At 42.8% G+C, this 57,671-nt stretch carries 53 protein-coding genes, 1 riboswitch and 1 other annotated feature (2 of these 55 running past the window's edge); of the genes, 44 read left to right on the top strand and 9 right to left on the bottom strand.

Annotated elements, in window-relative coordinates; translation table 11 throughout:
- The 17 genes from msbA to ACHUFI_RS05515 all read left to right on the top strand — a co-directional run.
- A protein-coding gene (gene msbA, locus ACHUFI_RS05595; protein WP_394247361.1) for a lipid A ABC transporter ATP-binding protein/permease MsbA crosses the window boundary here: on the top strand, positions 1 to 1,522 show its 3' portion. Its footprint begins 227 nt before the window's first position; 1,522 of the gene's 1,749 nt are visible here — the last part of the coding sequence; its start codon lies beyond the left edge, outside the window; its stop codon occupies positions 1,520 to 1,522.
- Between the two features lie 14 nt (positions 1,523 to 1,536).
- A complete protein-coding gene (lpxK, locus tag ACHUFI_RS05590) occupies positions 1,537 to 2,544 on the top strand; it encodes a tetraacyldisaccharide 4'-kinase (protein ID WP_394247360.1) in 1,008 nt (335 codons plus the stop codon).
- Positions 2,525 to 2,704 (top strand): Trm112 family protein, encoded by a 180-nt coding sequence (locus tag ACHUFI_RS05585; protein ID WP_394247359.1) that lies wholly within the window; start codon positions 2,525 to 2,527, stop codon positions 2,702 to 2,704. The genes lpxK and ACHUFI_RS05585 overlap by 20 nt, the downstream gene beginning before the upstream one ends.
- Entirely contained in the window at positions 2,705 to 3,451 is a 747-nt protein-coding gene (gene kdsB / locus ACHUFI_RS05580) for a 3-deoxy-manno-octulosonate cytidylyltransferase (protein ID WP_394247358.1), read from the top strand.
- 271 nt (positions 3,452 to 3,722) lie between these two features.
- Entirely contained in the window at positions 3,723 to 4,403 is a 681-nt protein-coding gene (gene cmk / locus ACHUFI_RS05575; RefSeq protein WP_394247357.1) for a (d)CMP kinase, read from the top strand.
- 106 nt (positions 4,404 to 4,509) lie between these two features.
- A complete protein-coding gene (rpsA, locus tag ACHUFI_RS05570) occupies positions 4,510 to 6,180 on the top strand; it encodes a 30S ribosomal protein S1 (RefSeq protein WP_137355847.1) in 1,671 nt (556 codons plus the stop codon).
- Positions 6,181 to 6,279: 99 nt separating this feature from the next.
- Complete coding sequence (gene ihfB / locus ACHUFI_RS05565; protein WP_137355848.1) at positions 6,280 to 6,564, top strand: integration host factor subunit beta; 285 nt, start codon at positions 6,280 to 6,282, stop codon at positions 6,562 to 6,564.
- Positions 6,565 to 6,704: 140 nt separating this feature from the next.
- Positions 6,705 to 6,977, top strand: a complete 273-nt coding sequence (locus ACHUFI_RS05560) for a LapA family protein (protein ID WP_394247356.1) — start codon at positions 6,705 to 6,707, stop codon at positions 6,975 to 6,977.
- 24 nt (positions 6,978 to 7,001) lie between these two features.
- Positions 7,002 to 8,171 (top strand): lipopolysaccharide assembly protein LapB, encoded by a 1,170-nt coding sequence (gene lapB, locus ACHUFI_RS05555; protein WP_394247355.1) that lies wholly within the window; start codon positions 7,002 to 7,004, stop codon positions 8,169 to 8,171.
- Positions 8,172 to 8,268: 97 nt separating this feature from the next.
- Positions 8,269 to 8,973, top strand: a complete 705-nt coding sequence (pyrF, locus tag ACHUFI_RS05550; RefSeq protein WP_394247354.1) for an orotidine-5'-phosphate decarboxylase — start codon at positions 8,269 to 8,271, stop codon at positions 8,971 to 8,973.
- Between the two features lie 452 nt (positions 8,974 to 9,425).
- Complete coding sequence (locus tag ACHUFI_RS05545; RefSeq protein WP_394247353.1) at positions 9,426 to 10,448, top strand: ABC transporter permease subunit; 1,023 nt, start codon at positions 9,426 to 9,428, stop codon at positions 10,446 to 10,448.
- Positions 10,445 to 11,488: an ABC transporter permease gene (locus tag ACHUFI_RS05540; RefSeq protein ID WP_394247352.1), complete on the top strand. Its 1,044-nt coding sequence runs from the start codon at positions 10,445 to 10,447 to the stop codon at positions 11,486 to 11,488. The genes ACHUFI_RS05545 and ACHUFI_RS05540 overlap by 4 nt, the downstream gene beginning before the upstream one ends.
- Positions 11,489 to 11,512: 24 nt before the next feature.
- Positions 11,513 to 13,354, top strand: a complete 1,842-nt coding sequence (locus tag ACHUFI_RS05535) for an extracellular solute-binding protein (RefSeq protein WP_394247351.1) — start codon at positions 11,513 to 11,515, stop codon at positions 13,352 to 13,354.
- Positions 13,355 to 13,371: 17 nt separating this feature from the next.
- Positions 13,372 to 14,238 (top strand): ABC transporter ATP-binding protein, encoded by an 867-nt coding sequence (locus ACHUFI_RS05530; protein ID WP_394247350.1) that lies wholly within the window; start codon positions 13,372 to 13,374, stop codon positions 14,236 to 14,238.
- A gap of 5 nt (positions 14,239 to 14,243) precedes the next feature.
- Positions 14,244 to 15,050 carry an ABC transporter ATP-binding protein gene (locus ACHUFI_RS05525; protein ID WP_394247349.1) on the top strand — a complete coding sequence of 269 codons (807 nt, stop codon included), beginning with the start codon at positions 14,244 to 14,246 and terminating at the stop codon, positions 15,048 to 15,050.
- Positions 15,051 to 15,255: 205 nt separating this feature from the next.
- Positions 15,256 to 16,095 (top strand): hypothetical protein, encoded by an 840-nt coding sequence (locus ACHUFI_RS05520; protein ID WP_394247348.1) that lies wholly within the window; start codon positions 15,256 to 15,258, stop codon positions 16,093 to 16,095.
- 29 nt (positions 16,096 to 16,124) lie between these two features.
- Complete coding sequence (locus tag ACHUFI_RS05515) at positions 16,125 to 20,258, top strand: zinc-dependent metalloprotease (RefSeq protein WP_394247347.1); 4,134 nt, start codon at positions 16,125 to 16,127, stop codon at positions 20,256 to 20,258.
- Positions 20,259 to 20,336: 78 nt separating this feature from the next.
- Here the strand turns inward: ACHUFI_RS05515 and miaE are convergent, their stop codons facing one another.
- Both miaE and ACHUFI_RS05505 read right to left on the bottom strand, forming a co-directional pair.
- Complete coding sequence (miaE, locus tag ACHUFI_RS05510) at positions 20,337 to 21,110, bottom strand: tRNA isopentenyl-2-thiomethyl-A-37 hydroxylase MiaE (RefSeq protein ID WP_394247346.1); 774 nt, start codon at positions 21,108 to 21,110, stop codon at positions 20,337 to 20,339.
- A gap of 70 nt (positions 21,111 to 21,180) precedes the next feature.
- Positions 21,181 to 21,945, bottom strand: a complete 765-nt coding sequence (locus tag ACHUFI_RS05505) for a DNA repair protein (RefSeq protein WP_394247345.1) — start codon at positions 21,943 to 21,945, stop codon at positions 21,181 to 21,183.
- Between the two features lie 331 nt (positions 21,946 to 22,276).
- On the opposite strand from ACHUFI_RS05505, the gene cysB reads away from it, so the two are divergent.
- Complete coding sequence (cysB, locus tag ACHUFI_RS05500) at positions 22,277 to 23,251, top strand: HTH-type transcriptional regulator CysB (protein WP_137355861.1); 975 nt, start codon at positions 22,277 to 22,279, stop codon at positions 23,249 to 23,251.
- A gap of 71 nt (positions 23,252 to 23,322) precedes the next feature.
- Positions 23,323 to 24,513, top strand: a complete 1,191-nt coding sequence (locus ACHUFI_RS05495; protein WP_394247344.1) for a methyltransferase — start codon at positions 23,323 to 23,325, stop codon at positions 24,511 to 24,513.
- 43 nt (positions 24,514 to 24,556) lie between these two features.
- Here the strand turns inward: ACHUFI_RS05495 and ald are convergent, their stop codons facing one another.
- Positions 24,557 to 25,681: an alanine dehydrogenase gene (ald, locus tag ACHUFI_RS05490; RefSeq protein ID WP_394247343.1), complete on the bottom strand. Its 1,125-nt coding sequence runs from the start codon at positions 25,679 to 25,681 to the stop codon at positions 24,557 to 24,559.
- Between the two features lie 156 nt (positions 25,682 to 25,837).
- On the opposite strand from ald, the gene lrp reads away from it, so the two are divergent.
- The 6 genes from lrp (at position 25,838) to ACHUFI_RS05455 (ending at position 33,445) form a co-directional block, all read left to right on the top strand.
- Positions 25,838 to 26,332, top strand: a complete 495-nt coding sequence (gene lrp, locus ACHUFI_RS05485) for a leucine-responsive transcriptional regulator Lrp (RefSeq protein ID WP_137355864.1) — start codon at positions 25,838 to 25,840, stop codon at positions 26,330 to 26,332.
- A 161-nt stretch (positions 26,333 to 26,493) separates the two neighbouring features.
- Complete coding sequence (locus ACHUFI_RS22470; RefSeq protein ID WP_463596583.1) at positions 26,494 to 29,508, top strand: DNA translocase FtsK; 3,015 nt, start codon at positions 26,494 to 26,496, stop codon at positions 29,506 to 29,508.
- 74 nt (positions 29,509 to 29,582) lie between these two features.
- Entirely contained in the window at positions 29,583 to 30,179 is a 597-nt protein-coding gene (lolA, locus tag ACHUFI_RS05470; RefSeq protein ID WP_394247342.1) for an outer membrane lipoprotein periplasmic chaperone LolA, read from the top strand.
- Positions 30,180 to 30,189: 10 nt separating this feature from the next.
- Complete coding sequence (locus ACHUFI_RS05465) at positions 30,190 to 31,539, top strand: replication-associated recombination protein A (protein ID WP_394247341.1); 1,350 nt, start codon at positions 30,190 to 30,192, stop codon at positions 31,537 to 31,539.
- 143 nt (positions 31,540 to 31,682) lie between these two features.
- On the top strand, positions 31,683 to 32,990 hold the full coding sequence (serS, locus tag ACHUFI_RS05460; RefSeq protein WP_394247340.1) for a serine--tRNA ligase: 1,308 nt from the start codon (positions 31,683 to 31,685) through the stop codon (positions 32,988 to 32,990).
- A 188-nt stretch (positions 32,991 to 33,178) separates the two neighbouring features.
- Positions 33,179 to 33,445 carry a DksA/TraR family C4-type zinc finger protein gene (locus tag ACHUFI_RS05455; RefSeq protein ID WP_394247339.1) on the top strand — a complete coding sequence of 89 codons (267 nt, stop codon included), beginning with the start codon at positions 33,179 to 33,181 and terminating at the stop codon, positions 33,443 to 33,445.
- A 79-nt stretch (positions 33,446 to 33,524) separates the two neighbouring features.
- On the opposite strand, the gene bioA is transcribed toward ACHUFI_RS05455, so the two are convergent.
- Entirely contained in the window at positions 33,525 to 34,802 is a 1,278-nt protein-coding gene (gene bioA, locus ACHUFI_RS05450; RefSeq protein ID WP_394247338.1) for an adenosylmethionine--8-amino-7-oxononanoate transaminase, read from the bottom strand.
- A gap of 165 nt (positions 34,803 to 34,967) precedes the next feature.
- Between bioA and bioB the strand changes: the two genes are divergently transcribed.
- Genes bioB through bioD form a run of 4 tightly spaced genes read left to right on the top strand, consistent with a single transcriptional unit; the run spans position 34,968 to position 38,653 of the window.
- On the top strand, positions 34,968 to 36,020 hold the full coding sequence (bioB, locus tag ACHUFI_RS05445) for a biotin synthase BioB (protein ID WP_394247337.1): 1,053 nt from the start codon (positions 34,968 to 34,970) through the stop codon (positions 36,018 to 36,020).
- Positions 36,007 to 37,170, top strand: coding sequence for an 8-amino-7-oxononanoate synthase (bioF, locus tag ACHUFI_RS05440; RefSeq protein ID WP_394247336.1), 1,164 nt, complete (start codon positions 36,007 to 36,009; stop codon positions 37,168 to 37,170). The genes bioB and bioF overlap by 14 nt, the downstream gene beginning before the upstream one ends.
- Positions 37,170 to 37,973 carry a malonyl-ACP O-methyltransferase BioC gene (bioC, locus tag ACHUFI_RS05435; RefSeq protein WP_394247335.1) on the top strand — a complete coding sequence of 268 codons (804 nt, stop codon included), beginning with the start codon at positions 37,170 to 37,172 and terminating at the stop codon, positions 37,971 to 37,973. Before bioF ends, bioC begins: the two co-directional genes overlap by 1 nt.
- A complete protein-coding gene (bioD, locus tag ACHUFI_RS05430; RefSeq protein WP_394247334.1) occupies positions 37,970 to 38,653 on the top strand; it encodes a dethiobiotin synthase in 684 nt (227 codons plus the stop codon). The genes bioC and bioD overlap by 4 nt, the downstream gene beginning before the upstream one ends.
- 44 nt (positions 38,654 to 38,697) lie before the next feature.
- On the opposite strand, the gene ACHUFI_RS05425 is transcribed toward bioD, so the two are convergent.
- Positions 38,698 to 38,913, bottom strand: a complete 216-nt coding sequence (locus ACHUFI_RS05425) for a hypothetical protein (protein ID WP_394247547.1) — start codon at positions 38,911 to 38,913, stop codon at positions 38,698 to 38,700.
- 218 nt (positions 38,914 to 39,131) lie between these two features.
- Here ACHUFI_RS05425 and htpX point away from each other — a divergent pair, with 218 nt between their 5' ends.
- From htpX to ACHUFI_RS05380, 9 genes are all read left to right on the top strand, one after another.
- Complete coding sequence (htpX, locus tag ACHUFI_RS05420; RefSeq protein ID WP_394247333.1) at positions 39,132 to 39,998, top strand: protease HtpX; 867 nt, start codon at positions 39,132 to 39,134, stop codon at positions 39,996 to 39,998.
- Between the two features lie 169 nt (positions 39,999 to 40,167).
- Positions 40,168 to 40,587 carry a nuclear transport factor 2 family protein gene (locus ACHUFI_RS05415; RefSeq protein ID WP_394247332.1) on the top strand — a complete coding sequence of 140 codons (420 nt, stop codon included), beginning with the start codon at positions 40,168 to 40,170 and terminating at the stop codon, positions 40,585 to 40,587.
- Positions 40,587 to 41,318 carry an SDR family NAD(P)-dependent oxidoreductase gene (locus tag ACHUFI_RS05410; RefSeq protein WP_394247331.1) on the top strand — a complete coding sequence of 244 codons (732 nt, stop codon included), beginning with the start codon at positions 40,587 to 40,589 and terminating at the stop codon, positions 41,316 to 41,318. Before ACHUFI_RS05415 ends, ACHUFI_RS05410 begins: the two co-directional genes overlap by 1 nt.
- A gap of 19 nt (positions 41,319 to 41,337) precedes the next feature.
- On the top strand, positions 41,338 to 42,621 hold the full coding sequence (locus ACHUFI_RS05405) for an NAD(P)/FAD-dependent oxidoreductase (RefSeq protein WP_394247330.1): 1,284 nt from the start codon (positions 41,338 to 41,340) through the stop codon (positions 42,619 to 42,621).
- Entirely contained in the window at positions 42,615 to 43,397 is a 783-nt protein-coding gene (locus ACHUFI_RS05400; RefSeq protein ID WP_394247540.1) for a DUF1365 domain-containing protein, read from the top strand. Before ACHUFI_RS05405 ends, ACHUFI_RS05400 begins: the two co-directional genes overlap by 7 nt.
- Positions 43,398 to 43,435: 38 nt before the next feature.
- Entirely contained in the window at positions 43,436 to 44,680 is a 1,245-nt protein-coding gene (locus ACHUFI_RS05395) for a class I SAM-dependent methyltransferase (RefSeq protein WP_394247329.1), read from the top strand.
- An 8-nt stretch (positions 44,681 to 44,688) separates the two neighbouring features.
- Positions 44,689 to 45,198, top strand: a complete 510-nt coding sequence (locus tag ACHUFI_RS05390) for a DUF2878 domain-containing protein (RefSeq protein WP_394247328.1) — start codon at positions 44,689 to 44,691, stop codon at positions 45,196 to 45,198.
- Complete coding sequence (locus ACHUFI_RS05385; RefSeq protein ID WP_394247327.1) at positions 45,164 to 45,736, top strand: chalcone isomerase family protein; 573 nt, start codon at positions 45,164 to 45,166, stop codon at positions 45,734 to 45,736. Before ACHUFI_RS05390 ends, ACHUFI_RS05385 begins: the two co-directional genes overlap by 35 nt.
- The gene (locus ACHUFI_RS05380; protein ID WP_394247326.1) at positions 45,733 to 46,278 is read left to right on the top strand and encodes a DUF3833 domain-containing protein; all 546 of its coding nucleotides are present in this window, start codon (positions 45,733 to 45,735) and stop codon (positions 46,276 to 46,278) included. Before ACHUFI_RS05385 ends, ACHUFI_RS05380 begins: the two co-directional genes overlap by 4 nt.
- 56 nt (positions 46,279 to 46,334) lie before the next feature.
- Here the strand turns inward: ACHUFI_RS05380 and purB are convergent, their stop codons facing one another.
- The 3 genes from purB to mnmA form a co-directional block, all read right to left on the bottom strand.
- Complete coding sequence (gene purB, locus ACHUFI_RS05375) at positions 46,335 to 47,705, bottom strand: adenylosuccinate lyase (RefSeq protein WP_394247325.1); 1,371 nt, start codon at positions 47,703 to 47,705, stop codon at positions 46,335 to 46,337.
- A 139-nt stretch (positions 47,706 to 47,844) separates the two neighbouring features.
- The gene (gene hflD / locus ACHUFI_RS05370) at positions 47,845 to 48,462 is read right to left on the bottom strand and encodes a high frequency lysogenization protein HflD (protein ID WP_394247324.1); all 618 of its coding nucleotides are present in this window, start codon (positions 48,460 to 48,462) and stop codon (positions 47,845 to 47,847) included.
- A gap of 61 nt (positions 48,463 to 48,523) precedes the next feature.
- Positions 48,524 to 49,648, bottom strand: coding sequence for a tRNA 2-thiouridine(34) synthase MnmA (gene mnmA / locus ACHUFI_RS05365; protein WP_394247323.1), 1,125 nt, complete (start codon positions 49,646 to 49,648; stop codon positions 48,524 to 48,526).
- A 202-nt stretch (positions 49,649 to 49,850) separates the two neighbouring features.
- Between mnmA and ACHUFI_RS05360 the strand changes: the two genes are divergently transcribed.
- Positions 49,851 to 50,120 carry a hypothetical protein gene (locus ACHUFI_RS05360; protein ID WP_394247322.1) on the top strand — a complete coding sequence of 90 codons (270 nt, stop codon included), beginning with the start codon at positions 49,851 to 49,853 and terminating at the stop codon, positions 50,118 to 50,120.
- Between the two features lie 103 nt (positions 50,121 to 50,223).
- Positions 50,224 to 51,528 (top strand): inosine/guanosine kinase, encoded by a 1,305-nt coding sequence (locus tag ACHUFI_RS05355; protein WP_394247321.1) that lies wholly within the window; start codon positions 50,224 to 50,226, stop codon positions 51,526 to 51,528.
- An 82-nt stretch (positions 51,529 to 51,610) separates the two neighbouring features.
- Here ACHUFI_RS05355 and ACHUFI_RS05350 read toward each other — a convergent pair whose 3' ends face one another.
- Positions 51,611 to 52,018: an H-NS family histone-like protein gene (locus ACHUFI_RS05350; RefSeq protein WP_394247320.1), complete on the bottom strand. Its 408-nt coding sequence runs from the start codon at positions 52,016 to 52,018 to the stop codon at positions 51,611 to 51,613.
- A gap of 400 nt (positions 52,019 to 52,418) precedes the next feature.
- A riboswitch (Lysine riboswitch) is annotated at positions 52,419 to 52,596 on the top strand.
- Between the two features lie 109 nt (positions 52,597 to 52,705).
- On the opposite strand from ACHUFI_RS05350, the gene ACHUFI_RS05345 reads away from it, so the two are divergent.
- From ACHUFI_RS05345 to hisC, 4 genes are all read left to right on the top strand, one after another.
- Complete coding sequence (locus ACHUFI_RS05345; protein ID WP_394247319.1) at positions 52,706 to 54,301, top strand: Na+/H+ antiporter NhaC family protein; 1,596 nt, start codon at positions 52,706 to 52,708, stop codon at positions 54,299 to 54,301.
- A gap of 183 nt (positions 54,302 to 54,484) precedes the next feature.
- Positions 54,485 to 54,620: a sequence feature (His leader region), on the top strand.
- A gap of 54 nt (positions 54,621 to 54,674) precedes the next feature.
- Positions 54,675 to 55,571 carry an ATP phosphoribosyltransferase gene (gene hisG, locus ACHUFI_RS05340; RefSeq protein ID WP_394247318.1) on the top strand — a complete coding sequence of 299 codons (897 nt, stop codon included), beginning with the start codon at positions 54,675 to 54,677 and terminating at the stop codon, positions 55,569 to 55,571.
- Positions 55,571 to 56,872: a histidinol dehydrogenase gene (hisD, locus tag ACHUFI_RS05335; RefSeq protein ID WP_394247317.1), complete on the top strand. Its 1,302-nt coding sequence runs from the start codon at positions 55,571 to 55,573 to the stop codon at positions 56,870 to 56,872. Before hisG ends, hisD begins: the two co-directional genes overlap by 1 nt.
- Before the next feature lie 9 nt (positions 56,873 to 56,881).
- Positions 56,882 to 57,671, top strand: partial view of a histidinol-phosphate transaminase gene (gene hisC, locus ACHUFI_RS05330; protein ID WP_394247316.1) — the 5' portion only. It continues 251 nt past the right edge of the window; only the first 790 of its 1,041 coding nucleotides appear in the window; it begins with the start codon at positions 56,882 to 56,884; the stop codon falls past the right edge of the window.

Here is a 57,671-nt window from a genome sequence, read left to right as displayed (position 1 = left end):
TGTGCGAGGAGTGAGCGGGTTTGTGTCCACTTATTGTTTGAGTTGGGTATCTGGCAATGTAGTGATGGAAGTTCGTCGAAAGATTTTTAGTCATTTCATGCATATGCCGGTGTCGTTCTTCGATAAAGAACAGACCGGAGCTCTGTTGTCTCGAATTACTTACGACTCTGAACAAGTTTCTGCTGCGACCAGTAAAGCGCTTGTTAGCATTGTGCGTGAAGGCGCAAGTATTATTGGTTTGCTTGTCTTAATGTTTTGGAATAGTTGGCAATTATCTCTTGTCTTATTTGCCGTTGCACCGCTAGTGGCGTGGGGAATCAGCATCGTTTCCAAACGATTCAGAAAAATCTCTAAGAATATGCAAACAGCAATGGGCAAAGTATCAGCGTCTGCAGAGCAAATGCTAAAAGGACACAAAGTGGTCTTGAGTTATGGTGGTCAGGACGTAGAGAAAAAACGCTTTGATAACGTCAGCAACCAAATGCGTCAGCAAACTATGAAACTGGTAACGGCACAGGCCGCCGCTAACCCGATCATTCAAATGATTGGTTCAATCGCTATTGTTACCATCCTAGTGTTAGCAAGTGTCGACTCAATCCGAACCGAATTGACTCCAGGTACGTTTACGGTGGTATTTTCGGCCATGTTTGGCTTGATGCGTCCATTAAAAGCGTTGACTAATGTCACTTCAGATTTTCAGCGTGGTATGGCAGCGAGTCAAACTTTGTTTGGGTTGATGGACTTAGACGTTGAAGAAGATAAAGGAACAATCAAAGTAGAACGTGTTCAAGGCAACCTTGATATTAAGAATGTAACCTTTACTTATGAAGGAAGCGAAAAGCCAGCGTTAGAAAATGTCAGCTTTACAATTCCGAAAGGGAAGACGGTTGCACTTGTCGGGCGTTCGGGCTCTGGTAAGAGTACTATCGCTAACCTATTTACGCGCTTTTACGATGTGGACTCAGGAACAATTGAATTAGATGGGTACGATATTCGTGACTATGAGCTAAGAAATTTACGTGGACACTTTGCGCTAGTGTCTCAAAATGTGCATCTTTTTAATGACTCGTTGGCCAATAACATCGCTTATGCAGCAGAAGATAATTACTCTCGAGAGCAAATTGAGCGCGCAGCTCAACTTGCACATGCGACTGAATTCATCGATGGCATGGAGCTTGGGTTAGATACCGTTGTTGGTGAAAATGGTGCGAGCTTATCGGGTGGTCAACGTCAACGTATTGCTATTGCTCGTGCGCTACTGCGTGATGCCCCTGTGTTGATTTTAGATGAGGCGACATCGGCATTAGATACAGAATCTGAAAGAGCTATTCAGTCTGCACTAGATGAACTACAGAAAGACAAGACGGTATTGGTGATTGCGCATCGATTGTCGACGATCGAAGAGGCGGATGAGATCCTAGTTGTTGACGAAGGTCGTATTATTGAGCGAGGTCCGCATGCTGACTTGATTACACAAGACGGTGCTTACGCCCAACTCCACCGTATCCAGTTTGGTGATTAAAGGCTTTTGAATTTGTGATTGAAAAAATTTGGTTTGAAAATCATCCTTTAAAGTACGTGTTGTGGCCAATACTTTGGCCACTGAGCATACTGTTTCGACGTATAAGTAACTCGAGACGTAAAGCATTTGAATCCGGCAGTAAGCAAAGTTACAAAGCGCCAATTCCCCTTATCGTTGTCGGCAATATCACCGCAGGAGGCAATGGTAAGACTCCGGTTGTTATTTGGTTGGTTGAGAACCTTCTGAAACAGGGGTATAAGCCTGGGGTGGTTTCCAGAGGGTACGGGGCCAAGGCACCGCATTATCCTCTGAAAGTGGAGTACAATACTTCAACCGCTCATTGTGGCGATGAGCCAAAATTAATATTCAAACGAACAGGCGTTCCTGTTGCTGTTGATCCTGTAAGAGCAAACGCCGTTAAGCGATTACTCGAAGAAGGTGTTGATGTAGTCATTACTGATGATGGATTGCAGCACTATGCTTTGCAGCGTGATATAGAATTTGTTGTCGTTGATGGAAAAAGGCGTTTTGGTAGCCAGCGGTCAATTCCATTAGGCCCAATGCGGGAGCCTATATCTAGGCTTCAAGAGGTCGATTTTATTATCACTAATGGTGGAAACGCCTGCTCTGGAGAGGTGTCAATGTCTCTAGAGCCCAAATTAGCGGTGAACTTACTCACCGGACAAACCCGGCCTGTGAAAGAGCTTGAGAATCTAGTGGCATTCGCTGGGATTGGGCATCCTCCGAGGTTTTTTCATACACTTGAAACGTTAGGTGCTCAACTCGTCAAAACACAAGGCTTTGCTGATCACCAAGATTTTGAGAAGAAAGAATTAGAAGAGCTTGCACGTCAAGGTTCTCACGTCATAATGACAGAAAAAGATGCTGTGAAATGTGCAGATTTTGCACATGACAACTGGTGGTATTTACCAGTCTCAGCGTATATAGCGCCGCATGAAGAGCTGCGTATATTGAATAAAATTAATGAGGTTATGGAATACTATGGATCATCGTCTACTTGAAATTGTGGCTTGTCCTGTATGCAAAGGTAAACTGACTTTTGATAAAGACAAACAGGAGCTGATTTGTAAGCTTGATCGTCTAGCCTATCCAATTAAAGAGGGGATCCCTGTACTTCTTGAACCTGAAGCTCGTGAGATGTCAGTGGACGAGGGTCGATAAATGTCTTTTACGGTTGTAATTCCAGCACGGTACCAATCTACTCGCCTGCCCGGTAAACCTCTTGCTGATATCGGCGGAAAACCTATGATCCAATGGGTGTACGAGCAAGCATTGAAAGCGGGTGCGGAACAAGTGATTATTGCCACGGAAGACCAACGTGTCGAAAATGTAGCGTCATCGTTTGGAGCTCAAGTCTGTATGACTTCGCCGGATCATGAATCAGGAACTGAACGTTTAGCTGAAGTTGTAAGCAAGATGAAGATCCCTAGCGATCATATTATTGTAAACGTTCAGGGCGATGAGCCACTTATTCCACCGAGTATAATTAAACAGGTTGCGGATAACTTGGCGACATCAATAGCCCCGATGGCGACGCTTGGTGTAGAAATTGACTCAGAAGAAGAAGTTTTTAACCCCAATGCCGTTAAAGTCGTGACAGACAACGAAGGTTATGCATTGTATTTTAGCCGTGCGACTATCCCTTGGGATCGAGATAACTTTGCGGGTGAAGCTAAAACAATTCAGACTCCATTGTTAAGGCATATCGGTATTTATGCTTATCGAGCAGGTTTTATTAACACTTACATTAATTGGCAGCCTAGTACGCTCGAAAAAATCGAGTGTTTAGAGCAATTGCGAGTGTTGTGGTACGGGGAGAAAATTCATGTCGATGTTGCACTTGAATCTCCACCTCCCGGGGTCGATACTCCGGAAGATCTCGATGCGGTTCGCTTACTAGTGAACTAACTGACTAAAAGCCTCACTGATTGAGGCTTTTTTATTATCGACTAATTCCATTTCAGTTAAGTATCCACAATAAGGCCAAAGCACAGCATTCCTAGATGATGATTTCTTTTACTGTCTGAAATTTCGTTATGGTAGAGAGTGTTTTGATTGAAGCTATTCTTAGATTTTACTCGCTCCATTTATCATTTGTCTCTATAATATGCCGCCTATAAAAGTATGGCTTTGGCTGTTACGAAAAACGATAAATCTACAACTTAACGTGGAGTAAAACATGTCCTCATTAAACCCGGTAATCACGGTGGATGGACCAAGCGGTGCAGGTAAAGGCACCCTTTGTATGTTGCTAGCTGAAAAATTAAGCTTTCATTTACTAGATTCAGGGGCTATTTATCGCGTATTAGCTTTAGCGGCTATTCACCACGGTGTGGATACAGAATCTGAAGAAGCTTTGGTGCCTCTTGCAACTCACTTAGATGTGCAATTTATCGCGGAAGGCGAGTTAGTCAAAGTGATTTTAGAAGGTGAGGATGTCTCTGGTGAACTTCGCAAAGAAGAAACCGGTATGGCGGCATCTAAAGTGGCGGCATTACCAAGGGTTCGTGAAGCATTATTGCGTCGTCAAAGAGCATTCAGCTCCGAGCCAGGTTTAGTCGCAGATGGACGCGATATGGGAACCGTGGTTTTTCCTACAGCACAAGCAAAAATCTTCTTAGATGCTAGTGCAGAAGAGCGTGCGAATAGACGCCTTAAACAGTTGCAACAGAAGGGGTTAGATGTTAGATTTGACGACCTTTTGAGCGAGATCCAAGAGCGAGACGACCGAGATCGTAATCGCCCAGTTGCGCCGTTGCGCCCAGCTGAGGATGCGCTAGTGCTTGATTCGACCTCGATGAATATCGAACAAGTCGTAGAAAAAGCACTACAATATATTGAATCGAAACTAGCTGAGTAATGTTACTGGGCTAGCAAGACCGTTGGTCGCAAGGATGATGACTGGCGAATTTATCAACCCCATGCGGTAGGATACCCATGGACGTTTAATTATTGAAGATTAAATAATGACTGAATCTTTTGCTCAACTCTTTGAAGAGTTTCTAAACGAAACAGAATTCCAACAAGGCAGCATTGTTAAAGGTACTGTAGTAGCTATCGAGAACGGTTTCGTTCTTGTTGACGCTGGTCTTAAGTCTGAATCTGCTATCCCTGCTGAACAGTTCAAGAACGCTGCTGGCGAACTTGAAGTTGAAGTTGGTGCTGAAGTAGACGTAGCTCTAGACGCTGTTGAAGATGGTTTCGGTGAAACTCAACTTTCTCGTGAGAAAGCTAAGCGTCACGAAGCTTGGATCGTTCTTGAGAAAGCTTGCGAAGAAGCTGAAACTGTTGTTGGTATCATCAACGGTAAAGTTAAAGGCGGTTTCACTGTTGAACTAAACGGTATCCGTGCTTTCCTTCCAGGTTCTCTAGTAGACGTACGTCCTATCCGTGACACTGCTCACCTAGAAAACAAAGAGCTAGAGTTCAAAGTAATCAAGCTAGACCAGAAGCGTAACAACGTTGTTGTTTCTCGTCGTGCTGTTATCGAATCTGAAAACAGTGTTGAGCGTGACGAACTTCTTGAGACTCTACAAGAAGGTACTGAAGTTAAAGGTATCGTTAAGAACCTTACTGACTACGGTGCATTCGTTGACCTTGGCGGTGTTGACGGTCTTCTACATATCACAGATATGGCTTGGAAGCGTGTTAAGCACCCATCAGAGATCGTTAACGTTGGTGACGAAATCCTAGTTAAAGTTCTTAAGTTCGATCGTGAGCGCACTCGTGTATCACTAGGTCTTAAGCAGCTAGGCGAAGATCCATGGGTAGCAATCGCTAAGCGTTACCCAGAAGGTCACAAACTTTCTGGTCGTGTTACTAACCTAACTGACTACGGCTGCTTCGTTGAAATCGAAGAAGGCGTTGAAGGTCTAGTACACGTTTCTGAAATGGATTGGACTAACAAGAACATCCACCCTTCTAAAGTTGTTAATGTTGGCGACGAAGTTGAGGTTATGGTTCTTGATATCGACGAAGAACGTCGTCGTATCTCTCTAGGTCTTAAGCAGTGTAAAGCGAACCCATGGCAGTCATTTGCAGAAATGCAAGCTAAGGGCGACAAAGTTACTGGTAAGATCAAGTCTATCACTGACTTCGGTATCTTCATCGGTCTTGAAGGCGGCATCGACGGTCTTGTTCACCTATCTGACATTTCTTGGAATGCAGCTGGTGAAGAAGCAGTACGCGAATACAAGAAAGGTGACGAAATCTCAGCTGTTGTTCTTGCAGTAGATGCAGAGCGTGAGCGTATTTCTCTTGGCGTTAAGCAAATGGAAAACGACCCGTTCAACGCATACGTTGCTGAGAACAAGAAAGGTACTCTAGTAAACGGTACTGTAACTGCTGTTGACGCTAAAGGTGCTACTATCGAACTAGTAGACAGCGTTGAAGGTTACATCCGTGCTTCTGAAGTATCTCGTGACCGTATCGAAGATGCGTCTCTAATCCTAAGCGTTGGCGACAGCGTTGAAGCGAAGTTCACTGGCGTTGACCGTAAGAACCGCGTAATCAACCTATCTATCAAAGCTAAAGATGAAGCTGAAGAGCAAGAAGCAATGGCTTCACTGAACAAGTCTGAAGAAGGCGCGTTCGGTAACGCTATGGCTGATGCATTCAAAGCTGCAAAAGGCGAATAATTTAATTTTTCGCTAAGAAAGGAGCCGTAAGGCTCCTTTTTTTTGCTTATTTTACCGATAGGTCTATAATTTCTAAAAAGAAAACTAATGAGGGAAACTATGACTAAGTCTGAATTGATTGAAAGACTATGTGCTGAGCAAACACACCTTTCTGCGAAAGAAATCGAAGATGCTGTAAAAGATATTTTGGAGCATATGGCTTCAACTCTTGAGGGCGGCGATCGAATTGAAATTCGTGGCTTTGGTAGTTTCTCACTACACTATCGTGAGCCTCGCGTTGGGCGTAACCCTAAAACTGGTGATAAAGTTGAGTTGGATGGTAAATTTGTGCCTCACTTTAAGCCAGGTAAAGAATTACGCGAGCGCGTAAACGCTGGCATGTAAAGCAAAAATAGATTTTGGAAAAAGCGGCATACTATAATGTATGCCGCTTTTTTATGTTCATAATATTGGTAATATTCGTGGTTTGATCGACGATTTTCCTGCATAATCGTATCTGCAAACAAACTTATGAGTGATGAACTATGAAAATTATAAAAATAGTCGCTGTTATTGCACTTTTCTTAATTGCATTGGCATTAGGTTCTCAAAACCAAGCTGTAGTAACGTTTAATTACTTGCTCGCACAAGGTGATTTTCATCTATCAACTTTACTAGGCGTAGTGTTTGTATCAGGCTTTTCCATAGCTTGGTTAGTATTCGGAAGCATGCATTTTAAGTCTCAAATGCAGGTCCGCCGTTTAAAGAAAAAACTTAATAAGCAAGACAAACAACCTGCTGTAGAAAGTAAGGCTTGATAGTCGCTTAAAGGCTAAGATTTAATGCTTGAGTTACTCTTCTTGTTGTTACCGATTGCCGCTGCCTACGGGTGGTATATGGGGAATCGCAATGCTCAACAAGAGAAGCAAAAACAATCCCACCAAATTTCCCGTCAATACGTAACGGGTCTTAACCTTCTTTTATCTGATCAATCAGATAAAGCGGTTGATCACTTTATCGAACTTCTTCAAGTCGACAACGAAACAATCGATACCCATCTCGCTCTTGGTAATCTGTTTCGTTCTCGCGGTGAAGTTGATCGCGCTATTCGAATTCACCAGAATCTAATCTCTCGTTCTGGGTTAACTCTCGACCAGAAAAACTTGGCACTGCAACAATTAGCGAAAGACTATATGGTTTCGGGCTTTTTGGATCGTGCTGAAAAAATCTTCGAACAACTCGTCGAAGAGCCTGATCATAAAGAAGGTGCCCTCCAGCAGCTTGTATCTATCTATCAGCAAACAAGAGAGTGGAATAAAGCGATACATTACGCAAATGGTCTCGTTAAGCTAGGCAAAAAGCGGATGAAATCAACAGTCGCACATTTTTGGTGTGAACTTGCGATGCAGGAACAAGCTGATGGCAATGTTAATAAAGCTATTCAGCATTTTAAAAAAGCGCTTTCAGAAGATCCTAAGTGCGTGAGAGCGAGTATCTCACTAGGAAAGCTTTACCTTGATGATGAAGAGTACAAGAAGACCATCCAGTATATGGAAATGGTACTGGAACAAGATACTGACTTCGTAAGTGAAGTATTACCTACATTGGCTGACTGCTACCATCATTTAGGTCAAGAAGAGGATTTGGTGTCCTTTCTTCGAGCTTGCATAAGCAAAAAGGCCGGCGTTTCAGCAGAGTTGATGCTAGCTCAATTAGTTGCTCATCACGAAGATGTTGGCTCGGCACAAGAGCTATTAACTCGACAGCTTATTAAAAACCCGACGATGAAAGGTTTTTATCGTTTAATGGATTATCACTTGGCTGAAGCAGAAGATGGTCGGGCCAAAGAGAGTTTGACGACGTTGCAGTCAATGGTAGGAGAACAGCTTAAAACTAAACCTCATTATCGTTGTCGCAAGTGCGGTTTTTCTACTCACTCCATGTATTGGCATTGCCCATCATGTAAGGGGTGGGGGACGATCAAGCCTATCCGTGGGCTTGATGGAGAATAAATTTATGGTCACTGATAGACCAAATTATTAATTGCAGCTTTCGGGCTGCATTTTTATGAGTGTTATTTGTAATAAATAAACTACGTTAGGAGATGAAATGATCGATCAAAAAGTTATTGTTGCACTGGATTACGACAATCAAGCGGACGCTTTTGCTTTTGTAGATAGAATTGACCCAAATTCATGTCGCTTAAAAGTAGGCAAAGAGATGTTTACGCTGTTTGGTCCAGAGTTTGTTCGTGAACTACATAAGCGTGGTTTTTCCGTGTTTCTTGATCTGAAATTTCATGATATCCCAAACACTTGTTCTAAAGCGGTGCGCGCTGCCGCAGAGCTAGGTGTGTGGATGGTGAATGTCCACGCCAGTGGCGGTGAACGTATGATGACGGCGTCACGAGAGATCTTGGAGCCTTATGGCAAAGATCGCCCTCTACTTATTGGCGTGACAGTACTGACTAGTATGGAACAAAGCGATTTAGCTGGGATTGGCTTAGACTTAGCTCCTCAGCAGCAGGTACAACGTCTTGCACAGCTAACGAAGAGTTCTGGTTTAGATGGTGTAGTGTGCTCTGCCCAAGAAGCTTCCTTGCTTAAAAGTCAGCTAGGCCAGGAGTTTAAGCTTGTTACACCAGGCATCAGACCTGTTGGTGCCGCTGTCGGTGACCAAAAGCGAATAATGACACCAAAGAACGCTATTGAGTCTGGTTCAGACTATCTTGTGATTGGTCGACCTATAACTCAGGCAGATGAGCCGGCATCGGTTTTGGCAGAAATTAATAACAGCTTGTTACATTCTTCATAATTAATATATTTATCTAATTATTAGCCCTTAAACGGAGTCAATGAAATGACGCAAACGTTTAGGGGCTTTTTTGTTAGTGATAAATGCTGTTTTTTACATTCTCATAATCAATTTATATAAGATATGGTCGGAAATGACTATATTTATAACCGCCTACCTCCGTATTCTTAGTCGAAGTTAATAACTGCGACGCTAAGCACACTAAGCTAATTTGTTTCCAAATATGTTTCATGTCAAAAATACGACATATGTCGATTAACTTGGATTTATAAGTTAATTATATTTTTATTAGTAGTTGATATGTTTTAACGTATTAGTAACAGAAGTGAAAAATACTACACTGGTTTTATAAAAGAAGTTTCATCTTCTAGTACAAAGTTAGTTAGTTATGTGAAGACTGGTTGATGAAATCGGAATAGGTCACTTGGTGATAGGAATGGAGTATATCCCAATTGTTAGCATATATAATTAGACGTTTATTATTGGTTGTCCCAACATTTTTGGGCATAACAATATTAATTTTTGCAATTACGAGATTTGTTCCTGGCGGACCTGTCGAAAGAATGTTGGCGAGTATGCATTCAGGTAATGATAGCGCATCAGTCAGCGTCGCAGGAAATAGCTCTGCATTATCGGATGATCAAATCGCCGATCTAAATGCATTCTATGGGCTCGATAAACCTATTTTTGAGTCATACGTTGAGTGGCTATCTAAAATTGTTGTATTAGATTTTGGTGAATCAACCAGATACTACGAACCCGTAAGCGATATGATTGCTGAACGTCTTCCTGTTTCTTTATTTTATGGCGGAATGACCTTTTTTATCAGCTATTTCATATCCATTCCACTTGGCTATTTTAAGGCAATAAAGCATGGGTCTGTATTTGATTCCGCTTCATCAATTTTAATCTTCCTAGGATACGCTCTTCCCGGCTATGTAGTTGGTGTATTCCTGATTACAGTTTTTGCTTACAACTTGGACTGGTTCCCAATGGGCGGTTTTGTAGGCGATGATTTTGATGATTACGAAACAATCATTGAACAAGTAAAAGATATAATGTGGCACGCAGTATTACCATTGATCTGTTATTTGATAGGTGATTTTGCAACGTTAACCATGACGATGAAAAATAACTTAATGGAGAACATTTCTGCTGACTATATCCGTACAGCGATTGCAAAAGGCTTACCTTTCAAAACAGCAGTAAGAAAGCATGCTTTACAAAATAGTTTGATCCCAATTGCTAGCCACTTTGGAAACTCGCTTCTTTTCTTTATGACGGGCTCATTTTTGATAGAAGTAATATTTAACATTGATGGAATTGGCTTACTTGGCTACGAATCTATCGTAGAAAGAGACTACCCAGTAGTAATGGGGATTGTGGCTATTAATGCAGTCATGCTAATGGTCGGTAATATATTGTCAGATATGTGTGTGGCGATTGCAGATCCACGTGTGAGGTTCGGATCATGATTAAATTAACTCCGCTAACGCAAAAGAAGATCAAGCATTTTAAAGAAATTAAGCGTGGTTATTGGTCTCTTCTCATTTTATCAACGATGCTATTTCTATCGTTCATAGCCGAAGTACTCGTGAACAATAAAGCGCTTATGGTTAAGTATGAGGGTGAGTGGTCATTCCCGGTATTCAGTGATGTAAGAATTGGAACTGAATTCGGCCTAGACTACTCGAGTGAAGCTGACTATCGAAAATTAAAAGTACAGTTCGAGCAAGAAGATAAAGGAAACTTTGTCATTCTGCCACTCGTTCCGTGGAATCCATATGAGCAAGATTTTGCAGGTGATTTTCCACCTTTGGCCCCAAGTTTAGAATCTCAGCATTATTTGGGAACCGATGTTATAGGTCGAGACATACTGGCACGCTTGGTTTATGGCTTTCGAATTGCAATGGGCTTTGCACTGATTACGATGGCGGTTTCATTTGCTATTGGCACCGTAGTTGGCTGTGCGATGGGTTATTTTGGCGGCAAGTTTGATTTATTTGCTCAACGTTTGATAGAAGTCTGGTCAATGGTACCATTCCTATATGTGATTATGATTTTGGTGTCCGTTACTCAACCAACTTTCCTATTATTTATAGGTATAAACGTCCTGTTTGGTTGGATGCAGATAACTTGGTACATGAGAACCATGACCTATAAAGAGTCTGCTCGCGAATATGTAATGGCCGCAAAAGCGTTAGGCGCGTCAACGACGCGAATTCTTTTACACCATGTTTTACCAAATACTATGGTCATGATAGTAACACTCGCGCCTTTTACCATCGCAGCGAATATTACAGCTTTGACCGCATTGGATTATTTAGGTTTAGGTTTAATGCCTCCAACGCCAAGTTGGGGTGAATTATTACAACAAGGTAAGTCGAATTTGGATGCGCCTTGGATAGTGATATCAGTGGTTTCCGCAATAGTAGCAGTATTGGTTATGGTAACGTTTATCGGTGAAGCGATTCGCTCAGCCTTCGATCCGAAAAAATTTACTCGTTACGTTTAATGCCAACTTACAAGGAAAGTTAAAATGAAAAATAATAAAGTAACATTGGCAGTCACAGCTGCACTCGCAAGTTTTTGTTTTCAATCTCAGGCAGCAACACTGCCTAGTGACTTAGAATGGCGCACGAATAACGCTGAACCACTATTTGCATCGGATGAGGCCAAGCGAGGCGGTACTTTACGTACTTTTATGGCAAGTTTTCCTCAGACACTACGTAGTGTTGGGCCAGATGCAAATTCAGGCTTACGACACTACTTTATGGATGGCGCGCCAAAGCTTGCAGAAAGACACCCAAATACCGGTAAATGGATACCTCAATTAGCGACAGAATGGGCGTTTTCAGAAGATAACCGCACTGTTTATTTCAAATTAGATTCTAACGCGGAGTGGTCAGACGGTGAAAAAATTACCGCTGATGACTATGTATTTATGCTTAAGTACTATCGCTCTAAGGATATTATTGACCCTTGGTACAACGACTTTTTCAGCACTTCTATCACAGATGTAAAGAAGATTGATGACTACACGATTGCCGTAGAAACTGCGATTGAGCAAAGTCAAGATGCTCTAATGGTATTGTTGAATATGCCAAGTAATGGTTTCCAACCTCGTCCAGAGCACTTCTTTAAAGGCGGAAAAGACGAAAATAACGATGGGATGGACGACAATTTTGTACGCAAGTACAACTTTAAAAGTGAGCCTACCGCAGGCCCTTACTACTTGGATAAAGTGAAAAAAGGTAAAAGCGTTACCTTTAAACACGTTGGTGACGACTGGTGGGGTTATTCAAATCGCTATTACCAAAACCGTTACAATGTAGAGAAAGTTCGTATCACTGTTATCCGTGATTTTGATATTGCCTTAAAGCATTTCGAAAAAGGTAAACTGGACTTCTTTGACCTAGTCTTGCCTGAATATTGGCATGGGAAATCAGATTCTGAGGGAACGGAAAAAGGCTATATTCATAAGTTTTGGGGCTTTAACCAAACCCCGCAAGGTGCGGGTGGACTATGGATGAACACAGCACAGCCTTTGTTGGACAATTTAGATCTTCGTAAAGGCGTGATGCATGCGACTGACTATGATGGCATGATCAAAAACATTATGCGTGGTGACTACACTCGTAAGCCACATGGTTTAGGTTTTGGTCATGGTGACTATGACAAGAAAGACAACAAAGCACCGGCATTTGACCCTAATTTAGCGGCTGAGTACTTTGCTAAAGCTGGTTTTGATAAAGTTGGTCCTGATGGGATCCGTGTTAATAGCAAAGGAGAGCGTCTATCTTTTGCGATCACGTACGGTTTCACGACTTGGACACCTCGAATCGCTTACTTGAAAGAGCAAGCTAAATTAGCCGGTTTAGACTTCACACTGAACCTAGTTGATGGCTCTTCAGCATTTAAATACATTCTTGAGAAAAAGCATGAACTAGCCTTCTTAAACATGGGCTCAGGTGAAATCCCAGCTTACTGGGAGTATTTACACTCAGATAATGCAAACAAGCCTCAAACCAATGCACACACTAACTACAGTAGCCCTGAATTAGACAAACTGATTGAGGCATATGATGCTGAGTTTGAACAAGAAAAACGCATTGAGCTTTCGCATCAGATCCAAGATTACGTAGCTGAAGCCAACATTATTGTTCCTGGCTATATGGTTCCTTACACAAGGGCTGTTCACTGGCGTTGGGTTCAATATCCGAATAACCCTATGACTAAACAGACACTGAGTATTTTCCACCCACTCGATACGGGCAACTTTTGGATTGATACTTCTGTAAAGAAAGATACCCAGAAAGCGATGAAAGACGGTATTACTTATGAGCCTGTCACCGTTACAGACGAGCAGTACAAGCTTTAATGGAAGGTGTAAACGCTATGAAAAATGAAGTAATCCTAAGCGTTAAAGGGCTAGAAGCAGAGTTTAAAACCGATGATGGGGTTGTAAAAGTCCTTCACGGCGTGAGCTTCGATGTAAAGAAAGGCAAGACATTAGGCCTTGTCGGTGAGTCCGGATGTGGTAAAAGCGTTACGTCGATGTCGATTATGGGCTTACTGCCGAAACCTTACGGTAACGTTGTAGGCGGTAAGATTCTTTTTAAAGACAAAGATCTGGTTACTCTGCCTGCAGAAGAAATGTACTCCATGCGTGGTGATGCGATTTCTATTATCTTTCAAGATCCTATGACCGCTTTGAATCCTGTGCACACAGTGGGTAAGCAAATCATGGAAGTACTGGAATTGCATCGCCCTGAACTTGCGAAAGAGAAACGACGAGCTTATGCGATCTCCATGTTGGAAAAGGTGAAAATCCCCTTACCTGACAAGCGTATTGATGAATATCCTCACAACTTATCCGGGGGGATGAGGCAGAGAGTCATGATCGCGATGGCGTTAGCATGTAAACCGGACTTACTTATTTGCGACGAGCCGACAACGGCATTGGATGTAACCGTTCAATCCTCAATTCTTGAGCTCATGAGAGAGCTTCAAGAAGAGACTGGTATGGGGATGTTATTCATCACACATGATTTAGGTGTTGTGGCGGAAATTTGTGATGATGTAGCGGTGATGTATGCTGGAAAGGTTGTCGAGTATGCTGATGTATACGACTTATTTGATAACCCACAGCATCCATATACGAAGCGTTTATTAGGGCTCATGCCAAACTTGGATAAGCAGCCTAAGCAAATTATCGAGATCCCTGATATTGATCAAAGCGTATTTCCAGAGTTTCGAGGGTAAGAGTTGTGGAAGAAGTACTTAGAATTGAAAATCTGAAACAACATTTTATCTCGGGCAAAAGGTTGTTTTCTAAAGGGTATGCAATCAAAGCCGTGAACGGTGTGTCATTTTCGCTAAATAGAGGTGAAACTCTAGGGCTTGTGGGGGAGTCTGGTTGTGGAAAAAGCACATTAGGTCGTACCATTTTAAAACTATTTGAGCCGACGGAAGGTTCGATTATCTTTGAAGGCAAAGACATTACTAGCTTGAATTCAAAGGAAATGCGCCCTCTGCGCAAAGAGATGCAGATTGTTTTTCAAGACCCAATGGAGTCATTGAATCAGCGTCATACTATTGGAATGATACTAGAAGAACCTTTCATCATTCATGGTGTAGGTTCTACCAAAGAACGCAAAGAATGGGTCTTAGAACTGCTTGATAAAGTTGGTTTACCTAGGACTTCGGTGAATCGATACCCTCATGAATTCTCTGGTGGTCAAAGACAACGTATTGGTATCGCAAGAGCGATTGCGCTAAAGCCTAAGTTACTTATTTGCGATGAATCGGTATCTGCTTTAGATGTATCTGTTCAAGCTCAAATAATTAATTTGTTATTGAAACTTCAAACAGAAATGAACCTAGCGATTATATTTATTTCTCATGATCTATCGGTAGTTAAACAAGTTTCAGATAACGTCGCAGTGATGTATTTTGGCGAGATTGTTGAATACGGTTCTGCAATGGAGGTTTACAATAACCCTCAGAATGATTACACAAAAAAGTTACTATCGGCTATTCCAATTACACACCCTAGTCAAAGAAAAATAAGATAGTAAACATAATAATAAATATAATATATATCGCTATATAAAATAGCATTTACATTTCGCTTGTTAATTTGATATTGGAATATAGGTCCGCCTATATCTGATGGTTATTATCGAAAGATTGAAAAATCTATCGAGGGCTCTATTCACCTCGAATAAACGATAATACATGGATGACTCTCTGAGTCTAATATTTCATGGAAGTTAACATATGCAGCACAACAACAAATGGAAGAAAAGCGCTTTAGCTTTGATTGTTTCTTCTTTATTTGCTTCTCCTTTATTTGCAGAAGAAACCACAGAAGAAAATAAAGATGTTGAAGTAGAACAACCAAGTAAATTTGGTGGCTCAGTATCTTTAGCTTATGACACTAATATTTATAACAAAGATGATTATCGCTCTGTAAGGAACTTTTCCTGGAGTGGCACGTTAACGTACCGCTTAAACGACAATTTTAATAGTTACCTTTCCAGCGGTGGTTATCGAGCACTAGAAGACAAAGTTGGTACTTACGCAACTGATTCTGTCGCAGGGCTAAGTTATTCAAATCTTTTTACTTTTGGTGAGACCGGTAAAGCAAGCCTAAGTGGTCAATTGACCATACCAACATCTGAAACCTCACGAAAAGATGAATTGATAACTGCCCTGCGAATTGCGATGCCTGTCAGTGCAAAAGCGCTCGGAGTTAACTTTTCGCTTTCTCCTCGTTTAAGAAAAAATTTCCACGAATACAAAACAGCTGGTGGGCGATCTCTGACGGAATGGACATATTCACTTTCGGCAGGGGCTAGCTATAGCTTCACGAAATTAACCATGGGTATTTCAGCCCTTGGCGGTAACACCATCAGTTATCAAGGCACTAGACGCGAGAGCATCACCTACGGTGGTTCAGTCTATGGTGCATATCAATTGACCGATCATTTTAATTTTAGTCTGACGGCTGCTACGTCAGGTTTTTACGCAGATGCAGAAAGAGGAACACTAGGAAGTATAGATCTATTTGATGCAGACCGCGCTTCATATATTGCGCAAGTTACATATTCCTTTTAGGGAAATATAAATATAACAAGGAACACGACATGAATTTTAGAAAAATAGTATTAGCTTCGGCTATCGCTGGCATACTTGCCGGTTGTGGAGCAGATGATCAAGAATACGATTATCTATCCAAAGATGAAAATCAGGTAAAAATCTCTTCTATTACATCTTATGAGCCTGTTACTGATTACAATGAAGTAAAAGAAATCCCACTTCCAGGTGTTTGGATGTATCGTCCATCGACGTCATCAGCACCTCGCGATGCAGATATGTACGCTTATTTTGCTGGTGGTGAAGTTCTAGTGACTTTAAGCCTGACTAAAGATGGGTTAGTCGCTAAGCGTATCGACCCAGACGTGGTCAAATATGATCCTAATAACCCTCAAGTGCTTGAAGAAAGCCGTTGGGCAGACAATGTTGACCTAACTCGAGTACTTGAAATCCCTGGTACTTATAGCGCGTACCAATGTAGCGAAGATAGCTACGGTGACTGTACAAATAAAGAAGAAAAAGTGGATGAGCTTGATGCGAAATGGTACGAGCGAACGCATTTCCTTCCTGATTATGAAGGTTTGAGAGCCTACATTAACGATATTAATGATTACTACGGAAGTGATGCACTATCAACTGAAGTAGCGATGAAAGAGTTCGATCCTGCTAATGGCGTGATCAATATTGAGTTAGAGCGCCACTTTAAAGATGGTAACGGCAAAGCTCGTTTCTTCTACTCGTTTGTTCGTCTAGACAAATACGCAGATGCTAACTACACGCCAATCTATCAAGCACAGGCGGACCAAAACAAGTTTGGTTTCTTTACTAGTGAATTTGAAAAAGCTGACGACAACAATTCGACGTCTTCTAAGTTCTCAAATGGTGCTTACCTAAACCGTTTTTCTCCTAATCTAGACTCGATTGATTTTTACCTGAGTGATGACTTCTTTGAAGAAGGCAATGAAATCTGGCTGAACGCAACGTTAGAAACTATGGATACTATGGCTGCGCAAATGGAAGCAGCAGGAGTACCACCAGTTAAAGTTATCAACAGAGACAGCGCTGCCAATATTGCGTCTGGCGACTTACGTTATAACGCAATTAACATGTTTGCAGAGCCATCTGACGCGGGTTTACTGGGTTATGGCCCTTCAGCAGCTAACCCATTAACCGGTGAGATAATCAGTGCCTTCACCAACATGTACCCTGGTACAATTTTACGTACGGTTCCGCGCCAGTGGGATCAGTTTGCACGCCTATACAACGCACGTTTGTTAGCGGACCAAGCTGAAGTTGTCGCTGAGCCTGAAGAAGCTGCAGTTGCTGCTGCAAGTCAGTTGAAAGCGTCAAGTAGCACGCTTAATGAGCGCCAAGAATCTACTTCTCAAACGGGTTATGTATTACCGGATAGTGAAAGACTGTTAGAGTTTGAAATGAAAGAGCTAAGAACTCTGGATTTAGAAAACCAAGTTAAAAACAGTGAAGGCTACGCAAATCTGTTTGGGGATGCGAAAGAAGCCGTTGATGCCGTCTTTGACAAAGATAAAGTTGAAGAATTCTGGTCAAGAAATACCATGTTCTCTGCAAACAATGTTTGGGTATCAAGTACAGAGAAGCATAGTCTACCTGGTATTGATTTCGAGCGAGATGGTTACTTTTATCCAACTGATGATGATGAAAATAAGGAGCTAAAAGACTTCGACGACCTGAATTCCATTCAGAAGCAACAAGTAAGCGAAGTTTTTGGCGTGCATAACTATAAAACGACGTTAGTTCATGAAATCGGACATAACTTAGGTTTGCGTCATAACTTTGAAGGCTCTGCAGATAAAGCGAACTTCTATACGCAGGAACAAGCCGATAGCATGGGGCTTCGCGGTATTCCGGCTGCGACTTCTATCATGGATTATGCTCCGTCTGAGCTAGATATCGAGCCTGTTCTAGGTACTTATGATATTGCTGCTTTACAAGTCGCTTATGCGCGTGTGGTTGAAGATGAAGATGGCAATATGCATAGCCTGAAACCATTTGATACTAAGTACCGTAATCAGTACGAACAAGCTGACGTACCGACGAATACTGAGCGTTCACCATTCTCTCCAATTACACAGCTAGAGTTCTCTTTGAATGATAGCAATGAAAGTGCGCTAGAAGCTTACAAAGCAATGGTAGTCGCTTATGAAGCTGAGTTGGTTGCTTATAACGAAGCTGTAGCTGAATACCAAGCGCAAATTGATAATGGAACGCCAGTAGAAGACTTAACACAGCCGGTAGCGCCAATCGCACCAGAGGCTCCAGCTGAAATTGCAACAGAAATTAAAGAATACGGTTTCTGTACTGATGGTAATGTAGGTAGTACATGGGATTGTGACCGTCACGATGAAGGTACCGACCGTGTTCAGAATGCAAGTTACCACTACCAGAACTTAGAAAACTTCCATGACATGTTCAACTTCCGAGGTGAAGACTATAGCTTCACTGAGCGTGGCACAATTGGTCGTTATTTCTTCTTCCGTAATAGAATGATGGATATTGCGATGCACGGTATGCAGTCTTGGGGGTTCATTACAATGGCTGCCGAGTACAATAACTGGTCAGATCCGCTAGTCTTTGCTGAAGCGATGTGTGAAGTGCAAGATAGTGGTGATGCTCGCTGGCCATTAGCATGTGACTACTACAAGTCGGCAGAAAAAGCTGGTGAGTTAATGGTTTCAATGCTTGCTACACCAGAAAAAACTTGTCAGGTAAAAGTGACTCAAACGTCCAATGGCGCAGAGACTCATGAAAACATTAGCCTAGAAGATATGTACGGAAAAGTGCGTTGGGACTTAGATGAAAACCATGAGCTTCCACTTGACTGTTTTGATGATAAGCTGAATAAACAGCTTGCTATTAACAACGCATCAGGTCAAGAAAGAGAATCGTATGAGATCCTAGCTGAGCTGAAAGGTGGTCAATACCTTAACCACCAGACTGCTGGTAGCACTGTGAATCATGAGTTCAGTGACTGGACTAACTACGATGAAATTGATGCGTTTGGCGTATGGTTCTATCGTTTGATTGCTGCTCAGCAAATTGCTAGCCGTGATATGGTTCTAGGTGGTGATACTGCGATCATCGATATTCCATCTGTTCGTACAAAAGTTGATGAGTTGGTTCGTCACTGGACATTAGGTACGGAATATTCGGGTTATCAGTTTGTTGATGAAAGTGGTGCAGAAGTTGTATCTCAAGTGCCATACGCGCCTGATTACACAGCGCAGAAGATTCGTCGACTGAACTACCCAGAAAACATCATCATGAGCTGGTTCACTTATACAAACCGTACTCAAGATACAAACTTAGTTGAAGCGACATTAAAGTCTCTAGCGTATGACGCTGATTCTGTTCACCCTGAGAAGAAATTCTTAGCACGTAACTTTATCGATTCAATTTCAGTATTTGATACGACAGGTGAAACCGCAAGAGCTGATCACGTTAGCCTAGAGCTAGATGGCCGTCAGTATTCTGCTGGTGTTCAGCACTCTATTGCTCGCGATATGATTACTCAGGCGAAAAGTTCTGCAGTTTTCCAAACAGAAGAGTTCTTGAAAACACAGCCTTCATTAGACGGTGTGAATGACTTCGTGGATTCTTACCAAGAGCAATGGGATACAGCAATCGCAAGTGCGACTAACTTTGGTAGCTACCTACAGCAAGATACATACGGTGGTCAGAAACTGCGTCACCCTGGTGGTCATGCATTGATGACTGGATCTGAGGCTATTTTCAATCAGATTATTTCTGGTCAAATGCCTAGTTCTGAACTTTCTCCATCGCTACATGCTTTGATCAATAGCTTAGTTGTTAGCGGTCAACTTAAGGGCAATACTGATGAAGAGATTGCCGCTACAGGTTGTCAGACTGCTTTCCACAGCGATGTATGTATTGTGACAAGTACTGGTTCGTTTACGCAAGATGCGCTTGATGTTATCAACTATCCAGTAAGCTGGATCCCAACGTTCTACGCAGAGGCAAAAGAAGTTTCACGTCTATTCGATGCTAATTTCTTACAGTCTAACCTTGAAAGCGAATTGCTAGGTAAAGACTTCGATCTTATGAAGTCATACATTGGTACCGATTTTGAGTTACTAAAATATCAAGAAGTTAAAATGCTAGAGAAGCTGCCGCATTACAACCGCTAATGTTTAGGCCTTCACGCTAACTAAAAGCCCGCTTATAAAGCGGGCTTTTTTATTGTTGTTCACTTATTAGATAAGTGACTAGAACGCAGGAACACCACTGTGAAACTTAAAATCAGTATCGTTAGAACTAATCAGTTCCGCTTCTATTTTTCCAAAATATGCGACTCGTTCGGAAATGTCTTCTTCAGTGATTTGCTGAGCAAGAGAGAGGTAGTCTTGGTAGTGCCTTGCTTCTGAGCGCAACAGTGAGATGTAGAATTTAGCAATGTCGTCATCAAGGTGCGGTGCAAGCTTTGCAAATCGCTCACATGAGCGTGCTTCGATGTAAGCACCGATAATCAGTTTATCAACCAAAGTTTGAGGCTCATAAGTTTTCACTTTAGAGAGTAACCCTTTAGCGTAGCGACTCGCTGTGATGTTTTCGTAAGGAATGTCACGGCTGTCCATGATCTCGAGGACTTGATAAAAGTGATGCAGTTCTTCTTTAATCAGAAGCACCATTTTATCTATCAAATCTTGGCTATAAGGCGCGCCAGATTTCGCCATAATAGCTTTAGATATGGAGTTTTTTCCCTTCAGTGTTTCGAGTGACCCTTCTTTACGATACGCAAAAGCTTCGTAGGGTTTGAACCACTCAAGCAACGTGTTAGCGCTTTCTTTATCTACGGCGTACTTGCGAATTAAGTACATAGCAGACTGGCCGGCCTTTAGTTCACACAGTAAGTGGTCGAGTAGGATGGTTTTTAAATTCTCGGGCTTTTTGGCTTCAGCGATCCATTCATCGGGAGTTTCACATTGTAGGAAGCTGTTAATAGGCGCAAGGATTTCCTGCATCGTTTCATTATCAATCATTAATCTTTACCGCATAAAAAAGGTCACCAGTGGTGACCTTGTATTAGGAATTTGGCGAATTAAGCGAAAATTACCATTTTTTCTTTTGTCCGAATAGTGCGTCCATATCATCATCACGCTCTTTCGATTCGATTTGCTGTAATTCTTCCGCATTTTTGTCTTGGCGTTTTTGATCCAACTCATTCAACATGCCTTGAAGCTTTTCACGCGCTTGATTGGAGTAAGCATCGTTTTTAGAGCTTAACGCATCAATACCTTTACGAAGGAGTTGAATGGCAGTGCCAGGTTGGCCTCGGGCGATCGAATCATTGGAGCGCTTAATTACGTTCTCAATGTTAATTCGGATCTGAATGGTTTCAAGGCGCGCGTTTTCAGCAACGTAAGCTTGAGTTTCAAAACGTCCTTTATTGTGCTCATTTCGAATCGTATCACGCAGCTTCTTAACCAGTTTAAGCATCATGATTGCTTGCTTGTCACTGTTAGGCACTTTGAATGTTGTACTTTCACCGCCTTGATAGTTTTCTTTTAACTGTGTGATTTGTTGCTTGACGCTCTCTATACGTTGCGCAAGTTGTTTGTTTTTAGGATCTAATTGATACATGTTTTCAAGAGCGTCGAGAATACGAGTATTCAAGCACACAAGCAACTCTTTACTAAAAGGCATGTGATGAGCATTACCGATCAAGTCTTCGGTTGCATCAATAGTGGTTAGGTAGCGTGTAGACTCTTGCTTCTTAGCGGTTTCTACTTTCATTTTATATTGAAGCATGATGTTGTAGCCGAGAACTAACACCAATAGAACTGCTACCAAGGCGATGATTAAACCAATATTCATATAGTTGTGTCTGCTTTATCTATGTCATAGCTACTTTAAGGATACATGATCCGGTCGATGTTCTGCACCAAGAAAATGCAATTAATGATTATTCACTCTATGTAGCCTTTTGATAATCAAAAAATTCAACTATTCCTCCATTATGAGGTGTTGGTTGCAAAATGTTTGGCTTTTGTCGAATAACTATTAGCCAATGATTTCGTTTAACAACGATTTAGCTGTTATTTTTTGATATTAGGCGTTATAACTAATAATTATATTACATATATAGTCAGTGCCCACTTTTTTCTTGGCGATGCACTGAAAAGAGTAAAGGATTACGAGGTTAAAAATGAAGTTACAGCAACTGAAGTACATTGTTGAAGTCGTAAATCATAACCTAAATGTTTCAGCGACAGCCGAAAGCTTATACACCTCTCAACCAGGTATCAGCAAACAGGTTCGTCTTCTTGAAGATGAGTTGGGTATTCAAATCTTTGAGCGAAGCGGAAAGCACTTAACTCAAGTGACACAAGCGGGTGAAGATATCATTCGTATCTCTCAAGAGATACTTGCACGCGTTGAAAGTATTAAAGCGGTAGCTGGAGAGCACACTCACCCTGAAATGGGGACGCTGAATATCTCTACTACGCACACTCAAGCTCGCTATGCACTACCAGACGTGATTAAAGGTTTCACTGCTCGATACCCGAAAGTTTCACTGCACATGCACCAGGGTACGCCGAGTCAGATGTCAGAAGCCGTGGCAAAGGGCACTGCGAACTTTGCTATTGCGACAGAAGCACTGCATTTATACCAAGATGCGATCATGTTGCCATGCTATCACTGGAACCGATCAATTGTCGTAACGAAAGATCACCCTCTCGCTCAAAAGTCACATGTAACGATTGAAGATTTAGCCGCGTATTCATTGGTGACTTATGTATTCGGATTTACAGGTCGCTCAGAGTTAGACACTGCTTTCAATAAAGTAGGCTTAACCCCACGAGTTGTGTTCACTGCAACTGATGCCGACGTTATTAAAACCTACGTTCGTATGGGAATCGGGGTGGGTGTGATCGCGAGTATGGCGATTGACCAAGAGCAAGATACAGATTTAGTTGCTATTGATGCTAGTCACTTATTTGGGGCAAGCACCACAAGCATTGGATTCCGACGCGGCACATTCTTACGTTCCTACATGTTCGACTTTATGGAACGTTTTGCTCCACACTTGACGAAGCCTGTTGTTGAGCAAGCGATTTCTCTTAAATCAAATGAAGAGATAGAAGAAATGTTTAAAGACATTGAGCTTCCGGTGCGTTAAAAAGAAATAACTTACTCTTCACCTTTCTATTCTATTCGCTTCCCCCTACAATCCACGTTTTAGGGGGAAGTATGCAAACCAAATTTCAGTTACTTGATTCATTTTTGATTAATCACCAAGAGTTTTGGCGAATTGATCCATTTCATCTGTGTCAGGCTGAACAGCAACCTTGGGCTTTGCAATCCCCTGAACTTAAATCTTGGCTCGACTCTTTGAGTATCAACGATGTTACTCAGTATAAAGAGCAACCAGAGCGACTCATTAACCATATTACCTCATTTATTCCAGAGCTTGAATCTGTAGCGGAGAATACCTTCCTACCTTTATCGCAAAGCCAAGGGCTTGACCTAGATAGGAATACTGGCGTGGGCATTCCTGGACGAAAGCTAGAACAGATATTAACGATGGGGGAGGCCGCTTTAACAAACCATCGTGGAACGGAGTGGTTGGAATGGTGCTCTGGAAAAGGTTTTCTTGGGCGAGTGCTGGCTCAGCAATCTCAACAGAAAGTAACGAGTTTTGAGTGGCAGCAGTCGTTGTGCGAAAGTGGCCAACAAATCGCAGACAAGCAAGGATTGAATATGCGATTTATTCAAGGGGATGCGTTTAACAAAGACTCTATAAACGTGTTTAACTCAAGGCAGCACGCAATTGCACTCCATGCTTGTGGGGACTTACACGTTAAACTTATCCAGCATGCGGTGGCTGTTGGTTTACCTGCGATCAGCTTTTCGCCATGTTGCTACCATTTAATTCAAGGCGATCGTTATCAAGCGCTTTCTCTACCGGCTCAAACGTCCGCACTTGAACTCTTAAAAGCTGATTTAAGAATTCCATTACAAGAAACCGTCACTGGCGGAGAGCGTGTAAAAAGACATCGCCAGATAGAAATGACTTTTAGACTAGGTTTTAGCCGGCTTTTAAAACAAGAGTTGGGAATGACAGGTTATGTTCCGGTTCCTAGTATAAAAAAATCCCAGCTAGATGAAGGCTTCGAAGCGTTTTGCCAGTGGGCTGCCGCTAAGAAAGGTTTAACGCTACCAAGTGCCGACCTTGAAGCTTATGAAACGTTTGGTGAAAGTGATTTTTGGGAAATGGAGAAACTTAGCTTAGTTCAACAAGTCTTTAGACGGCCGCTAGAACTGTGGCTCATATTAGACAAAGCATTATTTATGGAAGAGCAGGGCTATCATGTCAATATCATGGAGTTTTGTGATAAAAAAGTCACCCCAAGAAACATCCTATTGCATGCATACAAATAAAAAGAGCCAGTTTTCACTGGCTCTTTTTAACTATTCAATGTTCTTAGTTGAACATTGCAATCGCTTCAGCTGGGTCTACGTATTCTAGATCAAAGCTTTCAGCAACTTCTTTACAAGTTACTTTACCGTGAATAACGTTTAGACCTTCTAAGAAACCTTTATCTTCTAGAAGCGCTTCGCGGTAGCCTTTGTTCGCTAGCTTAACAATGTAAGGAAGTGTTGCATTGTTTAGTGCAAATGTTGAAGTACGAGCAACCGCACCTGGCATGTTCGCAACACAGTAGTGAACTACGTCATCAACAATGTAAGTTGGGTCCGCGTGAGTTGTTGCGTGAGATGTCTCGAAACAACCGCCTTGGTCGATTGCAACATCTACTACAGCTGCGCCAGGCTTCATCTTAGCGATGTGCTCTTTAGTGACTAGTTTAGGAGCTGCAGCACCAGGGATTAGTACAGCACCGATGACTAGGTCTGCTTCTAGAACATGCTTCTCAATAGCGTCTTCTGTAGAATAAACCACTTTTGCGCGGCCTTGGAATTCTTCATCAAGACGACGTAGTGTGTCTACGTTGCGATCTAGGATTGTAACGTCAGCACGAAGGCCAACAGCCATACGAGCAGCGTTAGCGCCCACAACACCGCCACCAACAACAACAACTTTTGCTGGCTCAACACCAGGAACGCCACCTAATAGAAGGCCACGACCACCGTGAGATTTTTCTAAAGTTTGTGCACCTGCTTGAATAGACATGCGGCCTGCAACTTCAGACATTGGCGCAAGTAGTGGCAAGCGACCCATATTATCTGTTACAGTCTCGTATGCTACACAGACAGCTTTGCTCTTGATTAGCTCTTCAGTTTGTGGAAAATCTGGTGCTAGGTGTAAATAGGTAAATAATATTTGCCCTTCGCGAAGCATAGCTCGCTCGACAGCTTGAGGTTCTTTAACCTTTACAATCATTTCTGCTTTCGCGAAAACGTCAGCAGCAGTAGGAAGAATGGATGCGCCTACAGCGATGTAATCATCGTCTGAAAAACCGATGCCAGAACCGGCTTTGGTTTCTACAAAAACTTGGTGACCTTGTGAGATTAGCTCTCTCACACTTGCTGGGATCATACCGACACGATATTCGTGGTTCTTGATTTCCTTAGGTACGCCAATGATCATCCTGACTCCTTAATTTATTTTGGTTGTATTATCTATGTGTAGGGTAATTCTGTCGAATTAATATCTAGTATAGATACGTTTTTAAAAAATTTGATACTGAATATTAAAAAGTTGTAGTATATTTTTTTGCAAGGAAGTAATAAGGTGGAATAAAAAATGGCAGAGAACTATAAGAAGCCGTCCAAGGAACTAGATCGTATTGACCGCAACATTCTTAATGAGTTGCAAAAAGACGGTCGTATTTCGAACGTTGAGCTTTCAAAACGTGTGGGTCTTTCTCCTACACCGTGTTTGGAACGTGTTCGTCGTTTGGAGCGTCAAGGGTACATTACGGGTTATACAGCACTACTTAACCCGCAGTATCTAGATGCATCTCTACTAGTGTTTGTGGAAATCACTCTGAACCGTGGGGCTCCAGATGTGTTTGAACAATTTAACACTGCAGTACAAAAGCTAGACGATATCCAAGAGTGTCATCTAGTGTCGGGTGATTTCGACTATCTTCTAAAAACGCGTGTATCGGATATGGGTGCTTATCGTAAACTGCTAGGTGATACGCTCTTGCGTCTTCCGGGCGTAAACGACACTCGTACTTACGTGGTGATGGAAGAAGTGAAACAGACCAATCAACTGGTGATTAAAACTCGTTAATCTCCATTTTTTAGTAAAAGAAAGCGGACTTAGTTTCCGCTTTCTTGCTTTCTGGAATTGGGTTTTCCAGTTTGATATGGTTAAATCAACAGTGCCTTAATTGACCGAGCGGCTTTATGCCGCTCGACATGTTTTTACAGATTAGAAATAAAAGTTGGTTTATGTTCAAAGAGAGCAATGACAAAGTGGAAACTGTCATCAAAACGAGTGAAGAGCCTCAGTCTTCTCGTTTGAATGGCGTTCAACGTCTAAAGGAATGCGGCCTGATTCTTGGCGTTCTTTCTTCTATATTACTGGCTGTCGCATTATTGACCTTTAATCCTGCAGATCCGTCTTGGTCTCAAACTTCACGGGGAGTAGAGATTCAGAATGCTGGTGGACATATAGGGGCTTGGCTTGCTGACACATTGTTTTTTACTTTTGGCTCTTTGGCGTACCCAATTCCTGTTCTAGTAACCATTGCTGCTTGGATATTGTTTCGCAAGCGTGACGAAAACGAGCCTCTAGATTTTATGTTGTGGGGAACACGACTACTCGGCCTTACCATTCTTATTCTGACTAGTTGCGGATTAGCCGATATCAACTTTGATGATATTTGGTATTTTTCATCTGGCGGTGTTGTTGGTGATGTTATCACAAGCCTAGCACTGCCAACGTTAAACGTATTGGGCAGTACGCTGGTTCTATTGTTCCTTTGGGGAGCTGGTTTTACATTGCTAACGGGTATCTCGTGGTTGAGCATGGTCGAGTGGCTAGGTGAAACGGCAATTAAGCTCTTCACGCTCCTAATTAATAAAGTGCGTGGAGAAGATAAGGAAGTTCTAGAACCTCAATTGAAAGAAATCGATGAGCCTTTGTCTAACGACATCGAAATTCCGGTCATGCGCCATGATGAAGAACTGAATGTTGAACAAACTTTCGACGAACCGAGTAAGCCTATTAAAGAAGACTTGCCTTCATTTACTGAACCTGAGCCTACAACTCAAGTGCCTAAAGCTCGTCATTACAATATTCATATGCCTCAAGAACATGTTGTTCCTACTGTTGATTCGTCATTTGAACCGGAAGAGCCAACGATAGATCGCTCTAAGCAACTTGGCGCGACGATAGAAGAACTAGAAACGGCTGCGATGTACGAAGATGATTTAGCCGAGCAAGATCAACATAGAGAGTCTGCTGACCTCTATCAAGAGTACTTGCAGTCTGAGCCAACCTTCGCACTTGACGAACAAGAGAATGTTGATGAGGTTGAGGAGCCTGTAGCAGAAGAAGCCCAAGTAGACGCCCATGTGATTATTCCTGAATCTGTAATCGAAGAAGATCTGACTCAGCCTATGATCTCTGATATTGGTCTTGATCAAATAGTGAATGATACCGATTCTGAGCCACTACAAGTCGAGCCTGTTATTTCTTCTATCGATATTGAAGAAGTGGCTGAGCAACCAGAAGAGAACCATGAGGTTGAAGTCGTTTCTGAAGATGAGTCTCAACTCCAAGCCGAAGAAAATTCAGAACAAAAATTAGATTTCCCATGGGAAGAAGTGACCTCTGACGAAATAGAGGCAACAAACCCGGATGAAGATGTCGCAGCATTCCAAAGCATGGTCTCGGAAGCTCAAGCGAATATGGCGGCTACTCAAAATCCGTTCTTAATCCAAAATGAACCAAACTTGCCAAAACCAGCAGAGCCGTTACCGACCTTAGAGTTACTTTTCCACCCAGAAAAGCGAGAAACCTTTATCGACAGGGAAGCCCTGGAAGATATTGCGCGTTTGGTTGAGTCAAAACTGGCCGATTATAAGATTAAGGCCGAGGTTGTCGATATTTTCCCCGGTCCTGTTATCACTCGTTTTGAACTTGATTTAGCGCCTGGCGTAAAAGTAAGTCGTATTTCTGGTCTTTCAATGGACTTAGCTCGTTCATTGTCAGCAATGGCAGTACGCGTCGTTGAAGTGATTCCTGGTAAGCCTTATGTGGGACTTGAGCTACCGAACATGAGCCGTCAAACCGTGTTCTTCTCTGATGTTGTGGGAAGCCCTCAGTTTCAAGAGGCAATATCTCCGACAACAGTAGTGCTAGGGCAAGACATCGCTGGTGAAGCTGTGATTGCTGACCTATCAAAAATGCCACACGTCTTAGTGGCGGGTACGACAGGCTCCGGTAAATCCGTTGGGGTAAACGTAATGATTCTGAGTATGCTTTATAAAGCGTCTCCAGAAGAAGTACGCTTTATCATGATCGACCCTAAAATGCTTGAGCTTTCAGTTTATGAAGGTATCCCTCACTTGTTATCGGAAGTCGTTACCGATATGAAAGATGCGTCTAATGCGCTGCGTTGGTGTGTTGGCGAGATGGAACGACGTTATAAGCTAATGTCTGCTCTAGGGGTTCGTAATATTAAAGGCTACAACGACAAGTTGAAAATGGCAGCGGAAGCTGGGCATCCAATTCATGATCCTCTATGGAAAGAAGGGGACAGCATGGATGCGGAAGCACCGCTTCTTGAAAACTTGCCTTATATCGTCGTCATTGTCGATGAATTTGCCGACCTCATTATGGTGGTAGGTAAAAAAGTGGAAGAGCTGATAGCACGCTTGGCGCAGAAAGCGCGAGCGGCGGGTATTCACTTGATCCTTGCGACGCAACGTCCATCTGTCGATGTTATTACTGGCTTAATTAAAGCAAACATTCCGACACGCGTTGCGTTTACGGTTTCGACCAAAACAGACTCTCGAACTATCCTCGACCAAGGTGGCGCAGAGTCGCTGCTTGGTATGGGTGATATGTTGTACTTACCTCCAGGTTCAAGTCATACCATTCGTGTTCACGGTGCCTTTGCATCGGACGATGATGTTCATGCAGTGGTTAATAACTGGAAAGCGCGAGGCAAGCCTAACTACATTGATGAAATTACTAACGGTGAACAGACTCCAGAAACCTTATTGCCAGGGGAGAAAATGGAAGGCGACGAAGATGTCGACCCTCTCTTTGACCAGGTTGTCGAGCATGTGGTTCACTCACGTCGTGGCTCGGTTTCAGGTGTTCAGCGCCGTTTCAAAATTGGCTATAACCGTGCCGCAAGGATCGTAGAACAATTAGAAGCTCAGGGTATTGTGAGCGCGCCAGGGCACAATGGTAATCGTGAAGTGTTGGCGCCTGCACCACCAAAAGAGTAACGCCTTGGAACTAGTTTCTTTTTGATAAGTCCAAACTTACCTGTGCGGACTTATTTTACTTAGTAGGATTTTTAATGAAGAAGTATTTTGCGCTTTTGTTTATGAGTTTTTCTGTATTCGCGACTCCAAAAGAAGAGCTAAGTAGCCGATTGGCTTTGAATGAAGGTTTTAGCGCTCAGTTCGATCAGATCGTTACCAGCCCTGATGGCGAAGTGGTGATGGAAGGCGAGGGCACAGTAGAAATTGCAAGACCTAGCCTGTTCAGATGGAACAGTACTTTCCCAGACGAGAACTTGCTTGTGTCAGATGGTGAAAGTTTGTGGTACTACAACCCGTTCATTGAACAGGTCAGTATTTACTGGCAGACTCAAGCCGCAGCGCAAACGCCTTTTGTGTTGTTAACCAGAAACCAGCAAAGCGACTGGGATAATTATTCGGTTACTCAAAGCGGAGATAAGTTTGTTCTTTTGCCGATTGCTAAAGATTCGAATCAAGGTCAATTCGAGATATTGATCAACGCTAAAGGCACGATTCAAGGTTTTAATGTCGTAGAACAAGATGGCCAGGTCGGAGAGTTCAAGTTTAAAAATGTAAGCTTAGTGAAACCTGCGGCTGACCGTTTTACATTTAATATCCCAGACGGTGTTGAAGTCGACGATCAAAGAAATTAAGAGAGAATAAGTGAGTAATTACAGCTTAGACTTTTCAGGGGACGAAGATTTTCGTCCCCTTGCTGCTCGTATGAGGCCTGAAACCGTTGAGCAGTACATTGGGCAACAGCATATCTTAGGGCCTGGTAAACCTCTGCGTCGTGCGTTGGAGGCGGGCCATATTCACTCCATGATTTTATGGGGGCCTCCTGGTACCGGGAAAACAACGCTAGCAGAAGTTGCGGCTAATTATGCGAATGCAGAAGTTGAACGTGTCTCTGCGGTCACATCCGGTGTGAAAGACATTCGTATTGCCATTGAAAAAGCCAGAGAAAACAAACAAGCGGGTAGGCGCACGATTTTGTTTGTCGACGAAGTCCATCGCTTTAATAAAAGCCAACAAGATGCATTCTTACCTCATATTGAAGACGGAACGGTAACCTTCATTGGTGCAACGACTGAGAATCCTTCATTTGAATTAAATAATGCACTTTTATCGCGGGCTCGGGTGTACAAGCTTACCTCACTCGATACGAATGATATCTCCGTTGTGATTAAGCAGGCTGTTGAAGATAAAGCTCGTGGGCTCGGTGAAACAACTGCAGAATTTTCCGATAATGTTCTCGATCGATTGGCTGAACTGGTTAACGGTGATGCTAGGATGTCACTCAATTATCTTGAGTTGCTATATGACATGGCAGAAGAAAATGAGCTCGGCCACAAGCAGATTACGCTTAAGCTTCTTGCTGAAGTCGCAGGTGAAAAAGTCGCGCGCTTCGATAACAAAGGCGATATATGGTACGACTTAATTTCTGCGGTTCATAAGTCTATTCGTGGTTCGAACCCGGACGCGGCACTGTATTGGGCTGCGCGAATGATCGCAGCCGGTTGTGACCCTCTGTATATTGCGAGGCGTTTATTAGCGATAGCGTCCGAAGATATCGGCAATGCTGACCCTAGGGCAATGCAAGTTGCTTTATCGGCTTGGGATTGTTTCACTAGAGTTGGTCCGGCAGAAGGTGAGCGTGCCATTGCACAAGCGATTGTTTATTTAGCGAGCGCACCAAAAAGTAATGCAGTGTATACCGCTTGGAAGCAAGCGTTAAGTGATGCACATAATCTTCCTGAGTACGAAGTACCTGTTCATTTGCGTAATGCTCCAACAAGCCTAATGAAAGATATGGGCTACGGACAAGAGTATCGTTATGCTCATGATGAGCCGGGAGCGTATGCTGCAGGCGAGAAATATCTGCCTTCGGAAATGGGGGATACTCAATACTATTTCCCGGCAAAACGAGGCTTAGAGACGAAAATCGGTGAGAAGTTAGATTATCTCGCAGATTTAGACGCAAAAAGCCTACAAAAGCGCTATGAAAACTAGCCTTTTTTGGATATCTTTACTCAATCAATATATTCAGATTAAATTGCCATTATTTGGTTGAATAACAATCAATTTTGGCGGTTTGGTAGCAATTCAGTGGTCAATCTACTGAATATTCAAATAACTAAAGCATAGGATTAGCAATGCTGGATTCTAAATTACTTCGAGCTGAGCTGGATGAAACAGCGGCAAAATTAGCACGTCGAGGCTTCACTCTTGACGTAGAGACAATTCGTGAACTTGAAGAAAAACGTAAGTCCCTTCAGATGAAAACTGAAGAGCTACAAGCGTTACGTAACTCTCGCTCGAAGTCCATTGGTCAAGCGAAAGCAAAAGGCGACCATGAAGAAGCAGAGCGTATCCTTGCTGAAGTTGGTAACCTTGGTTCTGAACTAGATGAAGCAAAAAAAGCATTAACAGAGCTACAAGCTCAGCTTGATGAAGTGACTTTATCTGTACCTAACTTGCCTGATGATTCTGTACCAAACGGTAAGAACGAAGACGAAAACGTAGAAATCTCTCGCTGGGGTGAGCCAAAAACTTACGACTTTGAAGTGAAAGATCACGTTGATCTTGGCGAATTATCTGGCGGCCTAGATTTCGCTAGTGCAGTAAAGATCTCTGGTTCTCGCTTTATCGTAATGAAAGGCAAGTTTGCTCGTCTACACCGCGCAATTGCTCAGTTCATGCTAGATCTTCACACAGACGAGCATGGCTACACAGAAATGTATGTTCCGTACCTAGTGAACCCAGACAGCTTATTCGGTACTGGTCAGCTACCTAAGTTCGGCGAAGACCTATTCCATACTAGCCCGTTAACAGAACAAGTAAGTGACGTTCCTCTTAAGAAACTATCACTTATCCCTACAGCGGAAGTACCAGTAACAAACATGGTGCGCGATACTATCAGCGATGAAGCTGACTTGCCGATCAAGATGACGGCGCACACGCCTTGTTTCCGTTCTGAAGCTGGCTCTTACGGTCGTGATACTCGCGGTCTTATCCGTATGCACCAGTTCGACAAAGTTGAACTGGTACAGATCACTAAGCCAGAAGATTCAATGGCTGCTTTAGAAGAGCTAACAGGCCACGCTGAAAAAGTTCTACAACTTCTAGAGCTTCCTTACCGTAAAGTTGTTCTATGTACAGGTGACATGGGCTTCGGTGCTGCGAAAACTTACGATTTAGAAGTATGGGTTCCAGCTCAAGAAACTTACCGTGAGATCTCGTCTTGTTCAAACATGTGGGATTTCCAAGCTCGTCGTATGCAAGCACGTTTCCGTCGTAAGGGTGAAAAGAAACCGGAACTTGTACACACACTTAACGGTTCTGGTCTTGCTGTTGGTCGTACTATGGTTGCGATTCTTGAGAACAATCAAGAAGCAGACGGCCGTATCGCAATCCCAACTGTACTTCAGAAGTACATGGGCGGCGTAACTCATATCGGTTAATCGCTTCTGACCTTGATTTAAAAACCCAGCTGACTTGCTGGGTTTTTTATGGACTGAACATTTCTATTGTTACGCTAGAGTAATAGTGCTTTGACACTTTGCCAGATTATCTCTAATTACGTCGATTGTATAATGTGCTCTTACCGCGGTAGGTATAGATTTTCTCATTCAGATATTGGGGAGGGATTATGGCCGTAGGATGGGCAGGAGATGACAGTGTTAGTCAGCAAATACAAGATACAATCGCAGATGAAGTTTCCCGCGTTAGAGGGAATATAAAACATGGTGAAAGTGCGTATTATTGCGATGAATGCGGTGACGACATTCCAGAACAAAGGCGCTTAGCGATGAAAGGAGTGCGTTTGTGTATAGAGTGTCAGTCAATGTTTGAGCAGGCTTCAAAAAATCAGAGCCTCTTTAATCGCAGGGCGAGTAAGGATAGTCAGTTGCGATAACTAAGCTCGCCGGAAGTAAAGTGGTTGCTCATCGTTGCAACCACATACCATAAAGGCTGTTTAGCCAATTACTAACTCGTTATTGAAAGCACTCTTTTCGCTGTACTGCTGTATCGATGGCAGCGACCAGTTGCTCGATATGCTGTGACTCACTAATAAAAGGAGGCATCATATAGATGAGCTTTCCGAAAGGTCGAATCCAAACCCCTTGTTCAACAAAGTGACCCTGAATTTCTTCCATATTCACTGGGGTGTGAGTCTCTACTACGCCAATCGCCCCTAACCAACGGACATCTTTCACTTGCTCATGCTGTTTTAAGCCAGGTAGCAACTCTGAAAACAAGCGTTCAATATGTTTAGTTTGAGTTTGCCATTCACCTCGTTCAATCAGCCCCAGGCTTGCCGTGCCAACAGCACATGCTAACGGGTTGCCCATGAAAGTTGGCCCATGCATAAAGCACCCTGCCTCACCACCACATACGGTATCCGCCACGTCTTTGCTTGCGAGTGTCGCTGACAGGGTCATGTATCCACCAGTGAGCGCTTTACCTACACAGAGAATATCAGGTTGTATTTCGGCATGATCACACGCAAATAACTTGCCCGTCCGGCCAAACCCTGTGGCAATTTCGTCAGCAATCAATAGCACATTAAACTCATCACAAAGCGTTCTCACTTGCTTTAGGAACTCTGGATGATAGATACGCATGCCACCGGCACCTTGCACGATTGGCTCTAGGATTACTGCTGCGATCTCTTGATGCTGAGTATTCAGCTTTTCTCGAAAGCTGTCGATATCATTTGGATTCCAAGTGTCCCAAAAGCCAGCTTTGGGTGAATCCGCGAAAATGTGCTCAGGTAGAAAACCCTTATATAGGGTGTGCATGGAATTATCTGGGTCGGTAACGGACATGGCGGCAAATGTATCACCATGATAGCCGTCTCGAAGAGTTAAGAACTTAGAACGAGGTTGCCCTTTAGCATGCCAGTACTGCAGCGCCATCTTTAAGCTTACCTCAACGGCGACCGAGCCAGAATCGGCCAAAAAAACATGCTCTAAATTATTCGGAGCTAACTTCAGTAATGATTTACAGAGATCTATTGCTGGTTGGTGAGTAATCCCGCCGAACATAACGTGAGAGACTTTATCAATCTGGCTGTGCGCCGCTTCATTTAATACAGGGTGATTGTAGCCATGGATAGTCGACCACCACGATGACATACCGTCAATTAGGCGTTTTCCGCCTTCCAATTCGAGATAAACACCGTCTGCATTGGTGACTGGGTAGCAGGTCAGAGGTGTCAGTGTTGAGGTGTAGGGATGCCAGATGTGTTGGCGGTCGAAGGCGAGATCCATAGCAACTTCCATAATAATTGCGATTAAAAAATAACCAGATGTAAACTTTTGATATTCTCAATATGTTGACAGTCTAAAGGTTGTGGGTAGACTATCCAAGCATAAATGTAGGCAAGCCTTTTGTAGCTGCGTCCTATACCTAACAATAAAGATAAGGATCGACACGTGGAAGTTCGTCATGACTGGACAGTAGCAGAAGTAAGAGCACTTCTTGAAAAGCCGTTTATGGATCTAATGTTTGAAGCTCAGCTTGTGCATCGTCAATACCAACAGCACAATCATGTACAAGTAAGTACGCTTCTTTCTATCAAAACAGGCGCGTGCCCAGAAGACTGTAAGTACTGTCCTCAGAGTGCACACTACCGTACAGATGTAGATAAAGAGCGTCTGATGGAAGTAGAGCGCGTATTGGATGCCGCTCAGAAGGCAAAAAATGCCGGTTCGACGCGTTTCTGTATGGGCGCTGCGTGGAAGAATCCAAAAGAACGCGACATGCCGCACCTAACTGAAATGATTAAAGGCGTAAAAGGCATGGGCCTAGAAACCTGTATGACGCTTGGTATGCTGACGCCAGAGCAAGCGGGTGAGCTTTCTGAAGCCGGCTTGGACTACTACAACCACAACTTGGATACGTCTCCAGAGTTCTACGGCAACATTATCACGACTCGTACTTATCAAGATCGTTTAGATACGCTGTCTCACGTGCGTGATGCCGGAATGAAAATTTGTTCTGGTGGTATCATCGGTATGGGTGAAAGCACCAATGACCGAGCGGGCCTGCTTGTAGAACTTGCGAACTTACCAGTACATCCAGAAAGTGTGCCAATTAACATGCTTGTTAAAGTGAAAGGCACGCCGATGGAAAATGTTGATGATGTTGAGTCATTCGACTTCATTAAGCTTATCGCGATTGCACGTATTATGATGCCTAAGTCAGCGGTTCGTTTATCGGCTGGACGCGAAAACATGAATGAGCAGATGCAAGCGATGTGTTTCATGGCGGGCGCCAACTCAATCTTTTATGGCTGTAAGCTGCTGACAACTCCAAACCCAGACGAAGATACAGATATGCAGCTTTTCAAGAAGCTAGGGATCAATAGTCAGCAGGTATCCCAGAAACCTGATGAAATCCAAGAGAACGAATTGTTAGATCAAGTTGTTGAGCGAGTTGCAGCACGCCCAACAAAAGATGACATGTTCTACGATGCCACTGTTTAATCAGCGCATAACAAATGCCCTTGAGCTACGCAAAGCTCAAGGGTTGTCACGTAAAATCACTCCGTTGGTTCACTCTAATCAGTCGATATTGACGGCAGGTGGTTCACCTTACGTTAACTTTTCTAGCAATGATTACCTTGGGCTTGCGAGCGATAAAGCGCTTATTCAAGCGTGGCAAGAAGGGCTAGACATTTATGGCGTAGGAAGTGGAGCTTCACCACTCGTCACTGGGTTTAGTCGTGCACATCAAAACCTTGAATCTCAATTATGTGAGTGGCTAGGCTTTGAGCGTGCGATTTTGTTCAGTTCCGGATTCAGCGCGAATCAAGCTTTAGTTTTCTCCTTACTTGAGCAGTCAGACACCTTGATACAAGACAAGTTGAACCATGCATCTTTGATGGAAGCTGGGATGCTTGCTTCGTCAACTATGAAGCGCTTTAAGCACAATGATGTCTCACACCTTACTCGTTTGTTATCACAGGTTGAGAATGCAATGGTTGTGACTGAAGGCGTTTTTAGCATGGATGGAGATTGCGCTCCATTGGATGAAATTTCGAGACAATGTAAAGCTCACGATGCTTGGTTAGCGGTTGATGACGCGCATGGCATAGGCATTCATGGCGATAAGGGATCGGGTAGCTGTTCAAAAGCGGGGATTCAACCTGATTTGTTAGTGGTGACGTTTGGGAAAGCGTTTGGTTTGTCTGGTGCTGCGATTATGTGTTCGTCAGATGTTGGCGATTATTTAACTCAATTCTCTCGTCATCATGTTTACTCAACAGCGCTTCCTCCATCTCAAGCTCACGCACTTTCTCACGCATGTAGAATGATTCAAGAGCAAGAATGGCGTAGAGAGAAGTTGAACGAATTACAGTCGGATTTCCATGACTCATTACACTGCTTGTCGGGTTACGTCGAAACGAAGACACCGATTAAGCCGTTTTTGTGTGGTGATGCATCTGTTGCTGTTCACATGGCTGAACATTTAAAAACGAGCAAGATTTGGTGCACAGCAATTAGGCCGCCAACGGTTCCAAAAGGGAGTGCAAGGGTCAGATTAACGATTACCGCCAATCACTCTGCAGAACAAATTGGACAGTTGTGTACGGCACTTCATCAAGCTGTTGAATTCAATATAGGTACTCACTGATGTCTCAAAAAGTAGTAGTGGAAAACTATAGCGCTATTGATAAAGCCGCGATTGCAGATGCGTTTGGCAAAGCGGCGCAGTCTTATGATAAGCACGCAGAATTCCAGCGAGATGTTGGTCATCGTCTTTTAGAAAAGCTTTCACACGACCTTACCGGCATGAAAGTGCTAGATCTTGGTTGTGGGACTGGGTATTTCTCTGAGCAACTGGCTCTGCGTGGAGCGATTGTGACTTGCGCGGATTTGTCTGAAGGCATGTTACGACAAGCTGAAATTCGTTGCGGCGCTTTAGTGAAGGAATACCGAAAAGCCGACGCCGAGCAGCTCCCATTTGAAGATGCTGAATTTGATATTGTATTTTCTAGTCTGGCATTGCAGTGGTGTCAGGACTTAGTCTACCCATTGCGTGAAATGAAGCGCGTGACAAAAGTGGAAGGTAGGTTGGCTTTTTCAACTTTGCTTGTTGGTTCTCTGTTCGAACTGGAAAGATCGTGGCGAGAAATTGATTCACATCAACACGTAAACCAATTTATTTCATCCAATCAGGTAAAAATTGCGTTAGCGCAAGCACGGTGTACTGACCATCAACTAGACTTGCCCTCCATTACGGTTTGGTACGACACCGCTTTTGAATTAATGCGCGACCTTAAAGGTATTGGCGCTAACCACGTAAGTGGTCGCTCACAGGGGCTGACAAGTCGTCGTATGCTACGACTCGTCGAAGAAGAATATCGAAAGTTTCAAAACCATCAAGGTTTCTTACCAGCAACATATCAAGTTTGTTTAGGGGTTATTCAATTATGATTGATGCATTATTTATTGCAGGTACGGATACCGAAGTTGGCAAAACAGTAGTTTCAAAGGCTATTCTACAAGCGTTAGCAGCACAGGATTTATCTACAATTGGCTATAAGCCAGTTGCTGCTGGCTGTGACAAAACAGCGGAAGGTTACCGCAACTCAGACGCACTTCACTTACAAGAAGCGGCGACAAAAGACATCGCATATGAAGATGTGAACCCATATGCTTTATTATTGCCGTCTTCTCCACATATTGCCGCTAAGCATGATGACGTGGTGATTGAAGAGTCAGTATTAAGCGAGAAGCTTTCCCAACATAAAGAGTCGTCAGACATTGTATTAGTGGAAGGTGCTGGTGGTTGGCGCGTGCCAATTTCAGACTCCGAATGTTTATCTAAATGGGTTAAACAAGAGCAACTTCCAGTGGTGTTAACGGTTGGGATTAAATTGGGTTGTCTGAGCCATGCACTTCTTACGGCCGAAGCTATCAAAGCGGATGGTCTAAATCTTGTTGGTTGGGTAGCAAACCGAATTAATCCGGGCACAGAGCATTACGCTGACATTATTAAAATGTTGGAAGAGAAGATGGGGGCACCAAAGTTGGGTGAAATCCCTTATGTGCCAAAAGCGAAATCTAAAGATATTGGCCAGTACATTGACGTAGCACCGCTATTGTCATTGTAGACTGATGAGAAAAAAGGAAAAGGGCTGCGATTGCAGCCCTTTTTTTATTTGTCGTTTGTAAGCCCCATCAGCGCTTGTTGCGTTTCGCTGATTTGGGTTTGGATATCCTGTTTCGGTTGGATACCAATTTGCTTTCTAGCTTCTTCTTCTGAGATGCCTAAGTGACAGCAAAGTAAGTCGATAGCCATTTGGAAGTTACCACCTTCAGCCATGTTCATTTCCTTTTGTTGCATGGTTGTGCCATCTAATATCTGAGACATAATCTAGAACGTTTACTGTCTTAGCTCAATACGACTTAAGTCTAAGAAGTATGAAATGGGGATAATATGAACAGTAGAAATCAAATGTTTCAATTTAACACTTAACCTTGTTTTCTAAATCTAAGACTATATGTATAAGAGAGAATACTTGAAGAGCTTGGTTTAAGGATGACCTAAACTCTTTAGATAATAATAAGCTTCCAGTGCGGAGAAATGTAATGAAGCGAGTAATGTTGTTCCTAGCGACAAACTTAGCCGTCGTATTAGTGCTAAGTGTTGTTTTGAATATTGTAAGTGCCATATTTGGAATTCAACTGGGCGGCGGTAGCACGTCTGGTATCTTATTGATGGCTGCTGTATTTGGTTTTGGTGGTTCTTTCATCTCATTGATGATGTCTAAGGGGATGGCAATTCGCTCTGTCGGTGCTGTCGTCATAGAAAACCCACGCAATGAAACTGAGCATTGGTTAATGGAAACGGTAAGTCGTCAAGCGCAGCAAGTGGGCATTGGTATGCCTACCGTAGCGATTTATGACGCTGCAGATATCAACGCGTTTGCAACGGGGGCAAAGCGCGATGATTCACTAGTAGCGGTATCAACTGGGTTACTGCATAACATGACTCGTGATGAGGCAGAAGCGGTATTAGCCCACGAAGTTAGCCATATCGCCAATGGCGATATGATTACCATGACTTTGATGCAAGGTGTCGTGAATACTTTCGTTATTTTCCTTTCTCGTTTTATCGCTAATATTGTGGCGTCTAATGATGAAGAAGAAGGCGGAAGCAGCATGATGGTGTACTTCGGTGTTTCAATTGTGCTGGAATTGGTATTTGGCTTCTTAGCAAGCTTTATTACCATGTGGTACAGCCGTCATCGTGAATTTCATGCCGATGCTGGCGCAGCTCAGTTAGTTGGCAAGGAAAAAATGATTGCAGCGTTGGAAAGACTTAAAATTAGCCACGAGCCTCAATTGGAAGGTTCAATGATGGCATTTGGTATTAATGGTAAGAGCACAATGACAGAGCTGTTGATGAGCCACCCACCATTGGATAAACGCATTAATTCACTGCGTCAGCTATAAAATTAGATTGAATTGAAAGGGCTTGGTTTTTACCAAGCCCTTTTTTTTGATCTATCTCGGCCAGGTTCCGTATAAATGGAAAGTTGTACAATAAAAAACTTGTATAACTTTTTGTTAATGTACTAACTTGTACGTTAAAGGTTTTTGTATAGGTTTGTTGGCGGGTTGTATGAACGTAGAAAAAGTCGGAAAAGTATATCAGCAGCTTGATGCGAAAAATCTTCACTTGATAGAGCAGACTTATCATGAAGACATTGTTTTTGAAGATGCTGTTCATAAGATAGAAGGCATTAGCGATCTATACGAATATTTTGAATCACTGTATGCCAATGTAAAGCGTTGTCATTTTTCTATCTCGGCACATCAACAGGTTGGTGAAGAAGGCTTCATTACTTGGGTGATGGAATTAGAGCACCCTAAGCTCTCAAAAGGAAACACCGTGTATGTGAATGGTGTTAGTCATTTGAAGTTCTCGGACAATAAAGTGATTTATCATCGAGACTATTTCGATTTAGGTGAAATGCTTTACGAAAACCTGCCATTACTTGGTTCTCTAATCAGACTAGTCAAGCAGAAGGTGGGGCAATAATGACTCAAGCTTCTTGCGTGGTAATAACAGGTGCGACATCTGGAATCGGAGAGCGGTTAGCCAAAGATTATGCCGAGTCAGGCTTTCATGTTTACGCCTGCGGTCGGAATCAGGCAAAGCTGGCTGCTCTTTCAAGCTATTCTCGCAATATTTCAACTCTGCAATTTGACCTCACCAAACTAAGCGACGTAAAAGCTGCGTTTGTTGATTTGGATATTCACCCTAACCTTTGGATATTTAATGCGGGGGATTGCGAATACATTGATGACGGTCTGATCGATGCTGCTCTCATTTCGAGAATTATGGAGATTAACGTTTCCGGTTTGGCGAATTGTATCGAAGCGTCTCAACGTTATTACCGTTCGGGCGATCATCTCGTGGTGATGGGTTCAATTGCTAGTGAGGTAGCCCTACCCAGAGCCGAAGCATATGGTGCGTCAAAAGCGGCAGTCAGTTATTTTGCTCGCGCTTTGCATCTTGCACTTAGTCCAAAGGGGATAATGGTCACAACGGTTTACCCTGGTTTTGTAGCTACTCCTTTAACGGATAAGAATACTTTTACTATGCCAATGCTTATTAGCGTAGAGGAAGCTTCCAAAGCCATCATTCGCGGCATTAGTAACAAGCGTCCTCATATCTATTTCCCAGCTAGGTTTACTTCAATACTAAGACTCATCGGCATACTGCCTTATGCATTACAAGCAAAGTTGGTCGGAAAGTTAGTCGCCTAACTCAAAAAAGGAAAAACCAATGAAAATAGCAATAATTGGCAGCGGAATTTCAGGTTTAACTTGTGGGCACTATTTGCATGCTAAGCATGATGTGACCATTTTTGAATCGAACGACTATATTGGTGGCCATACTGCGACAATAGATATTGAGCATGATGGAGAAAACCACGCTATTGATACAGGCTTTATTGTTTATAACGACAGGACTTACCCTAATTTCATTGAAATGTTGGAACGTGTAGGTGTAAAAGGAAAGCCGACACAAATGAGTTTTAGCGTTCGGAATGACGTTACAGGTCTAGAATACAATGGGCATACAGTGACTACTTTGTTTGCTCAGAAGCGTAATTGGCTTAACCCTAAGTTCTACCATTTTATTTGGGAGATCTTGCGGTTTAATAAACTGGCGAAGCGTTATGTTGACAGTGTTAAAGGGTGCGATTTAACACTTGGAGACTTTCTAAACGAACAAGACTTTAGCGACTATTTTAGCGAAAATTATATCTTACCGATGGGGGCGGCAATTTGGTCTTCGACGTTAGCCGATATGCGCGCCTTTCCTCTGTACTTCTTCTTACGATTTTTCTTGAATCATGGTCTTCTTGATATAACGAACCGTCCACAATGGTATGTGGTGGAAGGAGGTTCTCGAGCTTACATTGATCCTCTTACTGATGGATTCAAAGAGCGTATCTTGCTCAATTGTCCGGTCACTTCTGTCAAAAGAGACATTACCGGAGTCAGTATTCTAGCTAACGACCAATCTTACCGATTTGATCAGGTGATCTTTGCGTGTCATAGCGACCAAGCATTGAAAATGCTCGATGAACCTACACGAGAGGAATTTTCTATCTTAGGTAATATGGCATATCAATCTAATGAAGTTATTCTTCACACAGACACATCTTTATTACCTAAAGCACCTTCTGCTTGGGCATCTTGGAACTATTTAATTGAAGGAAAAGAAAACCAACAATTCGCTTCACCATCGCTCACTTATAATATGAATATTCTGCAACATATTGAAAGCAAACATACATTTTGTGTTTCGCTTAATAGCTCAGAGCATATTCTACAAGACAAAATTATACGTACATTTGATTACTATCACCCTGTGTTCAACACTGCCGCTATTCAAGCTCAGGCGAGGAAACCGGAAATAAACGGCAAAAATAATACTTGGTTTTGTGGCGCTTATTGGAGAAATGGTTTCCATGAAGATGGAGTGAAAAGTGCGTTAGATGTTGTTGAGGGAATCTCCCAACACGTAGAAGTGATGGCTAGGCAAGAGGCTGCATCATGAGTGAGCTAAACAGCCGTTTGATGGTAGGTTGGGTGCAGCACCGACGCTTTTCCCCTGTCCACCACAAGCTAAATTATCCATTGTTTATGGCGAGTATTGATTTAGATGAGCTAGAACAATTGGAACAAAAAGTGTGGGGATTTGGTTTCAAGTGGTGGCACTGGGCGCGTTTTCATCGAGCCGACTATCTCGGAGAGGGATGCTTGAAAACGGCACTACAAAATAAAGTGCATGAACTAACAGGTACACGTCTCACCGGGAAAGTGACAGCAGTTTGCCATCTGAGGTACTTAGGCATTTATTTCAGCCCAGTCAATTTCTATTATTTGTACGACGAATCAGAAGAGTGGAAATACTTACTTGCTGAGGTGAGTAATACTCCATGGAATGAAAGGCATTACTACGCTGTCCCATCTCATCCAGGCATAAATAATAAGGCTTGGACACACGAAAAGGCGTTTCATGTTTCTCCTTTCAACCCTATATCCCAACAGTATGTATGGCGACTCAAGCCTCTTGAACAGAGACTTTTTGTTCATCTAGCGTGTCATCGGCAGAAAAAAGAGTTTGATGCGTCTTTATCTATGAAAGCTCAGCAATTTAGTTCAAAAAATTTGCTTAAACTTCTGATCAAAACTCCATTGATGGCCGTAAAAGTAACCGTAGGTATTTATTGGCATGCATTGAAACTTTGGATTAAAGGCGCTCCCTTTTACTCACATCCGAAATCAAACAAAACGTCATTAGACTCCTCAATGCATAACGAAGAGCACTAGAACAAAATGGATAATAATAACCATAAAGGAAAATCAACATGTTAAATACATCATTAATTGAATTGCCTAAGCTACTAACCACAACCCAACGGGCTGCACGTACTATCGCATTTAAATGTTTGTATCAATTGCAGGTTGGAAGCCTAACAATTATTGAATCTTTTCCGACTGTCTCTGAGCGTAATCATGAGAGATTTGGCTCGTCGAAAGGTGAAGGGCCAAGTGCGACCATTGAAGTAAAACATCCAGACTTTTATAAGCGCTTACTTAAAGGCGGCAGCATTGCGGCAGGAGAAGCTTATATGGATGGCTGGTGGGAAAGCCCGGACTTAACTGCATTGATGCATCTAATGGCGCTTAACCTTTCTGCATTGGATGGAATCGAATCCAATGGAAGCTTTATTAATAAGTGTTCGAATAAAGTAAAACATTTCTTGAACAGAAATACAGTCAAACAGTCGGCCGAAAATATTCATGCGCATTACGATCTTGGTAACGACTTATATACCAGTTTTCTCGACGAAAACATGTTGTATTCATCTGCGATCTTTCAGTCACAAGACGAAACGTTAGAACAAGCTCAACTAAACAAGATGGACAGGCTCTGTAAACAGCTTTGCCTCACCAACACTGACCATGTTATTGAAATCGGTACAGGGTGGGGCGCGATGGCTATTTATATGGCTAAGCAATACGGGTGCAAGGTCACGACGACGACGATATCGGATGAACAATATGACTATACGGCTAAGCGAATTAAGCAAGAAGGCTTGGGCAAGCAAATTACCTTACTGAAGCAGGACTATCGCTTATTAGAAGGAGAGTTCGATAAGTTAGTGTCCATTGAAATGATTGAAGCGGTCGGTAAAGCATTTTTACCTTCGTATATACAAAAATGCCAATCTCTATTGAAGAAAAATGGGTTGATGGCAATTCAAGCGATTACTATCGCGGACCAGCGTTACGACTCTTACAGCAATAATGTCGATTTCATTCAAAAGTATATCTTCCCAGGTGGCTTTTTGCCTTCGATAACCTCATTAACCCAAGCAACGACGCAGCATAGCGATTTAGTCATGAGGGATTTGTTTGATATCGGAGTCGACTACGCTAAAACGCTTAATGTGTGGCATCAGCGATTCAATAGAGCTGAAAGTCGAGTGAGAGAACTTGGCTATGATGACCGTTTTATTCGGATGTGGAGATACTACTTCAGCTATTGCGAGGGTGGCTTTTTGGCGAAAAGTATCAGTACCGTACATGCGACTTTTCAAAGACCATAGGCAAAACGATGAAGCTTGTTTTGATCTCAATTTGGTTTCAAGCGCTTTGGTTCATCGCGGTGTTAGGGCGAAAAGATGAGCAGGCTCTATTGTTACTTCTTATTGGACTCACTATCGCTCTGAGCTTCAAAGTAAGTAAATGGCCAATGTCAAAAATGCTCGTTTTAGTGGGCATTGGCATTTGTGTTGACCAACTTAATATTGTTTTCAATGTGTTGAACTTTGGAGGCGCTACGGTTATTCCCGTTTGGTTAGTTGGGTTGTGGCTAGCTTTTCAATGGTATGCGGTTTATCTAATGCCTGTTGTAAAAAGGCTTTCTATGTTTGCCGTCATGGCCATTTGTGCGGTGGGTGGTAGCGCGAGCTATTTTGCTGGAATGAAGTTTGGTGCGGTTGAATGGCCCTTAGATACGGCGGTCACGTTAGCGATATTGGGCTGCGAATGGGCGTTGCTTAGTTTAATCATAGTAAAGGTGCACGGTTATGGATTGCAAAGAACTGAAAAGACGGTGCACTAGCTTTACTGTACTCGTCGCTACGCTTTACTTTTCTATGGTTAGTGAAGCTGTTAGGGCATCAGGCAGTGAGAGTACAAATTGGAAAGAGTGGCCGACTGTTGGGCAAGCACAGCTATCATGGTTTGTGTTTGATGTATATGAATCACGCTTACAAAGCCCGAGTGGCGGCTATGTGGTTTCGTCAGATATCACGCCCCATCCGGTAGCGCTTGAGATTCGCTATCAGAGGAACATTTCAAGTGATCAGCTGCTTGATGCAACAATAGAGCAGTGGCAAGCATTAGGTTATGACTCCACATCACAAAGACAATGGTTAGATGCACTGATTCCTATTTTCCCAAGTGTATCTAGTGGCGACAGGCTTATATACGTCACTGATGGTTTGTCGGGGGATTTTTATTTTAATAAGGATGACCAACAAAGCCATATAGGGAAAATTGACAATGAACAGCTCAACGATGCCTTTCTTGCGATTTGGCTATCGCCGAATACTGAGTACCCGAACCTTCGAAAACAGCTGATAGGGTTAGCAAAATGAAACAAGTAATTCGAATTTTAGCTCGAAAGATAGGGCTTGTTGTTTTGATGGTTTTGAGCGGTTGTAGCTCTGAACTGAGTGATTACAAAGAAACGACACCTAAGTTTGATTTGTTCCAGTTTTTTGAAGGGGAAACTAAAGCTTGGGGGATAATTCAAGATTATAGTGACCTGCAGACGCGTCGTTTTGAAGTGTCCATAGTCGGGACAGTAAAAGGAAATGAAATCAAACTTGTTGAGGACTTTAGGTTTGATGATGGTGAAGTATCTCAAAGAATTTGGAACATTAGCAAACAAGATGACGAAAGCTATGAAGGTCGAGCTGATGACATAATTGGTGTTGCGAAAGGGAAAGAAATGGGCAATGCACTGCATTGGAAATACGACTTCGAAATTCCTCGAGGAGATTCAACTATCGTCGTTACTCTGGATGATTGGCTGTATCGTCAGGATGAAACCAGAGCATTCAATCTAACGAAAATTAAAAAGTTTGGATTAGAAGTTGGGGCAATCACATTGTTTTTTGAAAAGCAGGTGCGATGATAACCAAGTACAAAAAAGGCTTCCAGATGGAAGCCTTTTTACTAGAAGCGTATTGCTTATAGCTTGTCAGTTAGCTCAATTGCTTGACCGATGTAGTTCGCAGGAGTCATCTCTTTAAGGCGCGCTTTTTCATCCGCAGGGATTTCAAGGCCATCAATGAATGCACGCATGCCTTCGCCATCTACACGCTTACCACGAGTCAGCTCTTTTAGCTTCTCGTATGGTTTTTCGATACCGTAACGGCGCATAACTGTTTGCACTGGCTCAGCTAGCACTTCCCAGTTTTGGTCTAGTTCTGCTAACAGAGCTTCACGGTTAACTTCTAGCTTGCTAATACCTTTTAGGGTCGAAGTGTATGCAATGATTGCGTAGCCAACACCAACACCTAGGTTACGAAGTACTGTTGAGTCCGTTAGGTCACGTTGCCAGCGAGAAACTGGTAGCTTCTGAGCTAGGTGACTAAATACAGCGTTAGCTAATCCAAGGTTGCCTTCAGAGTTTTCGAAGTCAATTGGGTTAACTTTGTGTGGCATTGTTGATGAACCGATCTCACCAGCAATTGTCTTCTGCTTAAAGTGACCAAGAGCGATGTAGCCCCAAACGTCACGGTCAAAGTCTAGAAGGATTGTGTTGAAACGAGCAACAGCGTCGAACAATTCAGCGATGTAATCGTGTGGTTCGATTTGAGTTGTATACGGGTTCCAAGTTACGCCAAGAGATTCTGTGATGAATTCTTCGCTGAATTGGTGCCAGTCTACTTCTGGGTAAGCTGAAAGGTGAGCGTTGTAGTTACCTACAGCACCATTGATTTTCGCTAGGATTTCAACGTTAGCGATTTGCTTGTATTGACGTTCCATACGGTACGCAACGTTAGCCATTTCTTTACCCATCGTTGATGGAGAAGCTGGCTGACCGTGTGTACGAGACAGAAGTGGGATATCGCGGTATTCAACAGCAAGCGCTTTGATAGCGTCGATGATGTTTTTGATTTCAGGAAGAATTACTTCGTCACGCGCTTCTTTAAGCATTAGTGAGTGTGAAGTGTTATTGATGTCTTCTGAAGTACATGCGAAGTGGATAAACTCGTTAACCGCGTCTAATTCAGCAACACCAGCAACTTTTTCTTTTAGGAAGTATTCAACCGCTTTAACGTCGTGGTTCGTTGTGCGTTCGATTTCTTTGATGCGAGCCGCGTCTTCTTCGCTGAAGTTTGCTGCGAGTTCATCTAGGAACTGGTTAGCTTCTGGACTGAACGCTGGTACTTCTTTGATTGCATCTGTTGCTGCAAGCTTTTGTAACCAACGAATTTCAACGATAGAGCGGTACTTTAGTAGGCCAAACTCACTAAAGATGCTGCGTAATGCAATTGTCTTACTTCCGTAACGGCCGTCTACTGGTGAAACAGCAGTCAATGCTGACAGTTCCATGGTGTTCTCCTGAATTGGGTTTCTAAATTTTGTGAGGTTTATACCAGTAACAATCTCAATTGTCACGCATATTGCGCAATCGTTTGCGTTAGAGTTGTGTTGGCAAAAAATAAGCTCGCGACATTTCGCGAGCTTACCATTAAATTCGAGCTAATAAGATTTGAGCCTGTTCAACCATCTTTTTGCGTCCAAAGATTAAGTGGCGGCGTTTTCCGCCCACTTGGCGCCAAAGCACCGCACTACGAATACCGGAAAGCAGTAGGGCGCGTACCTTATGTTGGTTAGATGTTTGTTGAAGTACAGACGGTGTACCTGATACTTGAATACGTGGACCGATAGGGCTAACAACGTCTAGATAGATGCTTGCTAAGTTACTGATCATTTGGTCATCAAGTAGATCAAAATGATCGGTTTGACGTTCAGCCATTTGAATACGGTCGCCTAGTTGAGACATCGCATCATTTCGGCCAGTAAGCTTACGCTCAAGAGCCATAAGGCTGATGATATATCGCGTAATGTCGCTGCCAGCAGGGGTGCTATCAATGCCCTTAACTAAGCATTCTAAACCTAACTTTAAGTTTGCTTCGCGGCCAAAAACACCGATCGTATTAACTGGATTGGTATTGATGATTGCATTCATTGAAGCTTCGAAAGCGTCTGAATCACAGTGACCGTCTTTTGCTACCTGTTGAACCAAAGCCACCGCTTGGCAAATTCCGGCAAAAGCAATAGTGCGGTCATAAAGTGTATTAGCCACGTAACAACTCCTAATTGAATCGGGTAAAGTGCAATATATTCGCTATTAAAATAACGTCAGCTTAAATTCGTTTTTCGATGATGCCGCCACCTAGACAGACTTCGTCTTGGTAGAAAACAGCGGATTGACCAGGGGTCACCGCGATTTGAGGCTCATCAAAGATAACCTTAATGTTCTCATCATCAATTGGGATGATTGTACAAGGAATATCAGTTTGACGGTAACGAGTTTTTACCGTGCACTTCATAACTTCAGTGATTGGTTGACGATTTACCCAGTGAAGTTGAGCGGCAATCAAACCTTCAGATTTTAGAAGAGGGTGATCTTTCCCTTGTACGGCAATTAGCACGTTACGTTTAAGATCTTTTTCACCAACAAACCAAGGCTCTTCGTTACCGCCACCACCTTTGGTGCCTCCAATGTGAAGGCCTTTACGTTGACCTAGCGTGTGATACATCAAACCGTTATGTTGACCAATCACTTTACCTTCCGGTGTTTCGATGTCACCTGGTTGTGCAGGTAGATATTTACCGAGGAATTCAGTGAACTTACGCTCGCCAATGAAGCAAATACCAGTTGAGTCTTTCTTCTTCGCAGTGATGAGGTCTTGCTCTTCAGCGATTCGACGAACTTCAGGCTTCTCTAGTTCACCGACTGGGAACAGGCTGCGCGCAACTTGTTCTGAGCTAAGTGTATATAGGAAGTAGCTTTGGTCTTTATTGCTGTCTAATCCACGCAGCATTTCAGGCTTAATACCTGCGTCTAGTTCTTCTTGAGTTGGGAAAGTACGTCGAACGTAGTGGCCCATCGCAATGTAATCGGCATCTAGCACTTCATCTGCGAATTCTAGGAATGCTTTGAACTTAATTTCTTTGTTACAAAGAATATCTGGGTTCGGCGTACGACCTGCTTTGTATTCAGCTAGGAAGTATTCGAATACATTATCCCAGTATTCTGCGGCAAAATTGATGGTATGTAGGTGGATACCTAACTTGTCACAAACGGCTTGAGCATCCGCCAGATCTTCAGCCGCAGTACAGTACTCTTCGTTATCATCTTCTTCCCAGTTTTTCATGAAAAGGCCTTCTACCTGATAGCCTTGTTGCTGCAGAAGATACGCTGATACTGACGAATCTACACCGCCGGACATTCCGACAATTACTTTCTTTTGGCTGTTATCTGACATGTCTAAACACCGTTAATATTACTTGGTCGCAGATTCTAACAGAAAGAGAAACAACGTGACAGATCCGAGACGGGAATCACAGTTTCATTTGCACACTTAGTATGCTGGTTCTTAAGAGAATCTAATAGAGGCGAGGTGAGTCGCTAGGATGTCAGACTTATATGTGGCATAGTCGCTCAAAATCCAAGACTAGAGATAAAAAATGTCTATACAAAATGAATTTATGCAAGAAGAGCAGTTGATTGAAATTATCGAGAATCAACTGGAAGATGGCCAACCAATTAAAGTCAAAGAAACACTCATGCGCCTGATGATGACGGGGACTCCCCGTGATGAAGCCATTCAAGCGATGGCGTGCGCTGTGGCGGTCGAGGTTTTCGATGTGATGAAAAATGGTGCTGAATTTAATTTAAAACGTTATTCAGAGCATCTAGATATGCTTCCTGATCTAAGCTTCATGGAAGGCGAATAAAAAAAACACCTAGCAAACGTTTGCTATAATTTGAAATATTGCCGCGTTAAAAATGGCGCGGTAGAATCCGCCTCCCATTCTCTCCTTTACTTAGACTGACTATATGAAATTTCCTGGACAACGCAAATCTAAGCATTACTTTCCAGTTCACGCTCGTGATCCACTTGTAAGCCAAGCACATGAAAGTAAGAAAATGTCGCGCACTCATATTATTGGTATTGACCAAACATTGGTAGATATTGAGGCGAAGGTAAGTTCAGAACTAATTGAAAAATATAACTTAAGTAAAGGCCATTCATTAGTTATTGATGACGAGACTGCCGAGGCTTTATACCAAGAGCTGAAATCAAACGAATTGATCACTAACGAATATGCTGGCGGGACGATCGGTAATACTCTGCATAATTACTCTGTATTGGCAGATGACCGTTCGACGTTATTAGGTGTCATGAGTCAAGATATTAAAATCGGTAGCTATGGTTATCGTTACCTTTGTAATACTTCAAGCCGAATGGATTTGAACCATTTACAAGGTGTCGATGGGGCTATCGGTCGTTGCTTTGCACTTATTACCGAAGATGGTGAGCGTACATTTGCGATTAGTGAAGGGCAAATGAACCAACTTAATCCAGAGAGCATTCCAGAAAAGATATTTAAGAATGCTTCTGCTTTAGTTTTGACGGCTTATTTAGTGCGTTGTAAAGCAGGCGACCCAATGCCTGAAGCAACAATGAAAGCGATCGAATACGCTAAAAAGCATGATGTGCCAGTGGTATTAACACTAGGGACTAAATTCGTAATTCAAGACGACCCTGAATTTTGGAAAGAATTTTTAGAGCAGCACGTCAGTGTTGTTGCAATGAATGAAGATGAAGCCGAGGCATTAACTGGAGAAAGTGATCCTCTAGCAGCATCTGATAAAACACTGGATTGGGTGGACTTAGTTCTATGTACGGCGGGGCCGGTAGGTTTATTTATGGCGGGTTATACAGAAGAAGAAGCCAAGCGCGAAACTTCTTTGCCGTTACTACCTGGTTCTATTGCTGAATTTAACCGATTTGAATTCAGCCGGCCAGCATCACGTGAGTTGTGTGTTAACCCAATTAAAGTTTACTCGCATATCGCACCATATATGGGTGGCCCAGAAAAGATCAAGAATACGAATGGTGCTGGTGATGCTGCATTATCTGCATTGCTTCATGATATGGCTGCAAATAAATACCATAAAGAAAACGTGCCGAACTCTAGTAAACATCAACACCCATATTTAACTTACTCTTCATTTTCGCAAGTATGTAAGTATTCAAACCGTGCAAGTTATGAAGTGTTAGTTCAGCACTCTCCACGCTTGTCTCGTGGTTTACCTGAACGTGAAGACAGTTTAGAAGAAGCTTACTGGGAAAGATAAGCTATAAAAGGATAAACATCCTATTCTGAACCAATAAAAAAGGCTCCTCTTAATAGGAGCCTTTTTCGTTGTCATTGATTAATTAGATTTCGAAATCTTCTAAAGATTTACCCGCATCTAATTGTTCTTGAATTGCTGAAGGTGTACGACCTTGGCCTGTCCAAGTTTTTTCATCGCCGTTACCATCTACGTATTTGTATTTAGCTGGGCGAGGAGCGCGTTTTTTCTTTGTTGTAGCTTTAGCTTCACCAGAAAGTGCAGCAATTAAGTCTTCAACATCGATGCCGTCTTTAGCAATCATTTGTGCGTATTCAGCAAGCTTAGCTTCACGAGCTTCTCTTTCTGCGCGATCTGCTGCTTCTGTTTCTTGACGTTCTTGAACAACAGTCGTTAGTTTATCTAGTGCTTCTTCTAACTGCTCAAGTGTTAGCTCACGTGAAAATGCGCGTAGGCTGCGAATATTTAATAGAGTTTTTGTTAATTCAGACATGGCTTTTCCCATCAAGATAATAAATTAATCCACATAATAATAAACAGTACCCTAGAATAAAACAAATGATATTTACTAATAATAATATTAACGAACGTTATTTGGGTGGGTTAAGTTAATTAATTCACAAAATATTTGGACTTTATATAACGGGTGCAAATATGTATCACTTCTAAATGTTTATACTTCCAATGTAAATGTTCATATTATTTTTTATGAGCTCGATGGAATAACTGATGTAACTTTCGATGCAACTTGTAGCATTTTAGAGAAACTTAAAGTGAGAAAATTTGGAATGTTATGTTGCATTGGGTTGAATCATGAGTACAATTGCGGCTACCTGATGCGATGTGTAGGTTAAATTGTTGTTAAAGTCGGTTTCCAGCAGTGAAAAATACGTTATCGCCGTAGAGGTGCAAGTACAAAAAGTAGCTATTATTGGGGTGATGCCAATGAATAATAGTGGAAGGTGTAATTGCCGAAGTAAATTGTATATCTAAGCAATTTGCTGGGGTTGTACTCAATAGGTACAACACTGCCATAGTCTTATTTTTAAACTATGGAGCGCTACTGTGGGGTTGGGTGAAGTGTTCACTTCCCTTTCGCTTAGTTCAACATGAATTTGAGTATCCTCAAATTTGTCTACAGTAGATCTCTAGCCAAATAAAAAACTGGTTTTTGAAGATCATGAATTTAATAGATTTTGCTACATCTCCTTTGTCTTTGCTGCCACCTATTGTGGCTTTGAGCCTTGCTATTATCACTCGCCGAGTATTGGTTTCTCTGGGTGTCGGTATTGTTATGGGGGCGATCCTGCTTGCTGATTATTCAGTAGGGAACGCGCTAGGTTACGTTGGAACAAAAGTTTCAGGGGTATTCATCGAAGATGGTGGTATCAACACTTGGAACATGAGCATCGTAGGCTTCTTATTACTATTGGGTATGATGACAGCGCTACTCACATTATCGGGTGGTACTCGTGCTTTTGCCGAATGGGCTCAGTCTCGCGTAAAAAGTAAACGCGGTTCAAAATTGTTAGCAGCATTCCTAGGTGTATTTATTTTTGTCGATGACTATTTTAATAGTCTTGCTGTTGGCGCTATTTCTCGCCCGGTAACTGATCGCTTTTACGTATCTCGCGCTAAGTTAGCGTACATTCTTGATTCAACTGCTGCTCCAATGTGTGTGATCATGCCAGCGTCTAGCTGGGGTGCTTACATCATGACAATCATTGGTGGCATTCTCGTAACGCACGGAATGACTGAGTATTCAGCGTTAGGTGCTTATATTCGTCTTATTCCTATGAACTTCTACGCTGTATTTGCACTACTAATGGTGTTTGCAGTGGCATGGTTCGGCCTAGACGTTGGCAAGATGCGTCAACATGAAATTGAAGCTTCACAAGGTCGTGGTTTTGACAGTGATTCAGACCAAAGTGAAGCAAGAGACTTAAATGAAGAACTAGATATCGAAGAGAGCAAAAACGGTTCTGTTTCAGACCTAGTGATGCCGATTGTTTCTCTTATCGTAGCGACTGTTGCAGCGATGCTGTATACAGGCGGTGCTGCATTGGCTGCAGATGGCCAAGCATTTAACCTTCTTGGTGCCTTTGAAAATACTGATGTAGGTAAGTCTCTTATTTACGGTGGCGTTTTAGGTTTATTAGTTGCTCTAGGTACTGTTCTAAAACAGAAATTATCTATTACCGAGATTACAAGAACGATGTGGATTGGCGCTCGTTCTATGTTTGGTGCGATTTTAATATTAGTCTTTGCATGGACAATTGGTTCAGTTATCGGTGACATGAAAACGGGTACTTACTTATCTTCGTTAGCGACTGGCAATATTGATTACCATTGGTTACCAGTTATCCTATTCTTGCTTGCAGGTGTGATGGCATTCTCAACAGGCACATCTTGGGGTACTTTTGGTATTATGTTACCAATCGCAGGTGACATGGCCGGTGCTACGGATTTAGCGTTAATGCTTCCAATGTTGAGTGCGGTATTAGCTGGCTCTGTATTTGGTGATCACTGCTCTCCAATTTCAGACACAACGATCTTGTCTTCAACAGGTGCTCGCTGTAATCACATTGATCACGTGGCAACGCAATTGCCTTATGCGATTTCTGTCGCTGTGGTTTCTTGTGTTGGCTTTATCGTGTTAGGTATGACTTCATCAGTAGCAATTTCTTTTGCTGCAGCAAGTGCAACGTTTGTTGCTGTGTGTTTTGCGCTAGCGTATTTGTCTCGCTGTAAAATGGCAAAATACCAGAACGCTTAATGTGAGTGATTGAATTGTAAACAAGGAGGCTTCGGCCTCCTTTTTTCGTATTTAGCGGAATTTTAAAATAAGTAAAAAAACTTCAAATTAATAGTTGAAAAAGAAAGTCAGCTTAGTTAGTGTGGAGTTAAGACAGCAAACAACCTAAGAGCTGATAAGTATGCGTAATTTAGTAATGAACATTCATCACCATCATCACCCTATCTAGTCTTTCGGGGAGATTTACGTATACCCGGGAGCAGGAAAACTCCCGGAGGTTAAGTCAAAGAATTTAGATTTAAACCCTCGGGAGAGAAAGTCTCACCGAGGGTTTTTTAGTTTTAGCAGTAATAAAATATTTAATAAATTCAATAATTTGCACAGGGATACAGCAATGCAGACACAACGCCTAAGAATCGCAATCCAAAAGAAAGGTCGCTTAAGTAAAGAGTGCCAAGAGTTACTAAAAAAGTGTGGTGTTAAATTTAACATCATGGGGGAGCGTCTAGTTGTACATTCACTAAATATGCCAATCGACTTATTGTTAGTTCGTGATGATGACATCCCAGGTCTCATCATGGATGGTGTGGTTGACCTTGGTTTTATCGGTGAAAATGAGCTTGAAGAAGTTCGTCTAGATCGCCTTGCTCTTAAAGAGCCTGCAGAGTTCCAAACACTACGTCGTCTAGATTTCGGTGGTTGCCGCCTTTCTATCGCAATCAACAAAGATGAAGTATACAACGGCCCACAAGATCTCGCGGGCAAACGTATTGCGACAACTTACCCACAACTACTAAAAGCCTACATGGATGAGCAGGGTGTTGAATTCAGCACTTGTATGCTAACAGGTTCGGTTGAAGTTGCCCCTCGCGCAGGTCTAGCTGACGCAATTGCGGACTTGGTTTCTACCGGTGCAACGCTAGAAGCAAACGGCCTAAAAGAAGCGGAAGTGATTTTCCAATCTAAAGCGACCTTGATTCAACGTACTGGTGAATTCGACGCAGACAAAACAGCATTGATTGAAAAACTACTGACTCGTATGCAGGGTGTTCAACAAGCGAAAGAGTCGAAGTACATCATGCTACACGCACCAACGTCTCAGCTTGAGCAAATCAAAGCACTACTGCCTGGTGCTGAAGATCCAACAGTACTGCCACTTTCAACAGACAAAGATAAAGTTGCCGTTCACCTCGTAAGTACCGAGAACTTGTTCTGGGAAACGATGGAACAGCTGAAAGAGTTAGGTGCAAGCTCGATTCTAGTACTACCAATCGAAAAAATGATGGGGTAATGACGATGAGAACCGTTGTTTGGCAATCTTTAAGTGAATCACAGCAAGACTCGGTATTAGAGCGTCCCGCTATTACTGAAGGTGCAAACATCACAGCGATAGTTTCTGATGTTATTGCAAAAGTACGAAATGAGGGCGATGCAGCGCTTAAAAAACTGACTGAGAAGTTTGACCGTGTTACTCCAAAATCAATTCGAGTAAGTGCGGACGAGATTGAAGAAGCAAGCGCTCGTCTAACCCCAGAAATGAAGCAGGCGTTAGAACAAGCTTACAGCAATATTGCTAAGTTCCACGAAGCTCAGAAACCTCAGCCAATTAAGGTTGAGACGCAACCAGGTGTTGTGTGTGAGCAAGTGACACGTGCGATTAACACGGTTGGTCTGTACATCCCGGGTGGCAGTGCGCCGCTTCCGTCAACGGTTCTTATGTTAGGTGTTCCCGCTCAAATCGCAGGTTGTCGCAAGGTTGTACTTTGTTCGCCTCCACCAATTGCTGACGAAATTTTGTATGTCGCTAAGCTTTGTAAGATCGACGAGGTTTACAACGTTGGTGGTGGTCAAGCGGTTGCTGCGATGGCTTACGGTACGGCAAGTGTTGCTAAAGTCGATAAGATTTTCGGCCCAGGTAATGCTTTTGTGACTGAAGCAAAACGCCAAGTAAGCAATGACTTCCGCGGCGCAGCGATTGATATGCCAGCAGGCCCATCAGAAGTGCTCGTGATTGCTGATGAAACAGCAGACGCAGACTTCATTGCTGCTGATTTGTTGAGCCAAGCTGAGCACGGTCCTGATTCTCAAGTGGTGTTGGTAACGCCATCTCCATTGATTGCGGATCAAGTAACCGAAGCCGTTCAAAAACAATTGAAAGAGCTCTCTCGCGCGAGTATTGCTCAGCAAGCGTTGGCATCAAGCCTGATCATCATTGCTGAATCCATCACTCAAGCGATTGCGATTTCGAACTTCTACGGTCCTGAACACTTGATCGTTCAAACCAAGAACCCACGTGAATTGCTGCCATTGCTAGATAATGCAGGCTCTATCTTCCTTGGCGATTGGTCTCCAGAATCGGCAGGTGACTATGCCTCTGGTACTAACCACGTATTGCCGACTTACGGTTACACCAAGACATACTCTAGCCTTGGTTTAGCTGATTTCTCAAAACGTATGACAGTGCAAGAACTGAGCGCCGATGGCCTAAAAGGCTTAGCACCAACAGTTGTTACTATGGCGGAAGCCGAAGGCTTGGATGCACACAAACGCGCTGTGACTATCCGAGTTGAAAAGTTAAACCAAGCTAAATAAGGGCAGGGCATGGAAAAGTTAGCAAGAAAACAAGTTCAGGCTCTCACTCCTTACTTGTCTGCGAGACGCATTGGCGGCACAGGTGACGTATGGCTAAATGCCAACGAATCTCCGTTTGATAACGAGTACAACTTAAATCTGTCTCGTCTTAATCGTTACAGTGAGTGTCAGCCTAAAGAGTTGATTGATGCTTACGCGCAATATGCAGGTGTGAAATCAGAGCAAACTCTGACGACACGAGGCGCTGATGAAGGTATCGAACTACTGATTCGTGCTTTTTGTGAGCCGAATGAAGACGCTATCCTTTACTGCCCACCAACCTACGGTATGTACGCAATCAGTGCAGAAACCATCGGTGTTGAGCGTAAAGTTGTACCTCTAACCGCAGAGTGGCAACTTGATCTTCCTGCGATTGAAGCTCAACTCGACAACGTGAAAGTGGTGTTTGTTTGTAGCCCAAATAACCCGACTGGTAATTTGGTTGAACGTAAGGACATCATCAAGTTACTTGAAATGACTCAAGACAAAGCGATTGTTGTGATGGATGAAGCGTACATCGATTTTTGTCCAGAAGCATCAACCGTTGATTTGCTTGAGCAATATCCAAACCTAGCGATTCTGCGCACCTTGTCGAAGGCCTTTGCTTTAGCGGGTTTACGTTGTGGTTTTACGCTAGCGAATAAAGAGCTTATCGATGTACTGTTGAAAGTGATTGCGCCTTATCCAGTGCCAATCCCTGTTGCTGACATTGCGGTTCAAGCACTTTCAGAACAAGGACTAGCGCGAGCTAAGTTCCAGG

This window comes from Vibrio profundi, from assembly GCF_043642225.1.
Lineage (GTDB): Bacteria > Pseudomonadota > Gammaproteobacteria > Enterobacterales > Vibrionaceae > Vibrio > Vibrio profundi_A.
The sequence above is the reverse complement of the archived record's forward strand: the minus strand, read 5'-3'. Positions and strand labels throughout refer to the sequence as shown.

What these genes read in the sequence shown, in the direction of transcription:
- ald (WP_394247343.1), bottom strand. Translation starts at nt 25,681, where the DNA reads ATGATCATTGGCGTACCTAAGGAAATCAAGAACCACGAATATCGTGTC.
- ACHUFI_RS05560 (WP_394247356.1), top strand. Translation starts at nt 6,705, where the DNA reads ATGAAAATTATAAAAATAGTCGCTGTTATTGCACTTTTCTTAATTGCA.
- bioD (WP_394247334.1), top strand. Translation starts at nt 37,970, where the DNA reads ATGATTGATGCATTATTTATTGCAGGTACGGATACCGAAGTTGGCAAA.
- bioA (WP_394247338.1), bottom strand. Translation starts at nt 34,802, where the DNA reads ATGGATCTCGCCTTCGACCGCCAACACATCTGGCATCCCTACACCTCA.
- bioF (WP_394247336.1), top strand. Translation starts at nt 36,007, where the DNA reads ATGCCACTGTTTAATCAGCGCATAACAAATGCCCTTGAGCTACGCAAA.
- ACHUFI_RS05535 (WP_394247351.1), top strand. Translation starts at nt 11,513, where the DNA reads ATGAAAAATAATAAAGTAACATTGGCAGTCACAGCTGCACTCGCAAGT.
- ACHUFI_RS05415 (WP_394247332.1), top strand. Translation starts at nt 40,168, where the DNA reads ATGAACGTAGAAAAAGTCGGAAAAGTATATCAGCAGCTTGATGCGAAA.
- ACHUFI_RS05350 (WP_394247320.1), bottom strand. Translation starts at nt 52,018, where the DNA reads ATGTCTGAATTAACAAAAACTCTATTAAATATTCGCAGCCTACGCGCA.
- ACHUFI_RS05395 (WP_394247329.1), top strand. Translation starts at nt 43,436, where the DNA reads ATGTTAAATACATCATTAATTGAATTGCCTAAGCTACTAACCACAACC.
- ACHUFI_RS05505 (WP_394247345.1), bottom strand. Translation starts at nt 21,945, where the DNA reads ATGAATATTGGTTTAATCATCGCCTTGGTAGCAGTTCTATTGGTGTTA.
- ACHUFI_RS05390 (WP_394247328.1), top strand. Translation starts at nt 44,689, where the DNA reads ATGAAGCTTGTTTTGATCTCAATTTGGTTTCAAGCGCTTTGGTTCATC.
- ihfB (WP_137355848.1), top strand. Translation starts at nt 6,280, where the DNA reads ATGACTAAGTCTGAATTGATTGAAAGACTATGTGCTGAGCAAACACAC.
- ACHUFI_RS05405 (WP_394247330.1), top strand. Translation starts at nt 41,338, where the DNA reads ATGAAAATAGCAATAATTGGCAGCGGAATTTCAGGTTTAACTTGTGGG.
- ACHUFI_RS05410 (WP_394247331.1), top strand. Translation starts at nt 40,587, where the DNA reads ATGACTCAAGCTTCTTGCGTGGTAATAACAGGTGCGACATCTGGAATC.
- cysB (WP_137355861.1), top strand. Translation starts at nt 22,277, where the DNA reads ATGAAGTTACAGCAACTGAAGTACATTGTTGAAGTCGTAAATCATAAC.
- pyrF (WP_394247354.1), top strand. Translation starts at nt 8,269, where the DNA reads ATGATCGATCAAAAAGTTATTGTTGCACTGGATTACGACAATCAAGCG.
- ACHUFI_RS05495 (WP_394247344.1), top strand. Translation starts at nt 23,323, where the DNA reads ATGCAAACCAAATTTCAGTTACTTGATTCATTTTTGATTAATCACCAA.
- lrp (WP_137355864.1), top strand. Translation starts at nt 25,838, where the DNA reads ATGGCAGAGAACTATAAGAAGCCGTCCAAGGAACTAGATCGTATTGAC.
- kdsB (WP_394247358.1), top strand. Translation starts at nt 2,705, where the DNA reads ATGTCTTTTACGGTTGTAATTCCAGCACGGTACCAATCTACTCGCCTG.
- ACHUFI_RS05380 (WP_394247326.1), top strand. Translation starts at nt 45,733, where the DNA reads ATGAAACAAGTAATTCGAATTTTAGCTCGAAAGATAGGGCTTGTTGTT.
- lapB (WP_394247355.1), top strand. Translation starts at nt 7,002, where the DNA reads ATGCTTGAGTTACTCTTCTTGTTGTTACCGATTGCCGCTGCCTACGGG.
- ACHUFI_RS05515 (WP_394247347.1), top strand. Translation starts at nt 16,125, where the DNA reads ATGAATTTTAGAAAAATAGTATTAGCTTCGGCTATCGCTGGCATACTT.
- cmk (WP_394247357.1), top strand. Translation starts at nt 3,723, where the DNA reads ATGTCCTCATTAAACCCGGTAATCACGGTGGATGGACCAAGCGGTGCA.
- rpsA (WP_137355847.1), top strand. Translation starts at nt 4,510, where the DNA reads ATGACTGAATCTTTTGCTCAACTCTTTGAAGAGTTTCTAAACGAAACA.
- ACHUFI_RS05455 (WP_394247339.1), top strand. Translation starts at nt 33,179, where the DNA reads ATGGCCGTAGGATGGGCAGGAGATGACAGTGTTAGTCAGCAAATACAA.
- purB (WP_394247325.1), bottom strand. Translation starts at nt 47,705, where the DNA reads ATGGAACTGTCAGCATTGACTGCTGTTTCACCAGTAGACGGCCGTTAC.
- htpX (WP_394247333.1), top strand. Translation starts at nt 39,132, where the DNA reads ATGAAGCGAGTAATGTTGTTCCTAGCGACAAACTTAGCCGTCGTATTA.
- serS (WP_394247340.1), top strand. Translation starts at nt 31,683, where the DNA reads ATGCTGGATTCTAAATTACTTCGAGCTGAGCTGGATGAAACAGCGGCA.
- ACHUFI_RS05520 (WP_394247348.1), top strand. Translation starts at nt 15,256, where the DNA reads ATGCAGCACAACAACAAATGGAAGAAAAGCGCTTTAGCTTTGATTGTT.
- bioC (WP_394247335.1), top strand. Translation starts at nt 37,170, where the DNA reads ATGTCTCAAAAAGTAGTAGTGGAAAACTATAGCGCTATTGATAAAGCC.
- mnmA (WP_394247323.1), bottom strand. Translation starts at nt 49,648, where the DNA reads ATGTCAGATAACAGCCAAAAGAAAGTAATTGTCGGAATGTCCGGCGGT.
- ACHUFI_RS05385 (WP_394247327.1), top strand. Translation starts at nt 45,164, where the DNA reads ATGGATTGCAAAGAACTGAAAAGACGGTGCACTAGCTTTACTGTACTC.
- ACHUFI_RS05540 (WP_394247352.1), top strand. Translation starts at nt 10,445, where the DNA reads ATGATTAAATTAACTCCGCTAACGCAAAAGAAGATCAAGCATTTTAAA.
- ACHUFI_RS05425 (WP_394247547.1), bottom strand. Translation starts at nt 38,913, where the DNA reads ATGTCTCAGATATTAGATGGCACAACCATGCAACAAAAGGAAATGAAC.
- ACHUFI_RS05585 (WP_394247359.1), top strand. Translation starts at nt 2,525, where the DNA reads ATGGATCATCGTCTACTTGAAATTGTGGCTTGTCCTGTATGCAAAGGT.
- ACHUFI_RS05345 (WP_394247319.1), top strand. Translation starts at nt 52,706, where the DNA reads ATGAATTTAATAGATTTTGCTACATCTCCTTTGTCTTTGCTGCCACCT.
- hisG (WP_394247318.1), top strand. Translation starts at nt 54,675, where the DNA reads ATGCAGACACAACGCCTAAGAATCGCAATCCAAAAGAAAGGTCGCTTA.
- miaE (WP_394247346.1), bottom strand. Translation starts at nt 21,110, where the DNA reads ATGATTGATAATGAAACGATGCAGGAAATCCTTGCGCCTATTAACAGC.
- lolA (WP_394247342.1), top strand. Translation starts at nt 29,583, where the DNA reads ATGAAGAAGTATTTTGCGCTTTTGTTTATGAGTTTTTCTGTATTCGCG.
- ACHUFI_RS05360 (WP_394247322.1), top strand. Translation starts at nt 49,851, where the DNA reads ATGTCTATACAAAATGAATTTATGCAAGAAGAGCAGTTGATTGAAATT.
- ACHUFI_RS05530 (WP_394247350.1), top strand. Translation starts at nt 13,372, where the DNA reads ATGAAAAATGAAGTAATCCTAAGCGTTAAAGGGCTAGAAGCAGAGTTT.
- ACHUFI_RS05355 (WP_394247321.1), top strand. Translation starts at nt 50,224, where the DNA reads ATGAAATTTCCTGGACAACGCAAATCTAAGCATTACTTTCCAGTTCAC.
- hisD (WP_394247317.1), top strand. Translation starts at nt 55,571, where the DNA reads ATGACGATGAGAACCGTTGTTTGGCAATCTTTAAGTGAATCACAGCAA.
- ACHUFI_RS22470 (WP_463596583.1), top strand. Translation starts at nt 26,494, where the DNA reads ATGTTCAAAGAGAGCAATGACAAAGTGGAAACTGTCATCAAAACGAGT.